The sequence below is a fragment of the Shewanella sp. Sh95 genome (assembly GCF_001308045.1).
In the GTDB taxonomy this organism is placed as follows: Bacteria; Pseudomonadota; Gammaproteobacteria; order Enterobacterales; family Shewanellaceae; genus Shewanella; species Shewanella xiamenensis.
This window is the reverse complement of record NZ_LGYY01000236.1, coordinates 1-44540: the sequence shown is the minus strand read 5'-3', so window position 1 is coordinate 44540 and position 44540 is coordinate 1. Positions and strand designations below refer to the sequence as shown.

The 44540-nt window shown below is 45.2% G+C and carries 35 protein-coding genes and 1 rRNA gene; 14 read left to right on the top strand and 22 right to left on the bottom strand.

Annotated features, from left to right (window positions below; genetic code table 11):
* From AEA42_RS21975 to murJ, 7 genes are all read right to left on the bottom strand, one after another.
* Positions 1-253 (bottom strand): transposase domain-containing protein (locus AEA42_RS21975; protein ID WP_197278455.1); only part of this gene is annotated, 253 nt, incomplete at its 3' end.
* A gap of 108 nt (positions 254-361) precedes the next feature.
* Positions 362-1318 (bottom strand): 4-hydroxy-3-methylbut-2-enyl diphosphate reductase, encoded by a 957-nt coding sequence (gene ispH, locus AEA42_RS18280; protein WP_055648484.1) that lies wholly within the window; start codon positions 1316-1318, stop codon positions 362-364.
* Between the two features lies 1 nt (position 1319).
* Positions 1320-1742 carry an FKBP-type peptidyl-prolyl cis-trans isomerase gene (fkpB, locus tag AEA42_RS18275; protein WP_037429621.1) on the bottom strand — a complete coding sequence of 141 codons (423 nt, stop codon included), beginning with the start codon at positions 1740-1742 and terminating at the stop codon, positions 1320-1322.
* On the bottom strand, positions 1742-2254 hold the full coding sequence (lspA, locus tag AEA42_RS18270; RefSeq protein WP_011623704.1) for a signal peptidase II: 513 nt from the start codon (positions 2252-2254) through the stop codon (positions 1742-1744). Before lspA ends, fkpB begins: the two co-directional genes overlap by 1 nt.
* 9 nt (positions 2255-2263) lie before the next feature.
* Positions 2264-5086 (bottom strand): isoleucine--tRNA ligase, encoded by a 2823-nt coding sequence (gene ileS / locus AEA42_RS18265; protein WP_055648483.1) that lies wholly within the window; start codon positions 5084-5086, stop codon positions 2264-2266.
* 32 nt (positions 5087-5118) lie between these two features.
* The gene (gene ribF / locus AEA42_RS18260; protein ID WP_055648482.1) at positions 5119-6054 is read right to left on the bottom strand and encodes a bifunctional riboflavin kinase/FAD synthetase; all 936 of its coding nucleotides are present in this window, start codon (positions 6052-6054) and stop codon (positions 5119-5121) included.
* 65 nt (positions 6055-6119) lie between these two features.
* On the bottom strand, positions 6120-7679 hold the full coding sequence (murJ, locus tag AEA42_RS18255) for a murein biosynthesis integral membrane protein MurJ (RefSeq protein ID WP_037421205.1): 1560 nt from the start codon (positions 7677-7679) through the stop codon (positions 6120-6122).
* A gap of 252 nt (positions 7680-7931) precedes the next feature.
* Here murJ and rpsT point away from each other — a divergent pair, with 252 nt between their 5' ends.
* On the top strand, positions 7932-8198 hold the full coding sequence (rpsT, locus tag AEA42_RS18250) for a 30S ribosomal protein S20 (RefSeq protein ID WP_037421209.1): 267 nt from the start codon (positions 7932-7934) through the stop codon (positions 8196-8198).
* Positions 8199-8258: 60 nt separating this feature from the next.
* Here rpsT and AEA42_RS18245 read toward each other — a convergent pair whose 3' ends face one another.
* Positions 8259-8555 (bottom strand): metalloregulator ArsR/SmtB family transcription factor, encoded by a 297-nt coding sequence (locus tag AEA42_RS18245; RefSeq protein WP_006084975.1) that lies wholly within the window; start codon positions 8553-8555, stop codon positions 8259-8261.
* 135 nt (positions 8556-8690) lie between these two features.
* Here AEA42_RS18245 and AEA42_RS18240 point away from each other — a divergent pair, with 135 nt between their 5' ends.
* Positions 8691-10097: a M28 family metallopeptidase gene (locus AEA42_RS18240; RefSeq protein WP_055648481.1), complete on the top strand. Its 1407-nt coding sequence runs from the start codon at positions 8691-8693 to the stop codon at positions 10095-10097.
* Positions 10098-10198: 101 nt separating this feature from the next.
* Here AEA42_RS18240 and yaaA read toward each other — a convergent pair whose 3' ends face one another.
* Positions 10199-10972 (bottom strand): peroxide stress protein YaaA, encoded by a 774-nt coding sequence (gene yaaA, locus AEA42_RS18235; protein WP_055648480.1) that lies wholly within the window; start codon positions 10970-10972, stop codon positions 10199-10201.
* A gap of 108 nt (positions 10973-11080) precedes the next feature.
* Positions 11081-12547 carry an alanine/glycine:cation symporter family protein gene (locus AEA42_RS18230; RefSeq protein ID WP_037421222.1) on the bottom strand — a complete coding sequence of 489 codons (1467 nt, stop codon included), beginning with the start codon at positions 12545-12547 and terminating at the stop codon, positions 11081-11083.
* A 430-nt stretch (positions 12548-12977) separates the two neighbouring features.
* Here AEA42_RS18230 and AEA42_RS18225 point away from each other — a divergent pair, with 430 nt between their 5' ends.
* The 5 genes from AEA42_RS18225 to AEA42_RS18205 all read left to right on the top strand — a co-directional run bounded on the left by AEA42_RS18225 (position 12978) and on the right by AEA42_RS18205 (position 19961).
* Positions 12978-15344 (top strand): phosphoketolase family protein, encoded by a 2367-nt coding sequence (locus AEA42_RS18225; protein ID WP_037421225.1) that lies wholly within the window; start codon positions 12978-12980, stop codon positions 15342-15344.
* Positions 15345-15583: 239 nt separating this feature from the next.
* The gene (locus AEA42_RS18220; RefSeq protein WP_037421235.1) at positions 15584-16696 is read left to right on the top strand and encodes an OmpA family protein; all 1113 of its coding nucleotides are present in this window, start codon (positions 15584-15586) and stop codon (positions 16694-16696) included.
* A gap of 248 nt (positions 16697-16944) precedes the next feature.
* On the top strand, positions 16945-17901 hold the full coding sequence (gene tal, locus AEA42_RS18215) for a transaldolase (RefSeq protein WP_055648479.1): 957 nt from the start codon (positions 16945-16947) through the stop codon (positions 17899-17901).
* Positions 17902-17921: 20 nt separating this feature from the next.
* Positions 17922-19559, top strand: coding sequence for a glucose-6-phosphate isomerase (gene pgi / locus AEA42_RS18210; protein WP_055648478.1), 1638 nt, complete (start codon positions 17922-17924; stop codon positions 19557-19559).
* A gap of 216 nt (positions 19560-19775) precedes the next feature.
* On the top strand, positions 19776-19961 hold the full coding sequence (locus AEA42_RS18205; protein WP_037421244.1) for a DUF3545 family protein: 186 nt from the start codon (positions 19776-19778) through the stop codon (positions 19959-19961).
* A gap of 85 nt (positions 19962-20046) precedes the next feature.
* Here AEA42_RS18205 and AEA42_RS18200 read toward each other — a convergent pair whose 3' ends face one another.
* From AEA42_RS18200 to AEA42_RS18185, 4 genes are all read right to left on the bottom strand, one after another.
* Positions 20047-20583, bottom strand: a complete 537-nt coding sequence (locus AEA42_RS18200) for a hemerythrin domain-containing protein (RefSeq protein WP_055648477.1) — start codon at positions 20581-20583, stop codon at positions 20047-20049.
* 213 nt (positions 20584-20796) lie between these two features.
* Complete coding sequence (locus tag AEA42_RS18195) at positions 20797-21525, bottom strand: hypothetical protein (protein ID WP_055648476.1); 729 nt, start codon at positions 21523-21525, stop codon at positions 20797-20799.
* Positions 21518-22120, bottom strand: a complete 603-nt coding sequence (locus AEA42_RS18190; protein WP_011717976.1) for a sigma-70 family RNA polymerase sigma factor — start codon at positions 22118-22120, stop codon at positions 21518-21520. The genes AEA42_RS18195 and AEA42_RS18190 overlap by 8 nt, the downstream gene beginning before the upstream one ends.
* Positions 22121-22164: 44 nt before the next feature.
* The gene (locus tag AEA42_RS18185) at positions 22165-24060 is read right to left on the bottom strand and encodes a VWA domain-containing protein (protein ID WP_082389679.1); all 1896 of its coding nucleotides are present in this window, start codon (positions 24058-24060) and stop codon (positions 22165-22167) included.
* A 225-nt stretch (positions 24061-24285) separates the two neighbouring features.
* Here AEA42_RS18185 and dauA point away from each other — a divergent pair, with 225 nt between their 5' ends.
* From dauA to AEA42_RS18165, 4 genes are all read left to right on the top strand, one after another.
* Positions 24286-26046: a C4-dicarboxylic acid transporter DauA gene (gene dauA, locus AEA42_RS18180; protein ID WP_037429656.1), complete on the top strand. Its 1761-nt coding sequence runs from the start codon at positions 24286-24288 to the stop codon at positions 26044-26046.
* Positions 26047-26301: 255 nt separating this feature from the next.
* On the top strand, positions 26302-26793 hold the full coding sequence (gene purE, locus AEA42_RS18175) for a 5-(carboxyamino)imidazole ribonucleotide mutase (RefSeq protein ID WP_037421257.1): 492 nt from the start codon (positions 26302-26304) through the stop codon (positions 26791-26793).
* Entirely contained in the window at positions 26793-27890 is a 1098-nt protein-coding gene (gene purK, locus AEA42_RS18170) for a 5-(carboxyamino)imidazole ribonucleotide synthase (protein ID WP_055648474.1), read from the top strand. The genes purE and purK overlap by 1 nt, the downstream gene beginning before the upstream one ends.
* Before the next feature lie 154 nt (positions 27891-28044).
* Positions 28045-29307, top strand: coding sequence for a sensor domain-containing diguanylate cyclase (locus AEA42_RS18165; RefSeq protein ID WP_055648473.1), 1263 nt, complete (start codon positions 28045-28047; stop codon positions 29305-29307).
* 51 nt (positions 29308-29358) lie between these two features.
* Here AEA42_RS18165 and AEA42_RS18160 read toward each other — a convergent pair whose 3' ends face one another.
* From AEA42_RS18160 to AEA42_RS18140, 5 genes are all read right to left on the bottom strand, one after another.
* Positions 29359-29976, bottom strand: coding sequence for a lipoprotein (locus tag AEA42_RS18160; RefSeq protein ID WP_037421266.1), 618 nt, complete (start codon positions 29974-29976; stop codon positions 29359-29361).
* Positions 29977-30132: 156 nt separating this feature from the next.
* Positions 30133-30594, bottom strand: coding sequence for a hypothetical protein (locus tag AEA42_RS18155; protein WP_055648472.1), 462 nt, complete (start codon positions 30592-30594; stop codon positions 30133-30135).
* Positions 30594-32243 (bottom strand): glutamate--cysteine ligase, encoded by a 1650-nt coding sequence (gshA, locus tag AEA42_RS18150; protein WP_055648471.1) that lies wholly within the window; start codon positions 32241-32243, stop codon positions 30594-30596. The genes AEA42_RS18155 and gshA overlap by 1 nt, the downstream gene beginning before the upstream one ends.
* Positions 32244-32479: 236 nt before the next feature.
* Positions 32480-35329 (bottom strand): pitrilysin family protein, encoded by a 2850-nt coding sequence (locus tag AEA42_RS18145; RefSeq protein ID WP_055648470.1) that lies wholly within the window; start codon positions 35327-35329, stop codon positions 32480-32482.
* 139 nt (positions 35330-35468) lie between these two features.
* Entirely contained in the window at positions 35469-35894 is a 426-nt protein-coding gene (locus AEA42_RS18140) for a YqaA family protein (RefSeq protein WP_055648469.1), read from the bottom strand.
* A 287-nt stretch (positions 35895-36181) separates the two neighbouring features.
* Here AEA42_RS18140 and AEA42_RS18135 point away from each other — a divergent pair, with 287 nt between their 5' ends.
* Positions 36182-37423, top strand: coding sequence for a dicarboxylate/amino acid:cation symporter (locus tag AEA42_RS18135; RefSeq protein ID WP_055648468.1), 1242 nt, complete (start codon positions 36182-36184; stop codon positions 37421-37423).
* Positions 37424-37486: 63 nt separating this feature from the next.
* Here the strand turns inward: AEA42_RS18135 and AEA42_RS18130 are convergent, their stop codons facing one another.
* Positions 37487-38110, bottom strand: a complete 624-nt coding sequence (locus AEA42_RS18130; protein WP_047536903.1) for a 2OG-Fe(II) oxygenase — start codon at positions 38108-38110, stop codon at positions 37487-37489.
* Positions 38111-38335: 225 nt separating this feature from the next.
* Positions 38336-40486: a M3 family metallopeptidase gene (locus AEA42_RS18125; protein WP_055648467.1), complete on the bottom strand. Its 2151-nt coding sequence runs from the start codon at positions 40484-40486 to the stop codon at positions 38336-38338.
* Positions 40487-41183: 697 nt separating this feature from the next.
* Here AEA42_RS18125 and AEA42_RS18120 point away from each other — a divergent pair.
* Entirely contained in the window at positions 41184-43241 is a 2058-nt protein-coding gene (locus AEA42_RS18120; protein ID WP_055648466.1) for a bifunctional 2',3'-cyclic-nucleotide 2'-phosphodiesterase/3'-nucleotidase, read from the top strand.
* A gap of 227 nt (positions 43242-43468) precedes the next feature.
* Positions 43469-44185: a DUF2057 domain-containing protein gene (locus AEA42_RS18115; protein WP_055648465.1), complete on the top strand. Its 717-nt coding sequence runs from the start codon at positions 43469-43471 to the stop codon at positions 44183-44185.
* A 236-nt stretch (positions 44186-44421) separates the two neighbouring features.
* Here AEA42_RS18115 and rrf read toward each other — a convergent pair.
* A 5S ribosomal RNA gene (gene rrf / locus AEA42_RS18110) occupies positions 44422-44537 on the bottom strand.
* Positions 44538-44540: the final 3 nt, after the last annotated feature.

Sequence of the window (44540 nt, the reverse complement as noted above, 5' to 3'; positions counted from 1 at the left end):
GCAAAACAATGTCGAGTTTGTTGATGAGTGACCGAACAGACTCCCCTCGGAACAAAGCCATTCCGATAACGGCCCAAATCATCGCGTCCATCGGCAATTTACGCCGTCTTAACGTCGCAACGCCCTGAGAGTCTAGGCAAGATTGAATTAACTCAGGTTCTAACACATCTGCTAAGCAGGTGAATTCGGTTAGGCGGGTAATATGAGTACGGGCGAGTGCTTCTGAGAGTTGCATAAAAAAATCCGATGACATGAGGTCATCGGATTTTGATCTTTTCAGCGAGATCGTCAAGCGATCTGTCTTAACTGATCGGCATTAGGCCATTGGCCTCTTTCAATTGACTACTATTTTCTACATTAATTAGCGTAGTTCAGCGGGTACGGCAAAGACAGTATCTTCTTTTCGTCCTTCGACTTCAGTCACCACACTTGGCGCTAATTTCGCTATGGCTTGAACCACTTGCTGTACAAGAACCTCTGGTGCAGACGCGCCAGCCGTTACAGCAACTTTAGTTACACCCTCAAACCAAGATGAATCAATATCATCTGCAGTATCAACCAGATAAGACTCTGTACCCGTTTTTAATGCTAATTCACGTAAGCGATTAGAGTTAGAGCTGTTTTTCGAACCGACCACAATTAACAGATCCACATCGGCCGATAAGTTACGCACCGCATCTTGACGGTTTTGCGTCGCGTAGCAAATATCATCCTTACGAGGGCCTTCAATGGACGGGAAACGCTTTAATAAGGCGCTGATGATATCGAGAGTATCATCTACCGAGAGGGTCGTTTGAGTCACGAAGCAGAGGTTATTAGGATCGCGAACTTCTAAAGTCTCGACATCTGCCGGGGATTCAATCAGATAAACCCCACCATTAGGGTTATCATATTGTCCCATTGTGCCTTCAACTTCAGGATGTCCCGCATGGCCAATCAAAATACATTCAATACCCTTGCGACTTGCTCGAGTGACCTGCAAATGCACTTTGGTGACTAATGGACAAGTTGCATCGAATACTCGCAGCCCACGCGCTTTAGCTTCGGCACGTACCGCCTGAGAAACCCCATGAGCACTAAAGATAACAATATTGTTATCAGGTACTTGGTCTAACTCTTCTACAAAAACAGCACCGCGGTCTTTCAAATTTTGCACCACATAGCGGTTATGCACGACTTCATGGCGAACATAAATCGGTGGTGAAAATAACTCGAGCGCACGCTCAACGATGCTAATGGCACGATCCACACCAGCACAAAAGCCGCGAGGATTTGCCAGCATAATATTTAAACTTGGGCTGGTAGGATCAAATTTCATCTTACAGTACCTTCACCACGTCGAGTTCAAATGTCACTTTGCGTCCCGCTAGAGGGTGATTGAGATCGACCGTAATCGAATCGCCCGCAACCTCACGCACAATGCCGGGGATCTCACTGCCGCCAGGACCAGCAAAACTCACGATAACACCCACTTCTAGCTCCATATCGGCTGGGAAGCGGGTTCTATCCATATAATGAATCGCATCGGGATTTGACTCACCAAAGGCATCAACCGCTTCAAGCGTAAATCTGTGCTTGTCGCCTTCATTTAAGGAAGCAAGCTGCGCTTCGAATGCTGGGCTTAAAGTACCATCGCCGATATTTAAACGTGCTGGCTTACCCGAGGCTTTAGTGCTATCGGCAGTTGAACCATCTTCAAGCACAATATTCATATGGCACAATAACGAACGTGTCACAGTCACTACTTCACCTCTTCGGTTTTATCTTGTTCGGATTTGCTGTTAAAAAACGAATCCCAAATGATCAGCACTGCGCCGATAAAAATCGCGGAATCAGCGATATTAAAGGCAGGATAATGGCTCTTACCCCAATAAAAATCGATAAAATCCACCACAAAACCATGCATCAATCGATCGATTAAGTTACCTAGGGCGCCACCAATCACTAAGGTGTAAGCCAAATTTAACTTCCATAGGGATGCAGATTGCTTGCGCAGCCACACAGTCAACAAGGTACTGAAACCAACGGCCACTAGGGTAAATAACCAACGTTGCCAACCGCCCGCTTCACTTAAGAAGCTAAATGCGGCGCCATAGTTACGTACATAGGTGAAATTAAAAAAAGGTAATAACTTCACCGATTCGAACAAATCAAAATTGGCTAAGACCCATTGCTTGGATAGTTGATCGGCCAAAAACACCAATACAACTACCCAATACCAACGTAAGCCACTGTCTTTCCAAGTTAATGGCATACAGATCCTTTACGCAAACAGACGAACTTCGCCGTCACCTTCAATATTGGTTACGCAGCGATGGCACAGCGTTGGGTGAGCCTCAATCGTGCCCACTTCTTCCCTATGGTGCCAACAACGTTCGCATTTCTCTGCTGTTGTCGCATTTACCACTAACTTCAATGACACAAGTTCGGTTTCAACGGCATCGCTTGTCGCATCCGCCAATGGCAATACTTTGGCTTCAGAGGTCAACAGGACGAAACGCAGCTCATCACCAATGTGCGTTAACTGTTCAGTTAATGCCGCATCAGCAAACAGTGTGACTTCAGCTTCTAAGGAGCCACCAATACGTTTATCACGGCGTGCTTGCTCGATGACCTTGTTGACTTCGTTACGCACAGTCAGCAGATTTTCCCAGTACGCATCGCTGAGATCTGTATCTAAAGTGATAGATTGCAGACCTTGATACCATTCTTGGGTAAACACGTAAGCATCACGTTGACCTGGCAGTAATTGCCACACTTCATCGGCAGTAAAGCTCAGGATTGGCGCAATCCAACGCACCATAGCTTCGGCGATATGGAACAGTGCCGATTGGCAGCTACGGCGGGCATGGCCCTCTTGCTTGGCGGTGTACTGACGGTCTTTGATGATGTCTAAGTAGAAGCTACCTAGCTCAACCGAGCAGAACTGCATCAGCTTTTGCGTCACAATATGGAAGTTATATTGCTCGTAAGCTTCAATGATTTCTTGTTGCAGAGCAGCCGCGCGGCGCACAGCCCAACGATCTAACGCCACCATATCTTCTACTGCCACTAAGTCCTTAGCTGGATCGAAGCCATTAAGGTTCGCTAGTAAGAAGCGAGCGGTGTTACGAATACGGCGATAAGCATCGGCGCTACGGTTTAAGATTTCATCCGATACCGTCATTTCACCGCTGTAGTCGGTCGCAGCAACCCAAAGACGCAGAATGTCCGCACCTAACTTGTTGGTGACTTGCTGCGGCGCAATGACGTTACCGATAGATTTCGACATCTTGCGACCTTTACCATCAACGGTAAAGCCGTGGGTCAGCACTTGCTTGTAAGGAGCTTTGCCAGTCATCGCAGTAGAAATCATCAATGATGACATAAACCAGCCACGGTGTTGGTCGCTACCTTCGAGGTATAAATCGACGCCATGACCATGAAACTCTGGACGCGCCCCAACCACAGAGGCAAAGGTTGAACCTGAGTCGTACCATACGTCCAAGGTATCGGTCACTTTGCGGTATTGTTCGGCTTCTTCGCCCAGTAATTCGGCAGCATCGAGATCCCACCAAGCTTGAATGCCTTCCTGCTCAATGCGGTTGGCTACACGTGCCATTAACGACACGCTGTCAGGGTGCAGCTCTTCGGTTTCGCGGTGTACGAATAATGTAATTGGCACGCCCCAAGTACGTTGACGGGAGATACACCAATCAGGGCGATTCTCAACCATCTTTTCGATGCGGCTTTGGCCCCAGTCAGGGATCCACTGAGTCTGCTCAATTTCGCTTAATGCTTGCTTGCGCAGGTTGTGGTTATCCATTGAGATAAACCATTGCGGTGTAGCGCGGAAGATAATGGGCGTTTTATGGCGCCAGCAGTGTGGATAGCTGTGACGGTACGCAACATGGTGTAATAGCGCACCTTTTTCTTGCAGCAATGCAACCACATTGTCATTTGCTTTAAATACGTGTTGACCAGCAAAGAACTCAGTCTCTGGCTTGTACACACCGTTATCGCCAACTGGGTTTGCCACTTCTAAACCGTATTTCTGACCTACCACGAAGTCGTCTTGACCATGGCCAGGTGCTGTGTGGACCACACCCGTACCCGCGTCAGTCGTCACGTGGTCACCTAAAATTGTAGGTACGTCAAAGGCTAAGAATGGATGCTTAAAGCGAACCAATTCAAGCGCTACACCTTTAACTTTACCTAACACGCTATGGCTCTCGGCGCCGTAACGCGTCATACAAGCTTCAACTAACACGTCAGCCAGAATAACCGCGTGAGTCGCCCCCTCTTTCACAAATTCAACCAAGCTGTAATCCAGCTCTGGGCTGATAGATAACGCGCGGTTCGCAGGCAGCGTCCAAGGTGTGGTTGTCCAAATCACCATAGCGACTGGATGTGAGTAATCGCTTACACCAAACTGAGCGGCAACGGCTTTGCTGTCAGTTGCAGTAAAGGCCACATCGATAGCGGGAGAGGTTTTATCCTCGTATTCTACTTCGGCTTCGGCAAGGGCAGAACCACAGTCTGTACACCAATGAACGGGTTTTACACCTTTATGTAAGTGACCGTTTTCAATCACTTTTGATAGAGAGCGTACGATATTGGCTTCGGTAGCAAAGTCCATCGTTAAATAAGGCTTTTGCCAATCGCCCAGCACGCCTAAACGAATAAAATCAGCACGTTGACCATCGACTTGCTCAGCCGCATATTTACGACATTCTTCGCGGAATTCGGCCGCAGAAATTTTTTGACCAGGCTTACCGACTTTTTGCTCAACTTTCAGTTCAATTGGCAGACCGTGGCAATCCCAACCAGGCACATAAGGCGCGTCAAAACCAGACATGGTTTTTGACTTAACAATAATGTCCTTAAGAATTTTGTTTACTGAGTGACCAATATGAATGCTGCCGTTCGCATACGGTGGGCCGTCATGCAAAATAAAAGGTGTGCGGCCAATTCGGCTATCACGGATCTGCTGATACAGACCGTCTTTCGTCCAGCGCTCTAACATCTCTGGCTCGCGATTTGCCAAATTACCACGCATCGGAAACTCAGTTTCCGGCAAATTCAAAGTAAATTTATAGTCGCTCATTGATCCTATACCGTTAATTAAACTGATAAATATCAGCCTGCATCGTTACCAAATAAAGCTCTGGCCTCATTTGCATCATTCAAAATTTGTTGTTTTAGTGCATCCAATGAATCAAAAGGTTGTTCATCGCGAAGTTTTGCCACTAACTCAACCTCAACATGCTTGCCATAAATGTCACCTTCAAAATCAAAAAGATGCACCTCAAGCTGACAAACTTGACCATTTACGGTCGGGCGGAAACCAATGTTGGCAACCCCTTCATAAATATCGCTATCTTCCCAATAGAGTTTCACCGCAAACACCCCGCGCACTGGCACCACATTGCGCTTGAGGGCGATATTGGCGGTGGGAAAACCTATGGTTCGGCCAATTTTTTGGCCATGGGCCACACGGCCGCTTAAGGTAAAGGGGTGACCGAGTAGGCGTCTCGCCTGCTCCAGGTTTCCTTTCGCCAATTGTTCTCTTACCGCGGTCGAGCTCACACGTTGCGAGCCCACCATAAAACTCTGGGTGCTGACCACGGTAAAGCCATAACGAACTCCCGCCTGCATCAGCATTTCGAAATTGCCTTTTCGGCCTTGACCGAAGCAAAAGTCATCGCCAACGACGAGATACTTCACTCCGAGTTTACGCACCAGCAGTTCTTCGATGAAATGCTCCGCTGGTTGATCTGCAAAGGCACGGTTGAAGTTAACACACACTAACCGTTCAACGCCTAACTCATCGAGCAGGATGATTTTGTCCCGCAATAAGCTCAGACGCGCGGGCGCATTCTCACCACGGAATAACTCCTGTGGTTGAGGTTCAAATGTCATCACTGTCGGAGGTAATGAAAGCTGTTTGGCCTTTTGCACCAAATTAGCAATCACCTGTGCATGGCCGCGATGCACGCCATCAAAATTACCTATCGTCAGCACACAGCCATGGTGAGATGACAAAATGTTATGTATACCGCGGATTAATTCCATAACTTTAGACAACTGCCAAGCGCAAATCGGCTGATTATATAACAGCTAACGATAAGAATCAGCAATCAAACTCCCCGTTTCATTGACCAAGGACGAATTCCTAACGCCAATAAGCCAAGTAAATACGTCATAGCACCAACAGCAATCAAGCCAATCAAAGCCTTAGCACGTAAAGCTAAATGCCATTCTACCCATTGAGATTGCGTGGGTAATAAATAGTACAAGACTACCACCATCAATGCCGTAGAGACCACGGCTTTAAGGAAAAACACCATAGTTGGTTTGGTAATACGATAAACCCCTGCTTTATGCAGGCCGCGATAAAGTAATGTGGCATTAAGCAAGGCTGACATGGATGTAGCAATCGCCAAACCCACATAACCAAATGGGATTGCAAATATTAAGTTAAAGCCCATATTGGTAATCATAGCGATGATGCCATAGCGTACGGGGGTTTTAGTATCCTGGCGAGAATAATATCCTGGCGCTAAAACTTTGATTAACATAAAACTCAGTAAACCGCTTCCGTAAGCCATCAAACTGTAAGAGGCCATTTGCACGTCATTGATAGTAAAGGCGCCGCGCATAAACAGTACCATTAACATAGGCTGCGCGAGCACTATCAACCCCATCATCGCAGGCAAACCGAGTAATAAAATCGCTTTAATTCCCCAATCCATGGTGTTACCAAAGCCATCTCCTTCTGCATTCACATGATTTCGCGATAACGCGGGTAAAATCACGGTTGCAATAGCAATACCAAATAAACCAAGTGGAAACTCTAATAATCGGTCTGAATAATAGAGCCAACTAATAGAACCAGTCATCAAGAAGCTGGCGATAAAGGTATCAAATAACAAGTTGATTTGTGAGACAGAAACCCCAAACAATGCAGGGATCATCAAAGTTCTAATCTTCACAACCCCGGGATGTTGCCAACCCCACGAAGGTTTTACTAACGCTTTCTCTCGGAGCAGAAACGGAATTTGGAATAAAAACTGAATTAAACCACCGCAAAATACTCCCCATCCCAAGGTAATTTCGGGCTGAGAAGACGTCGGCGCGAAAAACATTGCCGCCGCAATAATGGCCACATTTAGAAACACAGGCGTAAAAGCCGATACAGCAAAGCGTCCTCGAGTATTTAAGATTGAGCCCGCTAAAGCAGTAAAGGTAATAAACCACAGATAAGGAAAAGTGATTTTTAGTACGACCGTTGCTAACTCAAACTTAGCGCCATCAGGTTCGTTATTCAGCCAGGCCATAAACCAGCCGCCACCAAATAAGGCTGACAACACAGGAGATGCAATCACACCGACAAGCGTGACAATCGTCACTAAGAGCCCTAAGGTCCCCGCCACCTTACTGAGTAACTCGCGAGTTTCGTCCGAGGTATGCTTTTCTTGATATTCGGTCAGTACGGGAACAAATGCCTGTGCAAAGGCGCCCTCGGCAAATAATCGACGTAAAAAGTTAGGAATTTTATTCGCGAAGAAAAAAACATCAGCGCTTGTCCCTGCACCCATTAAATTGGCAACGACAACATCTCTAACCAAACCTAAAACACGGGAAATCAATGTCATAGCACTAACAATCATGCCTGACTTCAATAATTTTTTACTCAAACGTCCCCCAGACCTATATCGAATGGATTAGGTGATTCATCTCAAAAAATCGACTCAGGCTCTGTCACACTGCGGTAATAGCTGCTAGAATTGCGCCACATATTACACGAGTTGGGTTGAAGATAGCCAAGGCAGGTTGAATTAATTTATCTTTATGATGATTATTCAATCATAGTCATTGACAAAGTGACTAAATGCAGGCATATTCCTCGGCCTTTAAAAGTATCAAATCCAGTTTTTAGGAGTTGCACCTTGGCTAATAGCAAGTCTGCAAAGAAGCGCGCGCTTCAATCTGAAAAGCGTCGTCAGCATAACGCCAGCCGTCGCTCAATGTTACGTACATACGTTAAAAAAGTTATCGCAGCTATCAAAGCTGGTGATCACAAAACAGCAACCGAAGCTTTCGCTGCTGCACAACCAATCGTTGACCGTATGGCGACTAAAGGCCTTATTCACAAGAATAAAGCTGCTCGTCATAAGGCTCGTTTGAACGCTAAGATCAAAGCGCTTGTTGCTTAATTATCTTAGTAAATAAAAAAAACCGGCAATTGCCGGTTTTTTTATATCTGCTGAAAACCATTAATGACAATAAATATTGTTTAGTAAATGGATCATCTCACGCACTTCATCACTCTTCAGTGAATAAAATACGGTCTGCGCTTCTTTGCGTGTGGTTACTAAATTATCTTTGCGTAACCAAGCAAGGTGTTGTGATAGTGCCGATTGACTTAAGCCTAATTTTTTATTCATTTCGCCAACGCACATTTCTCCTTCATTCAGTAAATAACAAAGGATAAATAAACGGCGTTCGTTTGCGAGTGCCTTTAATAGCACCACGGCATGATCGGCTCGCTCCTGCATTAATTCAATATTCATTACGCACATTTTCTCCTAAAACTAACCCCTGCGCTAATATAGCGTTGCCTTACAGATATAGTCGGGACATAAAGCACACTTTTTGCTAGATTGTTTTCAAAAGTGGGACATGCTTAATAAAAACAAAGGAAACCTATGAAACCCTACCAAACAACGTTGATAACAGGCCTTTTTATTAGTGGTTTGAGCGCTTGCCAAACTCATATCGAAACACCAGTCAAAACAGATACCCCTTCTCAATTACAACAAACCGCTTTAGCCTCTTCGATTGGATATGACATTGTCGAATCTCTTACGGTAGAAGTAGGACCGCGCCTTGCTGGTAGTCCAAAAGACATTATTGCCGTGAACTGGGCAATGAATAAGTTAACCAGCCTCGGGTTTGATAAGGTTTATAAAGAGCCAGTACAGGTTCCTATTTGGGAACGTGGAGAAGCCAAAGCCAAGATTATCTCTCCGGTAGAGCAACCTTTGGTGATTACTGCATTGGGTGGCAGCATTGCAACGCCAGTAACGGGCATTAGGGCTAGAATAGCTCGCTTTGATAGCCTAGAAGCATTACAACAAGCCAACCCTGATGATGTAAAAGGTAAAATTGCCTTTATCGATCAAAAAACGGAGCGTCATATAACTGGTGAAGGTTACGGAAAAAGTGTCGGCGGCCGCTCGAAGGGCGCTGTCGCAGCAGCACAAAAGGGAGCCGTAGCAATCGTCATTCGCTCAATAGGCACCGACCATGACCGCATGGCACACACTGGCGTGATGCGTTATCAAGATGGTGTGACTAAAATCCCTGCTGCGGCGATGTCTAATCCCGATGCAGACTTAGTCGATGCCATGTTAAAACGCGATCCGAATGCGGTGCTCGAGCTGCATATGTCACCGAAGGATTTAGGTACGAATACCTCTTACAACGTTATTGCAGAAGTCACTGGCAGTAGTAAACCTAACGAAATCGTGCTGATTGGTGCCCATTTAGATTCATGGGATGAAGGTACAGGTGCAATTGATGATGGTGCTGGTGTTGCGATTGTGACAGCGGCAGCAAAACATATTCAAGATCTTCCACAAAAGCCCGCTCGTACAGTGCGAGTAGTACTATATGCAGCTGAAGAAATTGGCTTAGTGGGGGGTAAGGCTTATGCTGAAGCACACAAAGCCGAGCTACGTCTGCATTATATTGCTGCCGAATCGGACTTTGGCGCGGGTCCGATTTATCAAATAGATACTAAAGTAAGTGACAACGTTTTCGCCCAAGTTCAAGAGAGCATTAAACCAATGACATACAACGGTGTTGCCCTCGGCAATAACCAAGCATCTGGTGGGCCTGACGTCTCTATGCTACCCGCATTAGGCGTACCTGTTGCATCATTAAGACAGGATGGCCACGATTACTTCGATTATCACCACACACCTAACGATACCTTAGATAAAATTGATCCTAAGGCTCTGGCACAAAATGTGGCGGCATATGCTCAATTTGCTTATATTATGGCAAACTCGAATTCAGTGTTAACCCCCATTAGCACTGAATCGAAATAAGCCTCATAACTAAATCATTCACCCATAAAAAGAAAAATGCCAGTCAGCTTAACTGACTGGCATTAAGCCTAAGCAGCTCTTTTTATTTAAGCCGTAATACGTTATTGCGCTTCACGTAAGAATGTTGGCTCATTCGGTTTACTCAATTCTTCACTGTAGTAATAACCTGCCACATCAAATGCTTTTAATTCATCAATCGAACTCACTTGCTGCTCAATAATATATCTTGCCATCATTCCCCGCGCTTTTTTCGCAAAGAAACTAATGACTTTGTATTGACCATTTTTAAAATCTTTAAAAACAGGAGTGATTAATTGTCCTGCTAATTGCTTTGGCTTTATCGCCTTAAAATATTCATTGGATGCAAGGTTGATAATGATCTCATCCCCCTGCGCAGCGACAGCATTATTGACCGCTTCGGTGAGAGTGTTGCCCCAAAAATCGTAAAGATTCTTACCTTTAGGATTGGCAAGGGCCGTCCCCATTTCTAAGCGATAAGGTAAAATTAAATCCAATGGCCGCAGTAACCCGTATAGCCCAGATAAAATGCGCAACTGCGACTGAGTACGTTCAAGCTGTTCAGGTGTCAGGGTATCAGCATCAAAACCTGTGTAAACATCGCCTCTAAAAGCGAAAATAGCTTGCTTAGCATTATCAATACTGTAATCGGGTGTCCACTCGCCAAAACGTGCCGCATTTAAGCCCGCAATGTTATCGCTGACCTTCATTAATGTTGCTATGTCACTGGGAGTTAACCGTTGGCAAACTTGAATGAGCTCTTGGCTATAAGCTAAAAAATCGGGCCGAGTATGGGTTTGAGTCAAGGGAGGTTGCTCAAAATCTAGGGTTTTCGCCGGTGAAACCAAAATCAACATTAACACACTCCAACAAATAAAATACGCCACTATGATACTGAACAAGCATAAAAAAACCACGTACGGATGACGTGGTTTTTCCGATAGCGCTAATCAGTGAACTTGAGCTTAACGACTAACCGCTGATTCAGTACGCGATTTAGCCAACTCATTGGCACTATTGTCCTGCCAAATGCCATCATCAAGTTGTTCCATCAATTCGGGGAACTTACTGCGGTCAAACTCAGGCATTTTGCCACTCTTTAATTGTTCACAGTAATCGTTGATAACCCGTATCGCCAAGCCAGATAACAGCAACAATGCGACGATATTGACCGTTGCCATTAGCCCCATTGACACATCGGCTAAGTTCCACACTAAGCTGATTTTGGCTACGGCACCAAACATCACCATGCCCAATACGCACAGGCGAAATAGCGGTAACGCCTTAGTACTGTTACCCGTTAAGAACATCACATTGGTTTCGGCGTAGGAATAGTTAGCAATGATAGAAGTAAAGCAGAATAGGAAAATGGCTATCGCAATAAAGGCGCCGCCCCAATCTCCAACGTGGTTTGACATCGCATTGATGGTGAGACGAATGCCGTCATCGCTAGAACCAATATCGCCTGAAAGCAAAATAATTGCCGCAGTTGCAGTACAGATAACGATGGTATCGACAAACACTCCCATCATCTGCACAAAGCCCTGAGACGCTGGATGATTAGGATTAGGTGAGGCACTCGCCGCCACGTTTGCTGCGCTGCCCATCCCCGCCTCATTTGAGAACAAACCACGGGCAATACCTGCTTGCATCGCCTGAGCGACTGTATAAGCAACGCCACCTGCTGCTGCCTCTTGCCAACCGAAAGCACTTTTTACAATCAGGCTAATAACTGCGGGTAATTGCTCTAAATTGAACAACACAATAATGAAAGCGATCAGAATATAAGCCAACGCCATAATTGGCACGATAAACTCAGATACTCGCGCAACTTTACGTAAGCCGCCGACGATAACAAAACCACTGGCTAACACTAAGCCGATACCGACATAGGTCGGATCGAAGCCAAACACGCGCTCCATCGCCCCCGTAATGGTATTAGCTTGCACCGCGTTAAACACCAAACCAAAAGCGATGATCAGGAAGAAAGCGAACAACACCCCCATCCATCTCTGACCAAGTCCCTTCTCCATATAATAAGAAGGGCCACCACGAAATTGGCCGTTGGTATCACGCACCTTATAAACCTGCGCAAGAGTGGACTCTACCATAGCCGTTGCCATACCCAACATGGCAATTAACCACATCCAAAAGACAGCGCCAGGTCCGGCGGAGCCAATGGCCACCGCTACCCCCGCCATGTTTCCAGCACCTACACGGGCCGCCATACTCGTACAGAATACTTGGAATGAAGACAAACCACTTTCACAGCCTTGGCGGCTCATTGTCATGACTTTTAGAGAGTGTTTGAAGTGTGTAAGTTGAATAAATACAAGTCGTAAGGTGAAATAGAGCCCCGCACCCACCAGTCCGTAAACGAGCAATTTGCCCCAGAGCAGTGCGTTCAAAAAGTTTACAATCGTTTCTAACATATTATTTTACTTCTTCCCGTAGCAAATGCCCTCCCCCACCTATACTTAGCGAGGTGCAACATTTGTGGTGAATGAATCCTTCCAAATAAAGGTAAGAATATCGGTAGATTTATTCTTTCAAATTATCCTTCCGTGAATTTACAACATCACGGCTACCGAATTCAACGCAGCAAAATAGCACAGTATTCGAAATTACTCATGTGATCAAGCCTAGGTTTACATTGTTAAATAGCTACAAGCTCACGATCATAAAGCTTAGATAAGTCACTGTTAATATTAAATTAACAATTTAACAAACTTCATTCACATGCGTTAACGACAAACACAAGTTTTAAAATTTGGATGTAGGGCACATTTTTGTAATAAAATTACAAATATAGTAACTCCAAGAAAACATTATTTACTTCCGTCTGCTCTAGTGAGGCTTAATATGACGACAACACATGAGATAAATGCTCTTAAAAAATACGTAAGAGCCACTAACTTCCTAGCCACCTCCCAGATTTACTTAAAGCAAAACGTACTTCATAAGCGCCCACTAGCGCACTCGGACATTAAGCCTCGCTTGCTCGGTCACTGGGGAACGTGTCCTGGTATCAACTTTGTCTACGCGAACGTTAACCGACTCATTGTAAAACATAATCGTCCCTTTATTTACTTAGTTGGTCCAGGACATGGCTTCCCTGCCGTACAAGCTAACTTATTCATTGAAGGCTCTCTAAGCCACTACTATCCAGAAACCATTCCTTATAATGAAACGGGCATTGAGGATATTTGTAAAAAGTTCTCAGCAGCATACGGTTATCCTTCACATGCTAATCCTGAAGCACCAGGACAAATTCTGGAAGGTGGTGAATTAGGTTATTCATTATCCGTTGGCTGGGGCGCAGTGCTTGATAACCCCGATCTTATCGCGACAGTATTAATAGGTGATGGAGAATCAGAAACAGGCCCATTAGCCGCATCTTGGTATGCAAACCGATTGGTATCACCCGCCACCAACGGCGCAGTGTTACCAATCGTGCATATCAACGGCTATAAAATTTCTGGCCCAACCCGTATGGGACGCATGAGCCATGAAGAATTAGATCTTGAATTCCGCGGTCTTGGCTACCACCCCATTATTGTGGACAGCGAAGCGGAAGAAGATATCTACGTTCAAATGGCAACCGCCATGGATACCGCTTATAGCATGATTAATGATATCCAAGCCCGAGCACGTAAAGGTGAAGATATTGTAAAACCTCGCTGGCCAGTGATTTTAATGCGCACAGCCAAAGGTTGGACTGGCGTAAGCGAATATAATGGTAAGAAGTTAGAAGGCAACTGCGAATCACACCAAGTGATTGTCAATAAATGCGCGACCGATAAAGGCCATCTAGCCGCATTGGATAACTGGTTAGCTAGCTACCAGTTCCAAGAGCTCTATCAAATCAATGCTCAAGGTGAACTGATTTTTGATGCGGATATTAGCTCATTGATCCCACCAAAACACTTAGCTTGTGGCCGCCAACATCTCACTTATGGTGGTGAAGTTGTTAGAGCTTTATCCAATCCTGATCTAGAAAAACTCAGTTACGGTCCAGAAGTACCACGCGGACACCGCGGTTACTCCATGCTGAAAATGGGCGAATGGATGCGTGACGCATTCAAACTGAACCGTGATCAACGCAATTTACGCATTTTCAGCCCTGATGAAACCTATTCAAACCAACTGCAAGCGGTATTTGAAGAAACCGACCGTGCATGGCAATGGCCAATTGAAAGCTGGGATGAAGATATGTCTCGCGATGGCCGTGTACTAGAGCTCCTTTCTGAGAACTTACTATTTGGTATGTTACATGGCTACACAGTGACAGGTCGTCATGGCATGTTCCCAACCTACGAGTCATTCTCGCAAGTAGTTTCATCCATGGCCGACCAATATTGTAAGTATGTTTATGCCAGTCAAGGGGTGCATTTCCGTAAACCTTTACCAGCATGCAACGTAGTACTTTCTTCATTATTAGAGCGTCAGGATCACAACGGTTACTCGCATCAAAACCCATCGTTCCTAGGTGCGATGTTAGAAAAACATCCAAAGATTATCTCTGCTTATTTACCAGCTGATGCAAACAGCACCTTAGTGTATACCGAACGTGCTTTTGCGGATCGTGACAAACTAAACATCCTAGTCGCAGGTAAAAAAGAGCTGCCACAATGGCTAAGCTTAGATGAAGCACGTAAACAAGCCAAAGATGGTGTCATGGTGTGGGATTTTGCTTCAGATGAAAATCCAGATATCGTCCTTGCTGGCTGTGGTGATTATGTCACTCAAGAATGTATGGCCTCTTTAGTGATCATTCGGGAAATGCTGCCTCGAGTCAGAATCCGTTTTGTGAGCGTCACCGAATTAAGCAGTGATGGTTTAGGTAGCCGTAAATTTAAAGAAAAACCATGGATGATGGATGAAATATTTACTCAAGATAAAGGAGTAGTATTTAACTATCACGGTTATCCAAATACAATCAAAAAGTTAATTTTTGATTACAAAGGAAGCCGCCGTTTTAGAATTAAAGGTTATGAAGAAGAAGGCTCAACAACTACACCATTTGATATGGGTGTGCGTAATGGAACCTCTCGCTACCACCTTGTTATTGATATGGCTTATAAACTATTCCAACAAGGCGTCATTGATGAGACTAAACACGTTTCAATCACAACAGATATGTTGCAAAGACTTGTTGATCACCGTAACTATATTAAAGCACATGGTGTTGACCCAACTGAGATCGAAAATTGGGTTTGGACTCGCTAGCAGTTAATTAAATTAACAAAATAAATACAATTCAAAGGCATCCTAAAGGATGCCTTTTTAACATCTCAAGTTAGTTACAGTATGAGGTCCCATAAAAAAACTTCAGACTAAGCACTGGAAAATTTTAACAAATGCAGTGATAATTAACCGCTGGCTACAATACCAAAGGATCCCCACACTAAGTGCTAGCAATGTTTTGCTTAAAACCCGCAAAGCATATTGGTGGAGAATCATAAACAATGGACTTAGAAAAAATGATGAAGAATACATTAAAAGTAGTTTTACTTACATCAATGCTTCCACTTGCTGCCAGTGCATCTCAAGAGTTAACTCCTTGGTATGTTGGTGCAGGTTTAGGCGTTAATAACTATGAACACATTGCAACTGATAACGGCGATGATAACCCATACGCATGGGACATCTTCGCAGGCTATATGTTTAATGACTACTTTGGTGCAGAAATCGGCTATCGTGATCTAGGTAGTGCAGATTGGACTAATGGTGGCATTAGCAATGATGCAGATGTTAAAGGTGCAACTCTGGGCTTAGTCGGTGTATGGCCACTGGGTAACCGTTGGAGCCTATCTGCAGAAGCGGGTGCAATGTACTACACCTTAGAAAACAGCCAACATACTGGCACAACTTCAAGCTCATACAGCTCTAACGATTTTGCGCCTTACTTTGGCGCAGGTGTTGGTTATAACTTCACCGACAATCTGAAGTTACAAGCTAAATACCGCCGTTATGAAAACTTAGACGACACAGACTTCAACACAATCGAAGCTGACAGCAACTATTGGGGCTTAGAATTAAGCTACCGTTTTGGTACTCCAGCAGCCGCGGCGCCTGTAGCTGCCGCCGTTGTTGCAGCAGCACCAGTTGACTCAGACAACGATGGTGTATACGACGATAAAGATCAGTGCCCAGCAACGCCTGCAACTCACAAAGTTGACTCTGTTGGCTGTACTATCTATGAAAACGTTAAAAAGCAAGAAGATGTAGGTTCTATCCAGTTTGCTAACGATTCTGCAGTAGTGAAGAAAGAGTACTACAAAGACATCGAAAGACTGGCTAACTACCTGAACAAGAACCCAGAATTCACTGTTGAAATCGCGGGTCACGCTTCTAACGTAGGTAAACCAGAATACAACATGGTTCTGTCTGACAAGCGTGCTGACGCTGTTGCTAAGATCCTTGTTGAAAAATATGGCATCAGCCAAAGCCGCGTAACTTCTAACGGTTACGGTATCACTAAGCCATTAGTGGCTGGTGACTCGAAAGAAGCTCATGCAGCTAACCGCCGCATCGAAGCCATCGTGACAACTACTGAAAAACAACCTGTTCTGAAGTAATTGCACTGTTAAGAATAAAAAAGTCGCTGCTTGCAGCGACTTTTTGTTTTTAAGGCATCTACACTACCTAACCTGATGGCGCTAAGACTGATTAAGTGGCATTCGCCACTATGTTTAGCAAGAAACGATGTAGTTTTACCATTTTTGTAATTTTTTTACATTGATGGTTGGAAAAGTTGGCAAAATCGCTTCTAATAGTCATCAGTTCATTTCTGAGTTTTGACCGCTATCTGAGAAGGATGTTTTTCATGGCAAATACATTAGAGCAACTCAAGTCATACACTACTATTGTGGCCGATACTGGCGATATTGAAGCAATTAAGCGCTATCAACCAGAAGACGCAACCACTAACCCATCACTCATTCTAAAAGCCGCTCAAATCCCTGAGTATAGCGCTCTAATCGACAATGCTATTGCATGGGCTAAATTACAAAGTGCTGATATTGAGCAACAGATTGATGATGCCAGCGATAAACTTGCAGTGAACATTGGCGTGGAAATTCTAAAACTGGTCCCAGGCCGTATTTCAACCGAAGTGGATGCCCGCTTATCCTTCGATAAAGAAAAATCCATTGCAAAAGCGCATAAGCTTGTTCGTCTATATCAAGAAGCAGGAATAGATAAATCTCGCATTTTGATCAAATTAGCCTCAACTTGGGAAGGCATTTGTGCCGCCAAAGAGTTAGAGCAACAAGGCATCAACTGTAACTTAACCCTATTATTTAGCTTCGCTCAAGCACGTGCCTGTGCTGAAGCTGGCGTGTACTTAATTTCTCCATTCGTTGGCCGCATCCTCGACTGGTACAAAAAAGACACAGGTAAAGACTATGACGCAGTCAATGATCCTGGTGTCGTTTCTGTAACCGAAATTTACAACTACTACAAGCAGCATGGCTATAACACGGTAGTCATGGGGGCAAGTTTCCGTAATATTGGTGAAATCATCGAATTAGCGGGTTGTGACCGCCTGACTATTGGTCCTTCATTACTCGAAGAGCTAGCAAACTCTCAAGTCGCTATTCAACCTAAACTCATTCCTGCCAGCACTACAGTTGCTGCGGGTGAACCTTTAACCGAAGCGAAATTCCGCTGGGACTTTAACCAAGATCCTATGGCCGTTGACAAGCTAGCAGAAGGCATCCGTAACTTCGCCATCGACCAAGGCAAACTCGAAGTCATGCTCAAGGCTAAACTGGCAAACTAAGTATCTTCGGAGACGATTCGATGACTATCTTGACCCAAAGCACAACCTGGAAGGCGTTAGCAGCCCATAGCCAGCAGATCCCGCATATGCGAGAACTCTTTGCAGGCGATCCTGCACGCTTTAGCAACATGTCGCTTTCTACCTGTGGCTTATTTTTAGATTATTCAAAAAATAGAGCAACACCTGAGACTCTCAACTTGCTGCTGACACTGGCGCAAGAAGCCAAGCTTGACGCTAAAATCAAGGCGATGTTTGCCGGTGATATCATTAACACCACCGAAAAACGTGCCGTTTTGCATACCGCACTACGCAGTACCGCGGACCAATCCATCATTGCCGAAGGTCAAGATATCGTTCCTGAAGTACAGCAAACGCTGAACAAGATGCAGCAGTTTGTCACTTCAGTCACCTCAGGACAGTGGAAAGGCTACACAGGCAAAGCCATTACCGATATTGTCAGTATCGGTATCGGTGGTTCATTCCTTGGCCCTAAAATTGTTTCCCAAGCCTTACGTCCATACTGGATAACAGGTCTCAATTGCCATTTTGTTGCCAACGTAGATGGCACCTCGATCAGTGAAAAACTCAAGCTGCTCGATCCTGAAACCACGCTTTTTATCATGTCGTCTAAGTCTTTTGGTACACAAGAGACGCTGACCAACACCTTAACAGCCAAAGCGTGGTTCTTAGCTAAAGGTGGTTCACAGTCAGATGTCGCGAAACACTTTGTTGCCGTGACCTCTAACGTGGCAAAAGCAACTGAGTTCGGTATTGATGCCGCTAATATCTTCCCAATGTGGGACTGGGTTGGAGGTCGCTATTCTCTGTGGTCTGCCATTGGTTTACCCATCGCTTTACTCATCGGCATGGATAACTTCCGCTCCCTATTAAAGGGCGCGCACCAAATGGATACCCATTTTGCCACTGCGCCTTTAGCGGAAAATATGCCCGTCATCATGGGACTATTCTCACTGTGGTATGGCAATTTTTTTAATGCTCAAAGCCATGTGGTATTGACCTACGATCATTACCTTCGCGGACTTCCTGCCTACTTCCAACAACTGGATATGGAAAGTAACGGTAAATCAGTCACGCTCAATGGTACGCATGTGGATTACAGCACAGGTCCTGTGATTTGGGGCGGCGAAGGCACAAACGGTCAACACGCTTACCATCAGTTGCTGCATCAAGGTACTGCATTAATTCCTGCTGATTTCATTATGCCGCTGCAAAGCCATAACCCTATCGGTGAACACCATGATCAGTTAGCCTCTAACTGCTTTGGACAAACTCAAGCACTCATGCAAGGCCGTACCTTAGATGAAGCGCTGGCTGAATTGAGCAAGAGCAACTTGAGTGATGAAGAAAAGTTACTTATCGCCAAACACAAAGTCATGCCGGGCAATAAGCCAAGCAACACTCTGTTAATGGATAAGCTGACTCCAGAAACCTTAGGCGCACTAATTGCGCTCTATGAGCACAGAACCTTTGTCCAAGGCGCCATTTGGGACATCAACTCCTTCGACCAATGGGGTGTTGAGCTTGGCAAAACCTTAGGTAACGACGTCCTCGCCCGTATAGGTGCAGATCAAGAAGCGACTGCGTTAGATGCCTCAAGCAATGGCCTAATCAATCTTTATCGACAGGGCAAAATCTGATCGAACAAAAAGCCAGCAATTGCTGGCTTTTTTATTGTATCTCATTAATAAAATAAACATTTCAAGAAGCAACTACCACTAAAGTGATAGTTAAGATCAATGACATATCATCCAAATTTCATTTCAAGTTAACACAAATGAAACATAATTCTTGCACCCTGTTTTGAAAATATGTTATTTAATCGCTGACAAAACATACAACAACAGGAGGTTACCATGGATCGTTTAGATTATGGTTGTGCGCTAGATGAAGTTGTAGAAAGACCCGACCGCTCGCGTGGTGCTAATAAAAAGCGTAAGTGGCGCGAAATCGAGGCGTTAAAGGACAAACATCGTTTACTCAAGGAACTGCAAGAGATTGATAACAACTTTGATTACGATATAGACACCATCCAGTTGTAACCTGCTGTTTTTTTATTGACAGGATATAGAGAAAAAGCGCTTATGGCGCTTTTTCTGTTTTTACCCTTCAGATGACTTACAACCCCTAATCGGACGCTTTTAAATAGGAACGTAAGTCATCAAAGGCTTGCTGCTCTCGGTCAAGGAATAGCGGATCATCAATTAACGATGCTTGGCATTGTTGTTCAATCTCCTTCCAATCTTGCTCGGTTAAAGACTTCGCAAGTAAGGGGAAAATCTCCCGCTCTTCCATCTGCATATGTTTTTCTTGTAAGTCAACATATTCGGCAAAATCGGCAATCAGTTTATCCCTTGCGACAACAATGTCACTTAATATCAGGTTTAAAGTATTCATTAATGCCGATGAAGCCGCAGTCACAACTTGGTGCTCGGCACTTAGCTTGTCGATGTCATCATTCGCCTTATGTGCCAAATAATAAGCATAAATAATATCTTCAACGGGGTGATGGCTACGCTCAGCATATCCTTGCATATACTCAACGATGTCTCTCACAACAATAAAATTAATCGCCTCGCCTTCAACTAATTTCATCTGTTTATTTTTCAAGACATTCAATAGCACTGCTATATGTTTATGATCATGCATGAGTCTTTTGAGCATATCGCCTCCTGAACTTAGGACTGACTATTGATACTAGTCAAGTCGTTTATCAATATCCAATATAACAGGCGAGTTCCTGTGCACTTTATGACCATGATCAAGTAATTAACATTACGATCTGTAAAAAGTGTCCTAGATTAATACGACAACGTTAAGAATAAGATATTAATATCAGTGAGTGGCCTTAATGAGACCAGCCCACTGATTTACGCTTTATTTGCTCACAGAATGAAGCTGATGCTGTAAAGCTTTAAATTTCTCAATTGCCTTTGTGCCATCGGTAGATTCAGCATTGGTTTTAGACAACTCGGGATACTGCTTCACTAAACTTTGCTCAAGAGCTAAGGCTTCCTGTATTTGCTTCGAGTCTATTAACGCCTGCAAACGTGTTAACGACGCCATCAACACATCTTTATCACGCAGCGCAGCTGCGGCTACATCACTTTGAGGCAATGCACGCGCCCTTTGCGATAATGCTTGAGACTCTGCTTGCTGATTTTCCGGGGCTGACATCTTAGCTTCGGCCCTCATCGCTTCCCTTTGCCTACTTTGTGTTGCGGCATCTTCCATTCTCGCTTGACGCGCCATTTCGGCTTGCTGATCAGCGTGATCTAACGGTGCTTGAGCGGGCATGGACGCCCCCATAGTCAACGCTGCTGGAGCGGCTAACTCCTCCTCAAAATAGCCTCTATTCAGTACGATTAAACCCACAACCAGCACTAAAGAAGCTGCGCTCGATAACGCCCATGGGAAACGGCGCCACACAGGCGTAGCAGCAGGCTTTAGCTGGCTCACATTCATTTCAGCCAAATGAGCTTGTGATAGGCGCAAAATATCTTGGTCGAGCCGCTCTGGTGGCATTTCCAGTGCTTGCTTGTGATACCAAGCAGAGACTTCCTGACGTAGTGCCTCTTCTTCCGATGACAGAGTGGAATTACTCATGACCAACCTCCTGCCATTTAGCATTGACACAATCTTTTAAGCTTTGATACGCGTAGCGAATACGGCTCTTGGTCGCTTCGAGTGTCACCCCCGCAATATCGCTGATCACCGCTGCGGTAAAGCCCATTTCGATATTGAGAATAAAGGCCTCTTTCTGCACTTGGGGTAACAGGGCAATACAGGTCTTCAGTAACAGGCTCTTTTGCGTTTCCTGCCAATGTACATCGGGTTGTTCCTGCTCCGCTCCCACAAAGGTATCTAGCCCTTCCTCATTATCATGGCTAACTAAGTCGACGGGTTTGACAGCTCTGACGTGGTCAATCAACAGATTATGGGCAATCCGATAGAGCCAAGTATTAAACTTAGCACTCGGCTCATAATTGGCGGCGGCACGGATCACTCGTCCCCAGGTTTCTTGATATAAATCTTCGGCTAACTGTTTGTCACCGAGTTGGCGCACAAAGTAACGGTACAAGGCGCCTTTGTGTTTGAGATAAAGCTGCTCAAACGCTTTGCCATCGCCTTTGGCATAGCGTTGCATTAACTGTTCATCGGTATGCTCATGGGCATGCATTTGCGGTATCGCCAGGGCCATGGCAGCTCCCTAATGGTTAACTAACTGAAACATAATAATTTGGCTCATTGTTGATGCGGTTTATCCTCGGGCGGGAAAGGTTTATCTCCGACATCAAAGGATTTTTTGATTGCTACTCGCTGTGTTTGTGCAAGTGCCGCAGCAGTATCGACAAGTTGCATAAACTCATGTCGGTAGCCGCTGGTATCTTCCCCCAGCGCAGAACGTGTGAGCGCACTAAGCTTATTATAATCAAATTGATGCAAATAGTGGCTTTGATTCAGCAACTGTCCTAATCCTGCCACTGCAGCGGCAAAACGAAAATCATCACTCGCCTGCGCTAATGAGTTTACCCTTTGGTGGGCACGGATTGGATAACTCAGTAACTGGCTCTGAGTCGCATCCGGTAGCTGATAACGTAATTTAAGATAGGCGATTTCATCGCGGCTATATTTTTCATTGCCCGTTTTGGGATTATACCCATAGCGAAGTTGATCATTAGCCAAATTACCCGCATCAACATAACGCAGCTCGTAAAGTGCCGTGACGGTATGCCCAGCGCCTATTTCGCCCGCATCCACCTTGTCGTTATTAAAATCTTCACGCGCTAAGGCGCGGTTCTCATAACCGATAAGACGGTATTCGGCCACAAGAGCAGGATTAAACTCGACCTGCACTTTCACCTCTTTTGCTATGGTGAGCAAGGTTGCACTTAATTGTTCCACCAGCACTTTTCTCGCCTCATTGAGGGAATCGATATAGGCATATTGTCCATTGCCTTTATCGGCTAATTGCTCCATCAAATGGTCATTGTAATCACCCATGCCAAAACCGAGCGTAGTTAACCCAATCCCTTGTTGTTTCTGTGCGCTAACCAAATCGATTAGCTCATCGAGATTGGTCGTGCCGACATTAAAGTCACCGTCGGTCGCAAGTATCACTCGATTAATGCCGCCTTTAACAAAGTGTTTCTGCGCTAACTGATAAGCAAGCTGAATACCTTGCGCCCCATTGGTTGAACCACCCGCACTAAGCTGCTCTAACGCATAATGAAGAGTTTGACTGTCGTTACCCGCCGCGCCATCTAACACCACTCCAGCGGCGCCGGCGTAGACTACAATCGATACCTTATCCTCAGCATCCAGTTGCTGGGTCAGCATTTTCAAGGCAGTTTGCAACAGAGGTAACTTATCGGGCGATGCCATCGACCCTGACACATCCAGCAGAAACACTAAGTTACTGGCGCTCAGTTCAGCTTTACTCTGTTCATACCCCTTCAAACCAATGCGAAGTAACATCATGTCATCGTTATAGGGTGATGGAGCAAGCTCAGTCGTAACACTGAAGGGCGCCTCATTTTTACTCGGCAGTGGATAGTCATAGGAAAAATAATTCAGCATTTCTTCAACCCGCAGCGTGTCCTTTTGAGGCAATAGCCCTTCCTTTAGCATTCGCCTTAACGTCGTGTAACTGCCGGTATCGACATCAATTGCAAAAGTCGATACAGGGATCTCCCCTGCGACCATGATGCCGTTTTGCACTTGCTTCTCGAATCGATTGCGCTCAGGTCGTACAGCCCCTGGCCAATCGCCGTTTAACGCGGGCGCCGCACTGATACTGGCCGCAGGTTGAGCGATATACGATCGCCCCTCAGCATTCATTGTTTGCAGCCTAGCTAACGAGACTTGCTCCTGTATGGCGATTGCAGCATCCAATTGCCGATTGGCCTGACGCTTGGCACTTTCCTTAAGCTCTGCGCTTTGCTTAAGTTCAGCACTTTGCTTTAGCGCTGCTTGTTGCTCCGCGGCAATTTTTGCTTGAACTGCTAATTCAGTAGGGTTTTGCTGCTTCGCGGATTTATCACTGCAAGCACTCAAGCCTAATAGTACAGCGACTGTTAATCCCGAAACAACAAAGCTTAAATGCGTTTTATGGCGAAAGACTGAAGATGGATATCTCATGATAGTGACCTAGTGATTGTGACCCCAATGGTTGATATCCCTATAAACGCAGCCTAAGCACAAAAGGGTTATTTGATAAGAGAAATCGCCACACTCACTTTGCCAAGCATACTATTTATTAAAAACAAAGACATTTAAGCGTCTTTTGCAACCATGATCACACAAGAACATTCTTCTGGACTCTAGAATAGAGCCTTGTAATAAGCCGCGTTTATGGACCCACTCGTGTCACACTCTGCTCATTTGTTTTCATTAAGAATTGCCCACGCCCTTAGCGAAGCGTGCGTAAAAGATAAATATTCGTTTAAACGTTTTGGACAAGATCTCATGGCGGGTCTGACCGTCGGGATCATTGCGATACCACTGGCAATGGCACTGGCGATAGCCAGCGGTGTCGCCCCACAATATGGCTTATACACCGCAATTGTCGGTGGTTTTATTATCGCCATGACAGGTGGCTCCCGTTATAGCGTCTCGGGGCCCACGGCCGCCTTCGTCGTCTTACTCTATCCCATCGCCCAACAATTTGGGTTGGCGGGACTGCTGATCGCTACCGTCATGTCTGGCATGATGCTGGTTGCCATGGCGATGTTAAGACTGGGTAGATTAATCCTATACATTCCTGAATCGGTCACCTTAGGCTTTACCGCAGGGATTGGGGTAGTGATAGCAACCTTGCAGCTAAAAGACTTCTTCGGTCTGCATATAGAGCACATGCCAGAGCAATATTTTGCCAAACTCATGGCACTAGGTCAGGCATTGCCTGCACTTCACCTACCAAGCTTATTAGTGGCTGCTGCTACCTTAGCCACTATGCTACTCTGGCCTAGATTAAAAATCCCAGTACCTGCCCACCTTCCGGCCATCGTTTTGGGTAGTATTCTCGCTTTAGTGTTAAATGCTATGGGCGCTGATATTGAGACCATAGGAACACGTTTCCATTACCAATTAAGCGACGGCAGTGTCGGCACAGGTATCCCTGCGGTTCTCCCCCACTTTGAATGGCCTTGGTTACAAACTGGCGCCAATGGTCAAACCTTTGAATTTAATCTGGCCACTTTTCAAGCCTTACTCCCTGCCGCCTTCGCGATTGCCATGTTAGGTGCCATAGAATCGCTGCTATGTGCCGTTGTGCTTGATGGTATGACAGGCAAGCGCCATAGCGCGAACAGCGAGCTTCTCGGCCAAGGGATAGGCAATATTATCGCCCCCTTCTTTGGCGGGATCCCAGCAACCGCGGCGATTGCCCGCAGTGCGGCAAACGTTAAAGCGGGTGCTCAGAGTCCGATCGCATCGATGATCCATGCCATAGTGGTCTTGGTTGGTTTAGTCGCGCTCGCAGGAGTACTTGCCTACTTACCTATGTCGGCCATGGCCGCATTATTACTGGTTGTAGCTTGGAATATGAGTGAAGCCCCAAAAGCAGTGCACTTACTGAAAACTGCGCCCACCAGCGATATATTGGTGTTTTTAAGCTGTTTTTCACTCACGGTGATATTCGATATGGTGATCGCCATCAGCGTGGGGATTATTTTAGCCGCGCTGCTATTTATGAAAGAAATCGCGGAGATGACCAAGCTGTATGATATCAGTAGCAACAAGCGTTATATCGATCAGCCTCTGCCCGCCGACTGGGCCGTGCTCAAAATTAATGGCCCACTATTTTTTGCCGCTGCGGATCGTATTTTTGCCGAAATCGCCAGCCTCACTCAAGATAAACAAGTGATTGTACTTTACTTAGATGGGGTATCGATTCTGGATGCAGGTGGTCTTGCAGCACTCAATAAACTGATTGAAAAATGTAAGCATAACCATACTAAGTTGATTATTGCCGATTTGCAGTTTCAGCCCATTCGCACCCTTGCGAGGGCTAAAGTGCAACCGATTGAAGGGATACTGAAGTTTTATCCTACCCTGCGGGAAGCCTTAGCCGAAGCGCCATCATTTGAGCATATCGTCGAATCTAATCCAGCAGCAACCCACTAATTGCAAATTGATATTTTATCCCCAACGCACAGTATCTGCGTTGGGGTATAGGGTTTATTTAGGCCAATTCAACGAACACTTTATCCATCCTAAAGGCACTATTTTTACGCGCAAAAAACGCCAGAAATCAGGCTTTACATGGTATTATTCTGCGCCATGATGCTCCCTGCTCTTACAGGAGCCGCGAACATCGACTGTACCCAGACCTGAAACAAGGTCGAAATATAATTAAAATTAGTGAGTTAAGGAGTTATCATGCAAGCCCTTGTTGCTGTTGTTATGGGTTCTAAGAGTGATTGGCCCACAATGGAAGCCGCCGCTGAGATCATGGATAAACTGCAAGTGCCTTACCATGTTGAAGTTGTATCAGCCCATAGAACGCCAGATAAGCTGATGGAGTTTGCAGCCGGAGCCGCTGACCGTGGTTTTAAAATTATTATCGGTGGCGCGGGCGGTGCAGCTCATTTACCCGGTATGATTGCCTCAAAAACTCGCTTACCCGTATTAGGTGTACCAGTACAAAGCAAAGCGCTATCGGGCATGGATAGCTTACTGTCTATCGTGCAGATGCCAAAGGGTATCGCCGTAGGTACACTCGCCATCGGTACCGCAGGAGCCTTTAACGCTGGTCTACTGGCTTGCCAAATTCTCGCCAATAACGATGCAGATCTTGCCGCACGTTTAGAAGCCTTTAGAGAAGAACAAACCCGCGCAGTACTGGACAATCCCGATCCGAGGGAAGCCTAATGACCCAAGCAAATGCAAAATCAAAGGTTTGGGTGTTAGGGAATGGTCAACTCGGCGCTATGCTGACCCACGCAGGCGAGCCACTGGCTATCGATGTTCGCGCCGTCGATATCATGACGCCAACCGATGAAATCCTGCCGCTAGCGCCTCAGGATATTATCACCGCCGAACGCGAGCAGTGGCCCGAATCAGCCTTAAGCTTACAACTCAGTAGCCATCCGCATTTTGTTAACGGCCCAGTATTTAGCCGTTTGGCCGACCGTTACAGCCAAAAAAGCTTACTCGATCAGCTCCAAGTCCCAACGGCACCTTGGACACTTGTCGATGATAAGACCAACGTCGAAAACTTGTATCAAGCCTTTGGCCCACGCGTGTTGATGAAACGTCGCACGGGCGGTTACGATGGTAAGGGCCAATATTGGTTAAAGCAAGCCGAAGCAGGTGACATCCCCCATGATTGGCGCAACTTAGCCATTGCCGAGCAAGCAATTAACTTCGATGAAGAAGTCTCCTTAGTCGGCGTACGTACCCGTGAAGGTCAATGCGTGTTTTATCCATTAACACTCAACCTGCACCAAGATGGCATTTTGATGGCCTCAATTTCGCCACTGACTCGTCTGAATCACCTGCAAGCGCAAGCGGAAGGCATGCTGAGCGCTATTATGCATGAGCTGGAATATGTCGGCGTGATGGCGATGGAATGTTTCCGAGTTGGCGATAAGCTGCTGGTTAACGAGTTAGCGCCGCGGGTACACAACTCAGGCCATTGGACCCAAGCGGGTACCCATATGGATCAATTCCAACTGCATTTAAGAGCTTTGAGTGGGATTGCTATTCCGCAGCCACAGGTGAACTTTCAATGCGTGATGGTCAATCTGATCGGTATTGATAACGATCCTCGCTGGTTAAGCTTGCCTAATGCTGAGCTCTATTGGTACAACAAAGAGGTTCGCCCAGGCCGTAAAGTCGGGCACTTAAATCTTTCAGTGCCTAATACGGGCGTGTTAACAGATAGTATTAGCGCGTTGCAAACTTGGATGCCAAGCCAATACCAAGCGCCCCTTGCGTGGATTTTAGCCGAGTTTGCTAAAGCCTAACCGAGCCGCGCAAATCACTGATAAGGGAATATATTTATTCCTTTATCAGTGAATTTATCAACTTCGTTATATACTTATTCTTACTCAGCGTGAATGAGTTAGTGATGTGGCGATTCAATCAGACTAACCGGAGCACGAATAAAGGAACTGCCGAGTGAAATTAAGGGATAATTTTAAACGTAAAACTATTGACCGCTTAGACTATCGCTATCACCTCTTATTGTTGATTGTACCGATAGCGCTTTTCGTTTCATTGTTCGTTTTTAATGCTCCGACAGAAGGCTGGACTATTCTCCCTCTGCTGTTTGTGTGCCTAATCTATGTCATTGCCTACAGCTTAATCTACTATCTCCACCAAGGGCGTTTAACTCGCCTATGGCAACATCTAGAGCAAGTCGTGAACATTAACGATGCCATTTACGAACTTGCCCACCTGTCGAGTCAGTATAAAAATGAACATGCATTTCTCGATGCCCTGTTGAATAAAGCCGTCTCTATTATTAACGGTGCAGAAATGGGCAGCATTATCAAAGTCAATGAAGATAACCATAGACTGCATTTCGAGTCAGTAGTTGGACTCGATCTTAATAAGCTAAAACAATTGAATTTTTCCCTTGAACAATCCTTCGAGTATCGACTCACCAAGGGTAAATGTGACCGTGTAGTCGTTGTGGATGATATGAAAAATATCAATGCCGCAAGCACGCTAACAGATGAACAGCAACAGGTGCTGCTTACAGCAGCCAAGCAACCGATACGCTCCACTCTCTCCAGCCCAATACGGATTGATGGCAAACTTTACGGTATGCTGAATCTCGATAGCAGTAGTGTTGGCGCCTTTAACGACTACGACCGTAATTTGGTCTCTATTCTTACCCACGAGGCCAGCAACGCCATTGCCCTGTATCAAAAGTCATTACAAATCACTAAACTCGCCAACTTCGACAACTTAACCGGACTCTATAACCGTAAAAACTTCGAAGATGCCCTGCAACATTGGCAACCTAAGGCTCAATTAGGCAGCTTTTTAGTGATCATTGATATGGATAATCTCAAAATTATCAATGATCAACAGGGACATCAGGTCGGCGATGTGGCAATAAAAGAAGTCGCTAAAACAATCCTAGGTTTCTGGAAACACAAAGGCATTATCTCTCGGTTTGGTGGCGATGAGTTTGTCGCCCTATGCCATGGCCCGCTTGAATTACTCGAAAACGATCTGGATGCCATGCGCCTTAAGTTACATCATGAGTCGCCGCTAAATCTCAATTTTAGTGTAGGCATCGCCCCTTACGATAATGATTGGGCTAAGTCTTTTAAACAGGCTGATAATGCAATGTATGAGCAAAAGCGCGGTAAAAAACAGGCCGTTAATGCACTCGAAGCCATAGCGGCTAATAATCAGCTGCCGCAATAAACATTCGGCAACAGCTTATAGTCAATAAGCTCCTCGTACATGGGCGCAAGGTTAATCAAAAAATAGTCGCCATAACCAAGAAGAATCTAAATCCTCCTTGCAGGTTTTATACTGAGCCGCATAACGTTTGGCTCTATCATCCACCTTAGCTGCAACCTTGACTAACCAAGCCTTAGACTTATAAGAGCCTCGACGATAACCTCCCCAACCTTCGTGGTAATTGAGGTACTGCGCCTTCGCATCCCATTTAGAAATTCCATTGATTTTATTGGTCTTGTAAATAAACCAGCCCATAAAATCCATGGCATCATCAAAATTACTGCGCGAAGACCAACTATTACCAGTCTCGCGAACATAGTCATCCCACGTCATGGATTTGGCCTGCGCATAACCATAGGCATCACTGGCTCGGCCAATGGGAATAAAGCCTAAAAAGTACTGCATAGGCGGCGCCGCATTATGTTTAAACGAGCTTTCTTGATACATCATTGCCAGAGGCACATGCACGGGTACGCCCCATTTATCGCGGGTATCCTTAGCGGCCTCGTACCATGAACGATGTTCTTGAAAAATATCGCAAAGGTTGTCAGGAGATTTTGGCGGAGAAGTGGCGCAACCAGACAGAAAACCTATGGATGCACATAACAGAGTTGTCGAAAGCCATTTCATTAAGCGCTTGTTCTCCAAAGAAGTAAAACTTGCCCATCATCGCACAGTGATAGAATGAGGCAAAGCACCAATCCTGTTTTTGGCGCTAAGATCACCTTCGCGCCTATTTCCAGGTCATACTCATTAACAGAAATGACAATCCATTGTTAAAACGAACTATTTTGTTTCAGGACTTAAATCAAACTGACATTCATGATTTTCTTGTTGCCACACACCAGGCTCCCAATAGTTGGTATCTTTACCCATGTAGCGTTTATCCGTGTGGAATAATGCCCCTATGTGGTAACGCTGGTGCCCTTCGACCACTAACGTAAAGGTTTTTGGCGTTCGCGCACTAAGGGACACCCCAAGGGATGGAGCATCAATTAACTCGGCAACGGTAAACTCATATTCCCCAGGTGCTAATTGATAATTAGGCTTTGAGACCACAGGCTTACCATCTAGATGAGTCACCACCACTCGATACCAATGGGTACTAGCATCGGGTTGTAAATAGCCCGATACCGTACCACAACTTAAATCATCTTCAGGGGATGAAGCGCAACCTGAGAGTAACGCAGTAGACCCAATCAAACTGGCAGCGAGAATAAATGTCCGCATCTTCACACCTTGACTCATTAGGCTGGCGCGCCGAAATAGTCAGTCAGATAATCATCAAAGGATACCGCACTTTGCGCCGCTTCGATGTCCGCTTGCTTGTTAAGCGATGCTTGTGCCTCAGCTTGATAATCGCTGACAACCTCAGCTGATAAGGGGTAATCCATAAAATATTGATGATATTGCTGTGCCAGTGACATCACCCACTGCCCATGATCTTGCCCCTTGGTTACCAATTGCTGAAGCACTTGGCCCGACAAGGTTTTGTGTGGGTCATTTACAGCTTCACGCCAATGGGCTAAGGCCACTTGGTAATCCTGTTTATCACCATCGAGTAACTTAGCCAATGAGTCCAAATGCTCAAAGAGATCCAAGAGCCACGTCTGCAATGGCCGCGTACCCGAATCGGTCATCAGCTCAAGCCCTGGCTTGCGGCCTTCAAGCACAACTGACTTTAAGTTAGCACTTAAACGAGCTTCCTCTGCCGCATCTGATTTAGGAGAATCTGTTAATAAACAATAGAGTAAGAACAAGTCGAGGAAACGCACTTGGCTAGCCTCAATCCCAATCGGGCTAAAAGGGTTCACATCTAATGCACGTACCTCAATATATTCCACCCCTGCGCGGGCAAGTGCTTCAGAGGGTTTCTCACCACTTTTTGTCACCCGTTTAGCGCGGATAGGCGAGTAAAATTCGTTTTCAATTTGCAGCACATTAGCATTGAGTTGACGATATTCACCATCCACCTTGACGCCAATATTGGCAAAATTTGCCGATGGCATCTTAATTGCCGCTTTAATCCCCGCCAAATACTCAGGCAGAGAATTATAACTAATATTGAGATCTTCTTGCTCTTTATTGGTATAGCCCAAATCGCTCATCCGTAGCGACGTTGCATAGGGTAAATACAGTGTGCCGCGTCCCGACTTTTCAAAACGTAAATCGGTCTTTTGACCCTTGATAAATGAGCTACACAACGCTGGAGAGGCGCCAAACAAATAAGGCAACACCCAGACCAAACGGCGATAATTGCGGATAAGTCCAAAGTAAGACTCGGAGATAAAATCCTCAAAGCTCAAGCCTTTATCGCTCAGTTCATAGAGGCGTTGCCACAATTCCCGCGATACCGAGAAGTTAAAATGCACCCCAGAAATAATCTGCATCAAAGCGCCGTAACGATAAGTTAAGCCCTTACGATACAAGGTTTTCATCTTACCCGTGTTCGACTTACCGTACCGAGCAATGGGGATATTCGCCTCATCTTTTACATAGCAGGGCATGCTCACGGGCCAAAGACGCTGACCATGCAAATGCCGCACACTATAGGCATGGGTCTGGGTCAAGCCTTGCAATAGCGGCTCAACCTGATTATTCACCGGAGTAATAAATTCAAGCAGTGCTTCACTGTAGTCAGTTGTAATACGCGAGTGAGTCAAGGCCGACCCTAACTCGATGGGGTGACCATCTAGCGCAAGGTAGCCAGATTCATCAATACGTAGCGCCTCACGCTCAATTCCACGTTGCATGCCAAGGAGTGCGGCGCGCCCTTGAGCGTCCGAGAAATGTTGTACTAATTCATTGAATGGCTTCAATTTGCGCTTCTCTGATTGGTGGTTCGCTATCGCGACAAGGTTAACAGTCAGACCTTTATTTTGAGGCTTATCTTTCAAAATACGCCTCAAAATAAATCTAAACCTGTCCATGGGGCAAGCCAAATTACATTCTTCTGCGATTAAACGCGGACGGTGACAGCTAATGCTGTCACCGTCATACACTTTAACACTTTAGACAACAGCCACTTTGTGCTGCACGATTAACTTGTCTGCAATTTATACCCAAACAACCTAAAGAGGTTGAAACTCGTATCTTTGGGTTTGTTAGATATATATAAGGCCAAAAAGCTAATTTACAATACTAAAGTTTCAATTGGATAGCCTAAAGTTGCTAAATCCGCTTCAATTTTAGCCTTGTCACCCACAACCAAGATGATCATTTGTGAGATATCTAGCTCGGAAGCCGCGAGGGCATTGAGTTCATCTTTTGTTACAGTATTTATAATTTTGTCCTGCTCGGTAGTAAAATCTTGGCTTAATTGATAACGCTGAATCATCCGCATAAAACCCGCCTTCTGATAAGGCGTCTCATAATCCAACGCCTGCCCTTGGGAAACCGAGTTTCGCATAAAGGTCAGCTCCGCATCAGTCATCCCTTGCTGCTGATAAGCTTTGATTTCTTTAATAAACTCATTTAAGGCTTTAGCAGTTACATCAGTACGCACATCGCTAGAGGCGATAAACTCCCCCGCTTCACCCGCTCCCGAGAAACTTGTACGCGCGCCATAGGTATAGCCCTTATTCTCACGTAGGTTAAGGTTAATACGACTATTAAAAGCCCCCCCAAGAGGGTAGTTCATTAAATACGATTTAAAATAATTGCCTGTTGCATCATAGGGTAAGGCGCGTTTCGCAATATTGATCACCGACTGTGCAGCGCCGGGTTTATCAATCACATAAATAGTGCCCCCTTTAAGAGCAGGGAATGATTTGAGCGGCGGCAATACACTGGCCTCACCTTGCCATTGACTTAATCCTGCAAGTTTTGATAACAATGCGCTTTCAGGCAGATTTGCCACAGTAATAATTTTGGCATTAGCACCACGATACTGCTCGGCGTAAAATGCTTTCACATCCGCAAGTGTCAGCGCGGCTACTGAATCTAACGTTCCCGCATCACTCACCCCAAGGGCGTTATTGTTACCATAGAGCAAGCTATACAGCGCAGCATTGGCCTGATAGCTAGGATCAGACTGCATATGTTGAATTTGCTGTAATTGTTGCTGCTTCACGCGAGTAAAATCGGCCTCATCGAAGGCTGGCATAAATAGCTTTTCTTCTAAGATGGCTAAGGTTTCATCCAAATGCTCGGTGAGCGCTGAAACTTTAATCGTGCTTTGATATTCCGAAGCACTAAAATCGACCGTGCTACCTAACATCTCAAGCGCCTGTGACAATTGTTCACTGCTACGCTTTTGGGTCGATTCATTGAGCATTTCCGCAGTTAAGCTTGCCAGTCCCGCCTTTTCGACGGGGACGAGTCGATGACCACCGTTAAGATAAATCACCAACTCAACCGTTGGTGTCTCGGCGCTTTGAGTGCCCATCACTTCAATGCCATTGGCTAACTTACTGGTCCAGATTTGCGGCACTTTCAGCACAGGCGCAGCCCCCGTTGCGGGCATTTTTGAACGATCAAAGCTTGAAACCAATTTAGCGGTAGGTAATTCACCTTCAACCGCCGTTTGGGCGACCGGCAGCGTTTGGGCAGTGAAGTTATCGGGATGGGCAACTAAGGCCTTCATACCCTGCGGCACCACACTCATCACCACCATAGGTTTGTCTTTGATGTATTTTTTAAATACGCGCATCACATCGTCTTTAGTGACATTAACGTAACGAGCAAGGTCAGAAGCTATTTTATTCGGCTCACCAAACAAGGTTTGATTTAGCGCCAAAGTCGATACTTTTCCTTTGACACTTTGCAGACCAAATATGCTATCGGCCTCAAACTGGACTTTTACTTTTTGCAAGTCTTCGTCGGTCACGCCGCGCTGCTCGAACTCATTAATAGATGCCAAGATCCGCTGCTCAAGCTCAGCAAGCGTCGTCTCTTTTTGTGGATTAGCTAGGGCGTAAATCGACATCTGGCATGCCAACTCCTGACAAGGTTGGCTCACGCTGGCCTGCACTGCATAACCATCCTTCACCAGATTTTTATAGATTAATGAGGTTTTCCCCCCACCTAAAATATTGGCTAATAAATCCAGCGCAGCCTCATCGGGATGACTGGCATACACAGTCGGAAAACCTATACGGATCAGTGGTAAATGTACGTTATCTTCCATCGAAATATAGCGGGTCTTATCAAGCGTAACTAAGGTCTTAGGTTCGGACTGAACCTCTGGGCCTCGGGGGATTTCGCCAAAGTATTTATTAACCCAAGCTAAAGCTTGCTGCTCATCAAAATCGCCACCAATCGTCAGCGTTGCATTATTAGGGCCGTACCAGCGCTGGAAAAAGTGCTTAACATCATCCACTGTGGCGCGGTTAAGATCCTCAGGCCAGCCAATAACAGGCCAGGAATATGGATGCCCAACTGGAAACATAGCTTGATTAAAACGCTCGCTCATTCGGCCATAGGGTTGATTATCAATCCGTTGAGCGCGCTCATTTTTTACCGTCTCACGCTGCACTTCAAATTTCTCACTGGTCAGCGCTGGCAATAAAAAGCCCATACGGTCAGACTCAAGCCACAGCATTTTTTCGAGCTGATTGCTAGGGACTGTCTCAAAATAGTTGGTTCTATCAGTATTAGTGGAACCGTTAAGCATTCCACCCGCCTCGGTCACCACCTCAAAATGCTGCTCATCGGCAACGTGCTCTGAGCCTTGGAACATCATATGTTCAAACAAATGAGCGAACCCAGAGCGACCAGCGAGTTCACGGGCTGAGCCGACATGATAAGTCACATCAACATGCACTAGAGGATCAGAGCGATCCTGATGCAAAATTACGGTAAGGCCATTAGCAAGCTGATATTTTTTATAGGGAATACCGACTTGTGAATCTGTGAGTTGCACATTTTCAATTAACCTTATACCTGTAGGTATTTGGGTTGAAGTTTCAGAGGCGCAGCCTGCAAGTGCAGCGGAAATCGCAACCGCTAGTATCCATTTTTTCAAAGTATTCCCCTTATACATCAATGGGCTAAAAATTAGCTCAGCTCAAAACCTTTTATCCACAATCACTTAAGACGCTTAAATATCAGTAAAGTTCCAAGTAATACAATGACTTCCTTTACTAAATCCCGCCCTTTAACCGAACAACTGCGTTAATAAATCAACCAAGCCAGTGTAATGTCACTGCAGCTACCATAAGATAACGAACTGTTTTACCGATAAAAATCATACTAAACGCGGGTAACATGGGTAGCTTTAACCAACCCGCAAGTAAACATAATATATCCCCGATAATCGGTGCCCACGACAGTAATAAGGACCACACGCCATAACGCTCGATAAGTGTTAAGGCTTTGGCATGTTTGCCTTCACTCAATGCCTCTGGGGACTTCGCAAACCGCCCTAAACGTCCAAGATAAAAACTTGTCATCGCCCCTAAGGTATTACCAATACTGGCTACAGCAACTAATGCTAACCAAGCTTGCGGGGCTTTATTTAACAGGGCGACGAGCAAAACTTCAGATCCACCCGGTAACAAGGTGGCCGCCAAAAAAGCTCCCAAAAACATGACAATTAAGTCAGACATAAAAGCTTACTCTATGAAATTAATATTTTTTTACATTAAATATTGGGTTACAACCTTGACGTTAAAACGATGTAAAAACCAACTATTTCACAACAAACTCATTTATCACAATAAGTTATAAGAAAATCGGTTTGTTATAACCCTGTCACTGCCGATACAATGCCTTTAATGGCAGAAATTGTCCTGTACCTGACGCGCCGCTTGGTATAAGTTCATTTACTTCAAGTGGATACACATACTAGCATCTCAGGTCTATGGGCTTGTAATGATATATTTTTGGAAAACGCATGATCCTTCAAACTATTAGCCGCATCCCTTTTTGGCAAAAAGTCCTCACAGGCTTTATCTTAGGTGCGCTCGTTGGCGTGTTATTAGGCGAAAGCGCAACTGTGCTTAAACCGCTTGGCGATCTATTTATTAGCGCGATTAAAATGCTAGTTGCGCCACTGGTCTTCTGCGCTATCGTGGTAAGTATTACCTCGCTAGGCTCTCAAACCAATCTAAAACGCTTAAGCCTTAAGACCTTAGGCATGTTTATGCTAACAGGTACAATCGCCTCGTTAATCGGCTTAGCCGTTGGTTCGCTTATTGATATGGGCGGCACGATGCAACTGGCCACCACTGAAGTGCGTGAGCGCAATATACCCGGGTTTGCGCAGGTGCTACTCGATATGATCCCTGTCAATCCATTTGCCTCACTGGCCGAAGGTAAAGTACTGCAAATTATTGTGTTTGCTGCTTTAGTCGGGATTGCCATCAACAAGGTCGGCGAGAAGGCTGAGCCGCTTAAACGCACAATTGAAGCGGGCGCCGAAGTGATATTTCAACTGACTCGCATGGTGTTAAAACTCACCCCAATTGGTGTATTTGGTTTGATGGCTTGGGTGGTGGGTGAATATGGTTTATCGACCCTATTACCTCTAGGTAAGTTTATCGCCGCAATCTATATTGCAGCCCTGATACATATGATTTTTGTGTATGGTGGCTTTGTGAAATTTGCAGGCTTAAGCCCTATGCAATTTTTCCGCAAGGCTATGCCTGCGCAATTAGTGGCTTTTAGTACCTCTTCAAGCTTTGGCACGTTGCCTGCCAGTACTAGAGCAGTTGAAACCATGGGCGTTTCTAAGCGCTACAGCGCCTTTGTTATGCCGCTCGGTGCCACCATGAACATGGATGGCTGTGGTGGTATCTATCCTGCAATTTCGGCTATTTTTATCGCGCAGATTTACGGCATTCCACTCGATACCTTAGATTATGTGATGATTGCCGTCACCGCCACGGTTGCCTCTGTCGGTACTGCTGGCGTGCCAGGCAGCGCAATGGTGATGTTAACAGTGACCTTAGGTGTGATTGGGTTACCGCTCGAAGGTATTGCCTTTATCGCCGCAATCGACCGTATTATCGATATGATCCGCACCGCGACGAACGTAACTGGCGATATGATGACCGCCGTTGTGATTGGTAAATCAGAAAATGAGTTGGATATTGAACAGTTTAATGCCAAGGATACTCAAACATCGTTAGCCTAATACCTAGGATTGAATCTCTGTATACAAAAAACCACCTTAACTAAGGTGGTTTTTTTAGCCCTTTTAAAAGCCATGCATGCTGGTGCTCACCCTAAACCAACCAGCAATACTGTTACGTTGCGCCAAGGTTTTTGTCACCTCATGAGGAAAACGCTCGCTTAAGAAAATCACAAAGTGCCCCATTTTTGGCGCTATACGTTCAATCTCATTATCGGCTTCATCGTAAATAATCAGCTCGCCGCAGTCTGCTGGCGTCCAATCCGGATTTAAGAAAAACACCGTAGTTAAGATGCGGTTTTGACTGCCTTTTAGCGCATCCACATGCTTCTTATAAAAAGCGCCGGGTTGATACACAGCATAATGACTTTCATAGTCAAACAACCCCATAAATAAGCGACGATTGAGCCCATCCTTTAATTGCATCATCAAATCCAAATAGAGTGAATCAGGCTCATGCTGCTCCTCTAACCACTGAATACGATCACGACGAATATCGGGGTTAAGTTGTTGTTCTGCACCACGTCCGATGGAGGCCGCTTTCAACTCATGTATTTCTGTTGTTCGAACTTTATCCAGCAATACTTGGCTTATATGACTAGGAACTAACTCGGGTAAAAAGATATAGCCTTTGTCTACCAAGGCGTCAGCGATCACATCCAGCACTGCTTCACTTAATTGCGAAACCATTAATGCTACATCCAATATAAAGAGGCTACGCTTTAGCTGTACTCAAGGGCTCAAAGGAGGGGAAACTGAGCCTGATTTTCGAGGGGCGTCGATACGGGATAAAGAAGTTATCCCACAGTCAAATGTGGCGGGATTTTAGAGTAAAGATTATCGAAAAACAATAGCGTAAAAAAAGGCTTGATAGGTTGCCCTACCAAGCCTTTGGCCCTTTTTACAATGACTCGTTTAGTCGACTAAACCACGACGTTTTAATAAGGCATCGGTCGTAGGTTTTTGACCAGTAAAGTGGATGTAATTCTGCATCAAATCTTCGCTGTTGCCTTTAGACAATACCGCTTCACGGAACTTATCGCCGTTTTCAGCTTTTAAGCCCCCATGTTGGCCCATATAGGCGAAAGCATCGGCGGCAAACACTTCTGTCCACAGGTAAGCGTAATAACCGGCTGAATAGCCACCCGAGAAGGCATGGCTAAAATAGCTCGACTTATAACGCGGTGGGATCGGCGCGAAATCGAGGCCGTGTTTGGCTAACACTTGATGCTCAAACTGTTCCACATCCTTGATTTGGGTGTCGGCACCAATCGAATGCCATTCCATATCCAGTAATGCAGCCGCTAAATACTCAACGGTATCAAAACCTTGACCAAATTTATTCGAAGCTAAGATTTTATCGAGTAAGGCTTTAGGAATAGGTTCACCAGTTTGGTAGTGTTTGGCGTAATTGGCAATGACCGCAGGGTCAATGTTCCAATCTTCGTTAACTTGAGACGGAAACTCCACAAAGTCGCGCGCCGTAGAGGTGCCCGCCACACTTGGGTATTTCACCTTGGAGAATAAACCATGCACCGCATGACCAAATTCATGGAACATAGTGGTCACTTCATCGAAGGTCATCAAGGTTGGGCCGTCAGCAGGTTTCGGGATATTCAGGGCGTTATACACGACCGGTTTAGTACCGAGTAGTCCGCTCTGAGTGACAAACTCATCCATCCAAGCGCCGCCGCCCTTGCCTTCACGGGCATAAGGATCGAGATAGAACAGGCCAATTGAGCTGTTGTCTTTATCGAAAACCTCAAAGGCGAGCACATCGCTATGCCATACTGGTAAATCGGTGCGAGGTTTAATGCTAATGCCGTAGAGTTTGTGCATTGCGAAGAACAAACCATCCTTGAGCACTGAATTGAATTCAAAATAAGGTTTGATGCTGCTCTCGTCGAGGGCATACTTTTGTTGGCGCACTTTCTCGGCGTAATAAGCCCAATCCCAAGGTTGTAATTCAAAATTGCCACCAGCTTTTTTGATTTCAGCTTGGATATCCGCCGCATCTGCCTTAGCGTGAGCCAACGCCTTAGGCGCCAAGTCATCTAAAATTTCATACACTGCGCTTGGCGTTTTAGCCATTTGGTCGGCCACGGCATAGGCAGCCCAAGTATCAAAGCCGAGTAAATTAGCTTTCTTGGCGCGCAGCTGCGCCATCTTCACGATTAAAGGGCCATTGCTAGCAACGGCGCGGTGGGCCGAGGTTTCCCAGACTTTTTGGCGCAGTTCACGATTATTTAAACTGGCTAAAATAGGCTGACGCGTCGTGTTCACTAAGGTAATCAAGTAACCCGTTTTACCCGCTGCTTGCGCTGCGGCCGCTAAGGTCGCGATTTCACTGTCAGATAAACCGTCTAGCTGTGCCTTGTCTGTCACGACAATCACATCGTCTTTAAATGACTTTAAGCTGTTTTGGGAAAACTCAGTCGCAAGGGTGGCCAACTCAGCGTTGAAATCACGCATTTGGGCTTTATCGGCATCGGATAATTTGGCCCCAGCACGCACAAACTGCTCGTAATAAAACTCGACTAGGCGCTTATCTTCAGCATTTAACGTGTCACGTTGTTGATACACGGTTTCAACACGTGCAAATAAGCTTGGATCTAAATAAATGTTATCGCGATGAGCCGATAACTTAGGCGCTAAATCCGCCTCCGTTTTTTGAAAATTATCATCGGAGATCAAACCCGCGAGGTTAAAGAAGGTGCGTGACACTCGAGTCAACAACCCACCCGACGTTTCCATAGCTAAAATGGTATTCTCAAAGGTCGGTGCCTGTTTATTGCCAATAATGGCGGCGATTTCAGCCTCGTGCTCTTTTATCCCCTGCGCAAAGGCGGGGGCATAATCCGAGCTCTTGATCAAATTAAACTGCGGAGCTTGATCTTGTAATGGACTCTTGCTTAATAACACATTGGTCGCATCTATTTGAGCTGATGTTGAAGCAGCTTTGGCTGCAACAGCATTAGTAGCTTCAGAATTTACAGCAGAATTTTCAGAACAGGCGCCCAATAACAACGCCGCGGTAACAGCGGTAAAAATAACAGACTTACGCATATTAACTCCCTTAAGTGTCACTGCCCTGTCTTTATATTTTTTAAGTGAAAGGTGCGAGTAACGGATTTTGGCTTCTCTTCCAACGAGTGCATCTTCAAGGCACTGTCGTCGATGCACAACCTTAGCAAGTTAACCGCCATTCAGCCAAGCTTTCGACCAACGTATTCAAGGCTAAATTGTATCGCTTTATGTGTGACGAACCTCAAATAACATCATCAAGCGAGCACCACTGCCATGCCCACATTACATCTGAATAACAAAAATTATAAACAACATGATAAATATAAAAATAATTTAATTTAAAAATAATAAGTTACCTAAGAACAATTATAAAAACGCTAAAGGTTAACGCGATAACGATATAAAAATCGGCTTAAAACCAAACCATTTAAATAACAAATATTAATTATTTTTAACATACAACCAATCCAAGTGTTTATCCAATAGACAAACAAAAATCACGTCATATATCGGTTGTAATTTAATCAATCGAATTCATTGTCACAATTTAATACAGCCTTTATCCAATTAATGTCACATTCAGATCATCAAATGTCTTTATAATCCTGTTCGTTAACTTAATGCTTCTGTAACTAATCGTTTTCAGAACAGTTTCAGAATATAAGTTAACAGGATGATGGGCATGCTCAAAAATAGAGCATGTATTAGGGTCACATAAATATAAATAGAGAAAACTATGTTAAATAAAAAACTACTCGCAGTGATGATCACTGCCGCCCTTGGTGTAAGCGCCTGTGGCTCAGATGATGAGCCAATTGTTCAAGCGGATTTACGTGTACTAGAAACCACCGATCTGCACACGAATATCATGGATTTCAACTACTACAGTGGTAAAGAAGACCCAACAATTGGTCTCGCGCGTACCGCAAGTTTAATTCATGCGGCTCGTCAGGAGTCCAAAAACAGTGTGCTCGTTGATAACGGCGATCTGCTTCAAGGCAGTCCAATGGGCGACTATATGGCTAAAGTCGGCCTGCAAATGGGTGATGTTCATCCGGCTTATAAAGCGATGAACCTACTAGATTATGAAGTGGGGAATATCGGGAATCACGAATTTAACTATGGTTTAGACTTTTTAAATAAATCACTTCATGGTGCTAAATTTCCTTATATTAACGCCAACGTATATTGTGCTGATGAAAACGGTTGTTGGAATAATGTGAAAAAAGGTGAGCATTTATTCACCCCATATATCATTAAAGAAAAACAAATTATCGATAACGAAGGAAATAACCAAACCATTAAGATTGGTTATATTGGTTTTGTGCCGCCACAAATCTTATTGTGGGATAAACAAAATCTTACTGGCAAAGTTAAGGTTGAAGATATCGTCGAGACAGCAAAGAAATATGTGCCTGAAATGAAGGCGAAAGGCGCTGATTTGATTATCGCGATCCCCCACTCTGGTATCGGTTCAACAGAGAATCCTGGCGATCCAATGGCGGAAAACGCTACCTACGCGTTAACGAATGTAAAAGATATTAATGCCATTATGTTTGGTCACAGCCACTCCATCTTCCCCGATGCCAAATATGCCGACCTACCTAATACAGATGTGACTAAGGGTCTATTAAACGGCGTCCCAGCCGTCATGCCTGGACGTTGGGGTGATAACTTAGGTGTGGTTGACTTTAAACTAGAGCGTAAAGACGATAAATGGGTGGTACTTAGTGCAACGACTAAGGCTCGTCCTATCTATGATGGCGCAACTAAAACGCCATTAGTGGAAGCAGACGCTGCCATTCATGATGCAGTCGCCGCCGAGCACCAAGGCACGCTTGCCTTCGTGGATGAGCCAATTGGGGTTGCTGCCGCCGATATGTATAGCTTCTTGACCTTAGTGCAGGACGATCCAACGGTGCAAATCGTTTCCGATGCACAAATTGCCAACGTCAAAGCCAAACTCCCTGAAGCGCTAAAAGATCTGCCTGTATTATCGGCCTCTGCGCCATTCAAAGCCGGCGGACGCCATGGCACAACCAGCGATGCAGACCAATACGTACAGGTGGATAAAGGCGCATTAACCTTTAAAAATGCTGCTGATCTTTATCTCTATCCTAATACCATGGTGGCGGTAAAGGCCACAGGTGCAGAGCTGAAAGACTGGCTGGAATGTTCCGCTAACCAGTTTAAGCAAATCGACCCAACCAAGACTACGCCGCAGGAGTTAATCAACTGGGATGGTCACCCAACCTATAACTTCGACGTACTCGATGGTTTAACTTATAAAATTGATGTCACTCAACCAAGTAAGTTCGACCGTGACTGCGCTGTTGTCAACGCCAATGCTAACCGTATCGTCGATTTAAGCTATACCGATGAAAATGGTAAAGTATTCACTGGCGAAGAATTTGCAGCCAAAGAATTTATCGTGGCCTCAAATAACTATCGCGCCTTTGGTGGTAAGTTCGCCGGTACAGGCAGTGACCATGTGGTTCTGGAACTGCCAGATACCAACCGTGAAGCCTTAGCGGCCTATATCACGGCGCAATCTAAGTACAATGAAGCAACAGGCAAGTACGAAGGCATGGTAAACCCAAGTGCTGACTACAACTGGGATTTCAAAACCATCAACACGAATGTGACCCTTGATATTCGCTTCCAAACCCAAGATAGCGATAAAGCCGCAACCTTTATCGAAGCGAATAAACAACGCGAAATGACCAAACTGAGTAAAGATGAACTCGGTTTTGCCGTGTACCGCATCAACCTAAGCCAGGATAAAGCAAAGTAATTTGCATTACTTCCACTTAGATTAAGTTAAAGAGAATTAGGTTTAACCTAGCTTCGTGCTTTGGATCAGAAAAGGCTCTTCGTGAGCCTTTTCTTTTAGTTTCATCCCTGCATGCTCTAAACCTTAACAAAATAAACTAAATGAGTTTATTCCTTTGCCATCTAAGGTTTTGTGTAATCCGCTATCTCACTTATCATTAATACGTGATATAAACGAAGAGAAAGCTTATGAAATCCCCTTCTATACTGTGTGCATCAACCCTATTGCTTGCCAGCCTGCAACCCGTTTGTGCCGAAGTCATTCTACAGCTTCCAGGCGATGTCGAGCTGCTCACCGTAAATGGACAAAAGCCATTAAACACCTCACCTGTTACGCTAAGTAATGGATTGAACCAAATCGCTTTTCGCTACAATGCTCAATACCGTAAACAGGCAAATTCAGTACGCAATCAATCGGACGTGCTGATCATTCGCTTTAATCAAACAGACCAAGAATTACATCTCAAACTGCCCAATATAGATTCGGCTAAGGCTGCAAAGCAATTCGATGAGTTACCATTACTCATGCTTTTAGATAAGCATAATCAAGTGATTGCGTTCGACCAAGATAGATTAGTGAAAAACGGGTTACAGATAGGGCGAAACTTCGAGCAGGAAATCTTTCAGTATAATCAGGGACAACATCCCGCCTCGATAACGTTTACCACTCAGCAAAGCCTGCCTCAAGTATCAACGACAACGAGTGCACCAACTCTGCCTGCCACCTCTTCTGCGACGTCCACTATAGTTACCACCACAGCAGTCGCATCCACAGCTGCAATAACACAAAGCACAGCGCCTGATTCACCAACTCAAGCCGAAATCAGCCATATGCTGGATTATTGGTATCACCTCGCCGATGACGTCACTAAAGCAAAGTTCAAAGCCAAAATTAATGGGCAATAAGCTTATTCGTTACTTTTTGCGCAGCAGCAAACTAGCATGGTCACGCTAACCCCAATTCAGAATAGAGCAGCCTAGGTTGCTCTTTTTATTGACCTGATGTTATGAGGCTAAATTTTAAGAGTAACCCAATCTGAAATGGTATCTAAGGGAGAATGTAAAAGTGAAAAAAGCAGAAAATGAAAACACCAAATGCAAAAAAGCCAGCTTATTCAGCTGGCTTCATTGTTTAATTAGGCGCTTGGCGATGACCTACTCTCACATGGGGAGACCCCACACTACCATCGGCGCGATTGCGTTTCACTTCTGAGTTCGGGATGGGATCAGGTGGGACCACAATGCTATTGTCACCAAGCAA

What these genes read in the sequence shown, in the direction of transcription:
- ispH (WP_055648484.1), bottom strand. Translation starts at nt 1,318, where the DNA reads ATGAAATTTGATCCTACCAGCCCAAGTTTAAATATTATGCTGGCAAAT.
- lspA (WP_011623704.1), bottom strand. Translation starts at nt 2,254, where the DNA reads ATGCCATTAACTTGGAAAGACAGTGGCTTACGTTGGTATTGGGTAGTT.
- ileS (WP_055648483.1), bottom strand. Translation starts at nt 5,086, where the DNA reads ATGAGCGACTATAAATTTACTTTGAATTTGCCGGAAACTGAGTTTCCG.
- ribF (WP_055648482.1), bottom strand. Translation starts at nt 6,054, where the DNA reads ATGGAATTAATCCGCGGTATACATAACATTTTGTCATCTCACCATGGC.
- AEA42_RS18245 (WP_006084975.1), bottom strand. Translation starts at nt 8,555, where the DNA reads ATGAATATTGAATTAATGCAGGAGCGAGCCGATCATGCCGTGGTGCTA.
- AEA42_RS18240 (WP_055648481.1), top strand. Translation starts at nt 8,691, where the DNA reads ATGAAACCCTACCAAACAACGTTGATAACAGGCCTTTTTATTAGTGGT.
- yaaA (WP_055648480.1), bottom strand. Translation starts at nt 10,972, where the DNA reads ATGTTGATTTTGGTTTCACCGGCGAAAACCCTAGATTTTGAGCAACCT.
- AEA42_RS18230 (WP_037421222.1), bottom strand. Translation starts at nt 12,547, where the DNA reads ATGTTAGAAACGATTGTAAACTTTTTGAACGCACTGCTCTGGGGCAAA.
- AEA42_RS18225 (WP_037421225.1), top strand. Translation starts at nt 12,978, where the DNA reads ATGACGACAACACATGAGATAAATGCTCTTAAAAAATACGTAAGAGCC.
- AEA42_RS18220 (WP_037421235.1), top strand. Translation starts at nt 15,584, where the DNA reads ATGGACTTAGAAAAAATGATGAAGAATACATTAAAAGTAGTTTTACTT.
- tal (WP_055648479.1), top strand. Translation starts at nt 16,945, where the DNA reads ATGGCAAATACATTAGAGCAACTCAAGTCATACACTACTATTGTGGCC.
- pgi (WP_055648478.1), top strand. Translation starts at nt 17,922, where the DNA reads ATGACTATCTTGACCCAAAGCACAACCTGGAAGGCGTTAGCAGCCCAT.
- AEA42_RS18205 (WP_037421244.1), top strand. Translation starts at nt 19,776, where the DNA reads ATGGATCGTTTAGATTATGGTTGTGCGCTAGATGAAGTTGTAGAAAGA.
- AEA42_RS18200 (WP_055648477.1), bottom strand. Translation starts at nt 20,583, where the DNA reads ATGCTCAAAAGACTCATGCATGATCATAAACATATAGCAGTGCTATTG.
- AEA42_RS18195 (WP_055648476.1), bottom strand. Translation starts at nt 21,525, where the DNA reads ATGAGTAATTCCACTCTGTCATCGGAAGAAGAGGCACTACGTCAGGAA.
- AEA42_RS18190 (WP_011717976.1), bottom strand. Translation starts at nt 22,120, where the DNA reads ATGGCCCTGGCGATACCGCAAATGCATGCCCATGAGCATACCGATGAA.
- AEA42_RS18185 (WP_082389679.1), bottom strand. Translation starts at nt 24,060, where the DNA reads ATGAGATATCCATCTTCAGTCTTTCGCCATAAAACGCATTTAAGCTTT.
- purE (WP_037421257.1), top strand. Translation starts at nt 26,302, where the DNA reads ATGCAAGCCCTTGTTGCTGTTGTTATGGGTTCTAAGAGTGATTGGCCC.
- purK (WP_055648474.1), top strand. Translation starts at nt 26,793, where the DNA reads ATGACCCAAGCAAATGCAAAATCAAAGGTTTGGGTGTTAGGGAATGGT.
- AEA42_RS18160 (WP_037421266.1), bottom strand. Translation starts at nt 29,976, where the DNA reads ATGAAATGGCTTTCGACAACTCTGTTATGTGCATCCATAGGTTTTCTG.
- AEA42_RS18155 (WP_055648472.1), bottom strand. Translation starts at nt 30,594, where the DNA reads ATGAGTCAAGGTGTGAAGATGCGGACATTTATTCTCGCTGCCAGTTTG.
- AEA42_RS18145 (WP_055648470.1), bottom strand. Translation starts at nt 35,329, where the DNA reads ATGTATAAGGGGAATACTTTGAAAAAATGGATACTAGCGGTTGCGATT.
- AEA42_RS18140 (WP_055648469.1), bottom strand. Translation starts at nt 35,894, where the DNA reads ATGTCTGACTTAATTGTCATGTTTTTGGGAGCTTTTTTGGCGGCCACC.
- AEA42_RS18135 (WP_055648468.1), top strand. Translation starts at nt 36,182, where the DNA reads ATGATCCTTCAAACTATTAGCCGCATCCCTTTTTGGCAAAAAGTCCTC.
- AEA42_RS18130 (WP_047536903.1), bottom strand. Translation starts at nt 38,110, where the DNA reads ATGGTTTCGCAATTAAGTGAAGCAGTGCTGGATGTGATCGCTGACGCC.
- AEA42_RS18125 (WP_055648467.1), bottom strand. Translation starts at nt 40,486, where the DNA reads ATGCGTAAGTCTGTTATTTTTACCGCTGTTACCGCGGCGTTGTTATTG.
- AEA42_RS18120 (WP_055648466.1), top strand. Translation starts at nt 41,184, where the DNA reads ATGTTAAATAAAAAACTACTCGCAGTGATGATCACTGCCGCCCTTGGT.
- AEA42_RS18115 (WP_055648465.1), top strand. Translation starts at nt 43,469, where the DNA reads ATGAAATCCCCTTCTATACTGTGTGCATCAACCCTATTGCTTGCCAGC.